The following is a 56,253-nucleotide window of genomic DNA, read 5'->3' on the forward strand; positions in this document are numbered from 1 at the left end:
AGTCCCCGTGGCTGCCGAGGCGGGTGAGCGCGCCCTGGATGTCGCCGATGCGGCGTACTACGGCTCTTCGGCGGACGGTGACGAGCTGCTCGCCCGCGTAGTTCTCGTCGACCGTGCGGCGCATGATCGCCTCGACAGCCAGCTCGGTGACCATCGCGCGGACCGCGTCGTCCGGTGCCGCCTCGCGGACCCGGACGAGGTAGTCCTGGGCGTCCTGGAGGCCGTACTCGGCGCCGCCCGCCTCGATGATCGCCTCGCGTACGGCCGCGTAGGGCGGGGCGGTGAACTCGTCGACGCCGTACGCGTCGAAGGCCGGGGAGACCAAGTCGGGGCGCTGGAGCGCAAGTTTGAGGAGTTCGCGTTCGGTGGCGAAGACGGGGTTGCGGAGGGTGAGGGCGGGGCCGCCGGTGGGGGTGCGGGGGATGGTGTCGTACGGCTGCTGTGCCGCGCCGCGTGTCGGTGCGGGGCCCTTGCCGCCGCGGTCGCGGGCCCAACGGGCCAGCTGGGCAACGCGCTTGACCACGAACTGGGTGTCCAGGATGCCGAGCATGCCGGCGAGCTGGACGGCGACCTCGTGCTGGGCGCCGCTGTTCTTGATGCGGGCGACGATCGGGGCGGCCTCGTCCAGGGCGGAGGCGCGGCCTGCGGGGGTGTCGAGGTCGTAGCGGACGACGATCTGGCGGAGCGCGAACTCGAAAAGCGGGGTGCGGGGTTCGACCAGGTCGGCGACCGCCTCGTCGCCCTTGGCGAGGCGCAGCTCGCACGGGTCCATGTTGTCCGGGGCGATCGCGATGTACGTCTCGGCTGCGAACTTCTGGTCGTCCTCGAAGGCGCGCAGGGCCGCCTTCTGGCCGGCCGCGTCGCCGTCGAAGGTGAAGATCACGCGCGCGCTGCCGTTGTCCATGAGCAGCCTGCGGAGGATCTTGATGTGGTCGCCGCCGAAGGCCGTGCCGCAGGTGGCGATGGCGGTGGTGACTCCGGCGAGGTGGCAGGCCATGACGTCCGTGTAGCCCTCGACGACGACCGCGCGGGACGACTTGGCGATGTCCTTCTTGGCGAGGTCGATGCCGTAGAGGACCTGCGACTTCTTGTAGATCGCGGTGTCGGGCGTGTTGAGGTACTTCGGGCCGTTGTCCGACTCGTAGAGCTTCCTCGCGCCGAAGCCGACGACCTCGCCGCCGATGTCGCGGATCGGCCACATCAGGCGGCCGCGGAAGCGGTCGATGGGGCCGCGGCGGCCCTCCTGGGCGAGGCCGGAGAGGAGGATCTCCTTGTCGGTGAAGCCCTTGCCGCGGAGGAAGCGGGTGAGGTGGTCCCAGCCCTGCGGGCTGTAGCCGACGGAGAAGTGCTCGGCGGCGGACTGGTCGAAGCCGCGCTCGGCGAGGAACTTGCGGCCGGTGTCCGCCTCGGGGCTGACGGCGAGCTGCTCCACGTAGTAGTCGGCGGCGACCTTGTGGGCCTCGACCAGGCGGATGCGCTCGCCGCGCTGGTTGGCGGGGTTGTACCCGCCCTCCTCGTACCGCAGCGTGATGCCGGCCTGGGCGGCCAGACGCTCGACCGACTCGGAGAACGTGAGGTGGTCGACCTTCATCACGAACGTGATGGTGTCGCCGCCCTCCTGGCAGCCGAAGCAGTGGAAGAGACCCTTGCTGGGGCTGACCTGGAAGGACGGCGACTTCTCGTCGTGGAAGGGGCAGAGGCCCTTGAGGTTGCCGCCGCCCGCGTTCCGCAGCTGGAGGTACTCGGACACCACGGCGTCGATCGGGACCGCGTCCCGAACCGCCTTCACGTCCTCGTCGTTGATCCGTCCTGCCACGCGTGAATTCTACGGGGCCGGACTGACACCAGTGACGACGAGACGGTTCAGACGCCCAGGCTGTCCAGTGGAACGTGTGGGTCCGCAAGTGCCTCGGTGTCCACCTGCGCCCGGGAGCGGATGAGCTGCTGGATGGGCTCTGTGACGTCCCACACATTCACGTTCATCCCGGCCAGCACGCGGCCCTCCTTCAGCCAGAAGGCGATGAACTCGCGCTTGCCCGCGTCTCCCCGGATCACCACTTCGTCGTAGGAGCCCGGGGGCGCCCAGCCGGAGTACTCCATACCCAAGTCGTACTGGTCGGAGAAGAAATAGGGCACGCGGTCGTAGGTGACGTCCTTGCCGAGCATCGCGCGGGCCGCCGCCGGGCCGCCGTTGAGGGCGTTCGCCCAGTGCTCCACCCGCAGCCGGGTGTTGAACAGGGCGTGGTGGAAGGCGGCCACGTCGCCGGCCGCGTAGATGTCGGGGTCGGAGGTGCGCAGCCGTTCGTCGACCGCGATGCCGCCGCCGTGCGCGCGGTCGGCCAGCTCCAGGCCCGCCGCCTCGGCGAGCGCGGTGCGCGGGGCCGCGCCGATCGCCGCGAGGACGTCGTGCGCGGGGTGCTCCTCGCCGTCGTCGGTGCGCGCGGCGAGCACCATGCCGTCCTGGCCGACGATCTCGGTGAGCCTGGCGCCGAAGTGGAAGCGCACGCCGTGCTCGGCGTGCAGGTCGGCGAAGAGCTGGCCCAGTTCGGGGCCGAGGACGCCGTGCAGCGGCGTCTGGGACGGTTCCACGACGGTGACCTCGGCGCCGTACTCCCGGGCCGCCGCCGCGACCTCCAGGCCGATCCAGCCGCCGCCGGCGATCACCAGATGGCCGTTGTCCCGGCCCAGGGACGACAGGACGTTCTTGAGGCGCTCGGCGTGCGAGAGGCGGCGCAGGTGGTGGACGCCCGCGAGGTCCGTGCCCGGGATGTCGAGGCGGCGGGGCTCGGAGCCGGTGGCGATGAGCAACTTGTCGTAGCGGACCAGGGTGCCGTCGTCCCCGAAGCGCACCGTCTTCGCCGTACGGTCGATGGCGTCGACGGTCTGGCCGAGGTGCAGCTCGATGTCGTTCTGCGCGTACCAGGCGGGTTCGTGGACGAAGACGCTGTCGCGCTCCTCCTTACCGAGGAGGTAGCCCTTGGACAGTGGCGGGCGCTCGTACGGGTGGTCGCGTTCGTCGCAGATCAGTATCACGCGGCCGGTGAAGCCCTCCGCTCGGAGCGTCTCGGCCGCCTTGGCGCCGGCCAGGCCTCCTCCGATGATGACGAACGTCTGATCCGCGTCGACCACTTGATGCCTCCTCGTAAGGGTGCCGCCATATGCGAGCGTCCCGCACGCACTGTGATGGGGGAAGGGGGTGTGGCCCGATCAGGCCACGGAGGGTCACATTCGGGCTTGTTTCGCGTCACTGTGCCCCAGCGATGTGAGATGCGCGTGAAGAGACCGCGCCGACGCGTCTGTGAGTGACGCGATCTGATCGACGATCACACGTTTGCGGGCACGGTCGTCGGGCGCCTCGTCGAACTGGGCGCGGAACTGCGGCTCCAGACCGTCCGGGGCGCGGCTCGTGAGCACCTCGGCGAGTTCGGCGACCACGACGCGCTCGTCGGCGCGGATGCGCTCCTGCTCCGCGCGCTGCATCACGTACCGGTCGGCGACCGCCTTGAGGACCGCGCACTCCAGCCGTGCCTCGTGCGGTACGACGAGTTCGGCGTCGTAGCGGGTGAGGCGGCCGGTGCCGTACGCCGCGCGCGTGGCGGACTCGGCGGCCAGGCAGAAGCGGCCGATGAGCTGGCTGGTGGCGTCCTTGAGGCGGGCCTGCGCGACGGCCGAACCGTCGTAGCCGTGCGGCCACCACGGCTGGTTCTGGAGCCTGTCCAGTGCCTCGGCGAGTTCGTCGGGGGCCGTGTCCGCGGGGACGTAGCGGCCGATGGCCACCTTGAAGATCTCCTGGCGTTCCGGTTCGGCGTGCAGGCAGTTGGGGTCGATGTGGCCCGCGTGCAGGCCGTCCTCGACGTCGTGCACGGAGTACGCCACGTCGTCCGACCAGTCCATCACCTGGGCCTCGAAGCACGTGCGCGTGCCGGGGGCGCCCTTGCGGACCCAGTCGAAGACGGGCCTGTCGTCCTCGTAGACGCCGAACTTGGGGGACTTGGGGTCGGTGGGGTGCCCTCCGCGCGGCCAGGGGTACTTGGTGGCGGCGTCGAGGGCGGCACGGGTGAGGTTGAGGCCGACGCTCACCATCTCGCCTGTCGTGTCACTTCTTACGAAGCGCTTCGGTTCGATGCGGGTGAGGAGTCTCAGGGACTGGGCGTTGCCCTCGAAGCCGCCGCAGTCGTCGGCGAATTCGTTCAGTGCCTGTTCGCCGTTGTGGCCGAAGGGTGGGTGGCCGAGGTCGTGGGAGAGGCAGGCCGCTTCGACCAGGTCCGGGTCGCAGCCGAGGGCTGCGCCGAGTTCGCGGCCTACCTGGGCGCACTCCAGGGAGTGGGTCAGGCGGGTGCGGGGGCTGGCGTCCCAGGCCTGGCTGCGGGTTCCTGGGGTGACCACCTGGGTCTTGCCTGCGAGGCGGCGCAGGGCGGCGGAGTGCAGTACGCGGGCGCGGTCGCGTTGGAAGGCGGTGCGGCCGGGGCGTTTGTCGGGCTCGGTTGCCCAGCGGGCGACTGACGTCGGGTCGTAGGGGTGGGGTGCTGCTGTGCGCGTACCTGCGGTGCCTGCGGTGCCTTCCATGCTTCGACAGTAAGCGGCGGTAGTGACAATTCGGGAGTTGCGGGGCGCGTAAGCGGTTGCCGGGTGCGGATCGGCTGCGGGTGCGGGTGCGTGGGGGCCGCCCCTGCCCGCGTATCAGGCCGAGGCCAACTCCGGTTCCATGGGCGCCCTTGTTTCCAGCGTCTGGTCGTAGCGGTGGAGGACCAGTCTCGCCATCGCGGGGTGGGCCCCCAGGGGGGCCGACGCGATCCACGGAGCCGCCTCCGCGCACTGGGTTGCGAAGCGGCCCGGAGCCGTGAAGCAGGATGCCACTGCCACCCTGTGGTGGCCTCGGGCGGCGAGGGCGCGGACTGCCTCGGAGACCGTGGGGGCTGCCGCGGAGGCGTAGGCCGGGACTACGGGGACGCCCAGGCGGGCGGCCAGGAGGTGGGCCGTGCGGGTGGTGTCGAGCTTGGAGTCCGGGTCTCGGGAGCCCGCCGCTGCCAGTACTACGGCGCTCGCCCGGCGAGTCCGATCGTCCATCCTCGTTCGCCAACCCGCCTCCACCAGGCGGTCGTAGAGGGTCTCTACGAGGAGGGGGTGTCGGCCCAAAGGGGGTGCCACGCGCGTGCGTGCCTGTGCGTTTGCCGCCAGCTCGGGGATGTCCTGCTTGACGTGGTAGCCGCGGGACAGGAGGAGGGGGACCAGGACGGCCTCCGCGGGGCCCAGTCGGGTGAGGGTGTCCGGGAGGCGGGGCTCGTTGAGTTCGATGTGGCCCAGGTGGACGGGGAGGCCGGGGCGAAGTTCGCGGACTCGGTCCATCAGGGCTCGTACGGTGTTCAGGGCGCGTGGGTCACGGCTGCCGTGGGCGACCAGGACGAGGGCGGGCGTACTGCCGAGGGTGGACTCCTCGTGAGGTGGGATCGACGCCGTCATGGAGTGATGGTGACAGGGGGAGGTTGCCACCCCGTTGCACGGGAATCACGGGGCTTTTCCGGGGGTTCACGGTGGGGTGCCGGGGTGTGTGAGGTGACGTGACCTGCGGCTTACGGGTTCACAGTGAAGCCGGTCACACTGCGGGCGGCGAACCGTCACGGGTCACGGCGCGTCTGTGAGTGTCGGAACCGAACGCGGAGGGGCCCCCGTTGACACGTCTGATGCGCCGCCTGAGACCTCGCCGGCCGCGGCTGCCACGCACGCGTGCGGGGTGGCGGCAGCTCGTGCAGGTGGTGGCCGCCGGGTGGGTCCTCGCGCTGCTTCCTGCGACCTGGTTGTGGGTGTCCACGGCCGACCGGCTGCGGACCCTCCAGGACGCGCCGCGCACCGATGTCGCCATGGTGTTCGGTGCCGGGCTGTGGGACGGCGAGCCGTCGCCGTATCTCGCGCACCGGCTGGACGCGGCGGCGACGCTGTACCGGGAGGGCCGGGTGAAGGCCGTCCTGGTGACCGGTGACAACAGCCGCAAGGACTACGACGAGCCGGACGCGATGCGCGTCTACCTGGCGAAGCACGGGGTGCCACGCGCGCGCGTGGTGACCGATTACGCCGGTTTCGACACCTGGGACTCCTGCGTCCGCGCCAAGAAGATCTTCGGCGTCGACAAGGCCGTACTCATCAGCCAGAACTTCCACATCCGGCGGGCGGTCGCGCTGTGCGACGCGGCGGGTGTCGACTCGTACGGCGTCGGTGTCGACGAATCGCACAACGTGACCTGGTACTACGGCGGCACCCGCGAGGTGTTCGCGGCGGGCAAGGCGGCGCTGGACGTGATGTTCCACCCCGATCCGCACTTCCTCGGGCCGAAGGAGACGGGCATCACGCGGGCGCTGGCCTCCGGCAACTGAAGCCCCTTCAGCGGCGATTCAGCGGCGGTTGATCCAGTCGCCGCCCTCGATCAGCTTGCCGTGGCCGCGGAGGCGGGCGGTGACGGCGGGGGCGGCGAGGTACACCCAGGCGCGCACGGGCGTGCCGTCGGTGTCGCGGGTCACCTGGAGCTCGACGCGTTCGTAGAGGTTGCGCGGGTCGCCGGGGGCGTAGTCCTCAAGTCGGTCGAGGGCGATGAGGAGTTGGGGGTAGGCCTCGGGGCGTGCGGTGACGAGTTCGCCGACGATCACCGAGTCGGGGGCCTCGACGGCGTACGGGTAGCCGGGGCCGTCGTAGAGGGCGGCGCCGTGGAGTCGCGCCCGTTCCTCGGAGTCCGTGCGGCCGCGCAGGAAGAGGTCGTGGTTGGGCTCGCCGGGGCGGAGCGTGCCGTAGACGAAGAAGGGGAGGGGTGTCGAGGGGGTCGCCATCGCTCTCCTTGAGTGCGGGTGTCCGGGGGTCGGAAGCCGGGAAGTCTTTGCACGCGCTATGGACATGACATGTCATGGCCCCTTTAAATCTCATTCAACATCAACGCAGCCCCCACGCCCCCCACTTGCGTTCTTGAGGAGAGCCATGAGTCGGACACGGCACATTCGAGGTTCCCGTCTCGCCACGGCCGGTGTCGCGGCCGGCGCCGCGACCCTGTTGGCCGCCACCCTCGCCCCCACCGCCCACGCGGCCGACCGGCCGTCCCGGACCACCGCGATCGCGAACGCCGCCTCGGCGCTGATCGCCCATGCCGCGGGCTTGGGGCTGACGGCCGCAGAGGGCACGTCCGTTCGCGACGTGATCGTCGACGCGGACGGCACCCAGCACGTCCGCTACGACCGGACGTACCGTCAACTTCCCGTCCTCGGCGGCGACTTCGTGGTCCATCTCGCCCCGAACGGCAGTTACCGGAGCGCCGACCGCGCGACCCGGAGCTCCATATCCCTGTCGTCCGTGACGCCGAAGGTGGCCGCTCCGAAGGCGGCGGACCTGGCGGTGAACGCGCTGCGGGCGGCGAATCTCGGCGAGGTGCTGAAGGGGGTGACCGCCAAGCCCCAGTTGATAGTTGACGCCCTGCACGGCACCCCGAAACTCGCCTGGCGGACGAACGTGGTCGCCAAGGACTCGCTCGGCAACCCGGTCGCCCGTACGGTGCTGACCGACGCCCGCACCGGCGCCCAGCTCGACGCCTGGGACAGTGTGGAGACGGCGACGGGTGACGGGAAGTCGCTGTACAGCGGAACGGTGCCGCTGGAGACGACGCTGTCGGGATCGACGTATCAGCTCAAGGACGCGACGCGCGGCGGGACGTACACCGGTGACGCGGCGAACAAGACCGACCTGTGCATCCTCGGCATCTGCATCAGCCGCGCCCCGTCCACGGTGTTCACGGACGCCGACAACCACTGGGGAACGGGGGCGAGTTCGGACCGTTCGTCGGCGGCGGTGGACGCGCAGTACGGCACGGACGAGACCTGGGACTACTACAAGAACGTGCACGGCCGGAACGGCATCGCGGGCGACGGCAAGGGCTCGTACAACCGCGTCCACTACGGCAACAGCTACAACAACGCGTTCTGGGACGACAGTTGCTTCTGCATGACGTACGGCGACGGTGACGGGACGCAGCTCGGTCCGCTGGTGGCGCTGGATGTCGCCGGGCACGAGATGACGCACGGCGTGACGTCCAAGACGGCGGCGCTGACGTACTCGGGCGAGTCCGGCGGGCTCAACGAGGCGACCTCGGACATCATGGGCACGCTGGTGGAGTGGTACGCCAACAACTCCTCCGATCTCGGGGACTACTTGATCGGCGAGAAGATCGTCCGGTCTGGATTCGGCAAGGCGGCGCTGCGGTTCATGGACCAGCCGTCCAAGGACGGGAATTCGGCGGACTGCTGGAGTTCGTCGGTCGGGAATCTCGACGTCCACTACTCGTCGGGTGTCGCCAACCACTTCGCGTATCTCCTCGCGGAAGGCAGCGGCGCGAAGACCATCAACGGCGTCAGCTACAACTCGCCCACGTGCAACAGCTCTTCGGTGACCGGCATCGGCCGGGACAAGCTCGGGGCCATCTGGTACCGGGCGTTGACCGTCTATATGACGTCCTCGACGAACTACGCGGGGGCGCGGACGGCGACGCTCAGTGCGGCGAAGGACCTTTACGGGGTGGGGAGTTCGGAGTACGCCGCAGTGGGTGCGGCGTGGAGTGCGGTCGGCGTGGGGTGAGGTTCCTTGTCCTCCAGCGCCAAGATGCACGCCGACGAACTCGACATCGACGGGCGGTTGGTTCGCCGGCTGGTCGCCGAACAGTTCCCGGAGTGGGCCGAGTTGACCGTCACACGGGTCGCCTCGGCCGGGACCGACAACGCGATGTTCCGGCTGGGCGAGGACATGGTCGTACGGCTGCCCCGACTGCCGGGCGGGGCACGGCAGATCGAGACGGAACAGCGGTGGCTGCCGCGGCTGGCACCACAGTTGCCGCTCGCTGTTCCGGTGCCGCTGGCGATGGGTGAGCCGGGGCGGGGGTACGGGCTGCGGTGGGGTGTGTACAGCTGGCTGGACGGGGAGAACGCGTACGACTCGCCGCCGACCGAACTCGCCGACACGGCAGTCGAGTTGGGGCGTTTCGTCGCGGCGCTGCGGCAGGTGGACGCGGTGGGCGGGTCGGTGTCCTTCCGGGGCGGGCCGCTCGGTGCGCAGGACGCGGACGTCCGTAAGGCGATCGAGGAACTGGGCGCGGACGGCACCCATGACGCGGCCCTCGCGACGGCGGCCTGGGAGCGCGCCCTCTCCCTCCCCCAGTGGGAGGCCGCCCCCGTCTGGCTCCACGGCGACCTCCTCCCCGGCAATCTGCTGACCGGGTCCGGCCGCCTCACCGCGGTCATCGACTTCGGCTGCCTCGGGGTGGGCGATCCAGCGGCGGACGCGCTGCCCGCGTGGGCCTTGTTCTCCGCCGGGACACGTGAAGTCTTCCGCGAGGCGGGCGAGTTCGAGGATGCGGTGTGGGGCCGGGGGCGGGGGTGGGCGTTGTGCTTCGGGTTGGTGGCGGAGCACTACTACCGGGGTGGGCGGAATCCGGTGTTGGCGGGGGTGGGGCATCGGGCTGTGCGGGAAGTGTTGGGAGAGCAGGATCAAGGGTGTCGTGCTCCCCGGGCCCGGCGTTAGGGTCCCGTCATGGAGATCATCAAGGGCGCGGGCGTGTGGAAGCAGCCCGGCGAAGCGGGCAATGACTGGATCGAACAGTTACGGACGGCGGATCTGTCGGTGGGGACGTACTGCATCCCGGTAGGCGGGCTGGATACCCAGAGCCCGCACACCGAGGACGAGATCTATGTCGTCACGGCCGGACGCGCCAGGATCGAGACACCGGGCCTGACGGACGAGGTGGGTCCCGGGGCGGTGATCTTCGTGCCGGCCGGTGAAGAGCACCGGTTCACAGAAGTGACCGAGGACCTGGTGCTGCTCGTGGTGTTCGGACCCGCGTACGGCTCGCGCTCGCCCAAGACCTGAGGATCCGGGGGTGCCCAGCGGGCGTCTGGTGATCTGCGTGTTGCCCGTGCGAGGTCTCGGGCTGCCGTATCCACGCGGCCAGTAGCTGAAGGGCCTCCTCGGAGCTGGATGCCCCTTCCGCCATGCGTAGGCAGCGCATGGGAACGCGACGGACAGTGCGGTGATGGGGACTTCCCCCCATCCGCTTCCTCCGTAGCTGTCTCCCGGGGACCGATCCCCTTCAGGAACGGCCACCAGGCCGTCGTCAAGGAGTCCCGCGTTGGATCAGCGGTGGGTGCGGGAGCAATCCCGTGTCACATGGGAGGCCATGAGCAGGCGCGAACACGCAGCCGTAGTCCGAGCCGTCCGCAAGGGCGACCCGGCACGGGACCCCGCGGAACGATGTCCGCGCGTACATCCACCGCGACGCCCGGAGGGTTGAGGCTGCGTACTTGCCGTTCCTGGAATCCCTGGATACTTGAGGTCATGGCTGATCAGCGCGAGGTTTCCATCGTCCGCCGACCAGGCCGGACTCTCTCCACGGATGACGGGCTGGGCGAGTTGCTGGCGGCCTACCACCTGCGGACGGAGGCCGAGAAGGGGGAGCCCGTTGCCGATGTGGGCGGGCTGCCGGAACGATACCGGGCGGAGATCTCGGACCCTCGGACCGCGTTCGTCGACGATGTCGTGTTGGTGGCTGTGAGCGGGGGCACCCCGGTGGGCTGTCTGGTGGTGACCGCCCCCGTCGACGGGCGGTCGGAGATCAAGAGGCTCTGGACGGACCCGGCGTTCCGGGGCCGGGGCGTCGCGTCCAGCCTGCTCCGTGCCGCGCTCGCACAGGCCGCGGAAAGCGGCGCGGGTGCCGTGCGGTTGTCGGTGTGGAAGTGGCGGACCGGGGCTATCGCCCTCTACGAACGGTTCGGCTTCGCCGTCACCGAGTCATGGGACGAGCGGGATCAACTGGTCTGCATGGAGCGGGCCTTGTGAGTGGTGTGGTGTCGTACGACGTCCAAGCGGAGGCTCGGCCGTAACTCGCCCTTCGCGTCGGACACGGAGATGCGTACGGCGCGTTCCGTGAGGGTGAGTTCGCCCCGGAAGAGTCGGTCACGCAGACCTGTGCCGCCGGGAAAGGTGCGGAGGGTCAGACACCGCCCTGTTGGTCTCGGAGCTGGGCGGCGACGCCGTACTGCACGGGTGCGTTCGAGACGATCACTGAACGCTCCCTCAGCGGAAGGGAATCCATTTCGCTCCTCCCTGCCCGCAGGGGACCTGCCCCACTGACCTCGACCACTCATATCGAAAAAGTGTGACACTTCCCGCAAAAGTGTCACACTTTCTCAGAAAGACGTGAGGCCGATCAGCCCTTGGGCGCGTGAGCCAGCGCGATCGTCTTCATCTTGAGGGTGCGCACCGCTTCGGGGTCCGTCACCGGCCGGGAAGCCTGCCCCTTGGCCGCATCGGCGACCGCATCGGCCTTCTGCTTCTGGGTGCGTGCGGAGTCGTCCGTCGTGGAGTGCGAGGTCGCCGTGGCCGCGTGGACCTGCGACCCCGCCGCCACCGTCAGACCGCCGAGCGCCAAAGCGCTGACCGCGGCGGTCCTGAACGTCGTTCCCATCCTGCTCGGCTTACGGGGGGCGGCATGGCGCATGAGAGTTCCTCTGCTGTCGGTGCGACTTGGACAGGTGGACTACGCAGCGCGGGGGCCCGGACGCGACACCCGGATGCCGTGATGCAGATCACGGAGAGCCTCTGTAGCGGAGGATCGGCGCCCGTTCGTACTTCCCCCATAGAGGACCCCTGGCCGTTCTGTGGACGGATATGAATGGCGGAAGAGTGGCGAGAGGCGCGGCGGAAGAGGAGTTCGATGAGTTCTACGCACTGGCCTACCCCAGGCTCGTTCGGCAGCTCTACGCGATGACCGGCGATCTGCCTGAGGCCCAGGATGTCGTGCAGGAGGCATTCATAAGGGCCTGGGGTCGACGGGGGAAGTTCACGAGCGACGGTTCACAGGAGGCGTGGATCCGTACGACGGCCTGGCGGCTTGCCGTATCCCGCTTCCGGCGTGTGCGGCGCGGTGTGCAGCTCATGCAGCGTCATCACGAACAGCGTCCCGTCGAAGGCCCGTCCCCCGAACGTGTCGCTCTCGTCGAGGCACTTCGCACTCTTCCGCAGAAGCACAGAAGTGTCGTCGTCCTCCACCACTTGTGCGACCTCAGTGTCGAGCAGATAAGCGCCGAGACGGGCTGGCCGACCGGGAGCATCAGGGTCTGGCTGGTCCGTGGGCGCCTGTCGCTCGCCCGCCATTTTTCCTCCCTGCCGGACCAGGAGGTGGACCATGTCGGATGAGTTGGGTGAGTCGAATGAATCGGATGAGTACGAGCGTCCTGCCTGGCTCGCCGAGAGCATCGTGCAGTTGGAGAGTGTCCGGGTCGACCAGCCGGTGTCCGCACAGGAGTTGCGTCGCCGAAGCATCCGACGCCGTCAACGCCGGACCCGTTCCGCCGTCATCGCGGCGATTGCCGTGACGGCAGTCGGTGCGAGCGCATTCTGGAATTCCGCGGGCGCGAACCGATCTGCGGCAGATCCCTCCCGTCACGGCGAGGATTCCAGGATATCGGCGGCCCAGGAGAACCTTCGGGCTTACTACTCGGTTCTGCCGGATGCCTTTGCCGCACGGGATTCGAAGTCGAAGCTGTGGAAGCTGATGACGGCGCATTTCACGGAGACGGCACTGAAGCGAGAAGTTGTTCTCGAAGGCAATGGATCCGGCGACTTGGCGGCCACGTGTGGGCAGGTGGAAGCCACCACCGCCTTCACCGTCGGCGACCCCCGTAGCGCCGGGGCCGACACCGTCCGCGCACGTGTCACGAGCGACAGCGCACCGGAAACGATCGAGGTCGATTTCGATCTCCGCACCATGAGGATCTCCAAATGGTCCTGTCCCGACAGGTCTTGACCTCTACCGAGAGGACAGCACTACGGCGACACGACAAGGCCGTCGCCCGCAGTGGGCAACGGCCTTGTCCGCCAGGTGAGTTGAGGTTGGTCTGGGTCAGGCAGCCAACTCCCGCTCTGCTGCCCCCTCTTGGGCATCGGCCACCGGCTCCCCCGGCTTCCCGTCCCGCATCACCACCGCCGCCAGCACCCCCGCCGCCACAACCCCAACCGCACTGACCATGAAGGTCGTTGACATGGCGTGCGTGAACGCCTCCCGAGCCGCCCGGACCGGCCCCGCGTCCCCGTGCGCCGCCGTCAGCGCCCCGCCGATCGAGTGGCGAGCCTCCTCGGACGTACCGGAGGGCATCTCGTCGGCGAAGCCGCTCGACAGGAGGGAGCCTAGGATCGCGATGCCGAGGGCCGTACCCGCTTGCTGGATCGTGTCGTTGAGGGCCGAGCCGACGCCCGCCTTGTCCGCCGGGATCGTGCCCATCAGTGCGCCCACCGCCGCCGGCATCGCGAGGCCCGCGCCCAGGCCGAGGAGCCCGAGGGCGACCGCCGGGACGGTGAAGCCGGTGTCGGCCGTGACCGTCGTCAGCAGAACGAAGGACGACGCCATCACCAGCATGCCCGCCAGGATCAGGTACCGATGGCCGTACCGCGCCGTGAACTTGGCGCCCGCCGCGTTGCCGACCAGCGCGGTGACCGCCAGCGGGACGAAGGCCAGGCCCGCCTTCACCGGCGAGTAGCCGAGCACGAACTGCAGGTACTGGGTGAGGACCAGCAACAGACCGCCGTTGCCTATCTGGACCAGCGTCAGGGAGAGCGAACCCCCGCTGAAATTGCGGTGCTTGAAGAGGACCAGGGGGACCATCGGGGTCGGCGTGACGTTCTCCCAGATCACGAAACCGGCCAGCCCCACCACCGCCACCGCGACGGTGACCAGGCCCCGGCCCTCGAACGCGCCGTGCTGCGGGATCTCGATGATCCACCAGATCAGGGCCGTCATACCGACCGCCGACAGCACCGCACCCAGCGGATCCGGCTTCTGCCAGGGGCCCTTGGACTCCGGCATCAGTGTCACACCGGCCACCAACGCGAGTGCTACGACCGGGACATTGAGGAAGAAGATGGAGTGCCACGAAAAGTGGTCGATCAGTACGCCGCCGAGCACCGGGCTGCCGACCAGCGCCAGCATCGACACCGAACCCCAGGCCGCCATCGCCTTGCCGCGTTCCTCCGCGTCGAAGACCGTGATGAGGATCGAGAGCGTCGACGGCATGACCAGCGCGCCGCCCACCCCCATCGCCACCCGTACGGCGATCACCTCGCCGGGGTTCGTGCAGAACGTCGCCGCCAGTGACGCCGCCCCGAACAGCACCAGCCCGATCAGCATCACCTTCCGGCGGCCGAAGCGGTCACCGAGGCTGCCGGAGGTCAGCAGCAGGCCGGCGAAGACCAGGATGTAGGAGTCGAGGATCCACTGGGTGTCCTGGGCGCTCGCCCCGATGCTCTCGGTCATCGACGGGACCGCCACGGTCAGCGCCATGCTGTCGACCACCAGCACCAGCGAGCTGAGGCACAGCACGACGAGGATCCACCAGCGCCGGGGGTTTCGGGTTTCCATGGGGCTTCCCTTCAAGTCATCCGCGTCATCGGCCCGCTTTGTGCGTACAGCGTTCCTTCGATGCGAACACTGTACGCACAGCGGAACAGTGTGCGCAATCCCTGAACTCTGTACGCTGAATGCGAACGACGTACGCACGGCCCGCGCGAAGGAGTCCCCATGGCCGCCAGGACCAAGCCGACGACGGCGAAGCCGAACCCCATCCCCTCCGTGTGGGCCCGTGAGCAGCGCGCGGCCGACCAGCCCGCGCTCAGCCGGGACGCGATCGTCCGCGAGGCGGTCGCGATGCTGGACGCCGACGGCATCGAGGCGCTGAGCATGCGCAAACTCGGCGCGCGCCTCAACGCCGGCGCGACCTCTCTCTACCGGCATGTCGCGACCAAGGACGAGCTGATGGAACTGGCCGTCGACGAGGTCGCCGCCGAGATCCACGTCCCGGCCGCGGACGCCGCCGACTGGCGCGCCGCCGTCACCGAGGCCGCCGCGTCCTTCCGTACGACCGCGCTACGGCACCGCTGGCTGTCCTCGGTGCTCGGGCAGGCCGGGCTCGCCTACCTCGGCCCGAACCTCATGTCCTTCTCCGAACGGCTCGCCGCGCTGTTCACGGCCGTCGGATTCCCCGAGCCGAGCGGCGCGATCGACGCCGTGCTGTCGTACACGATCGGGATGAGCACGACCGAGGCCGCCTGGCTGACCACGGTCGCGCGGTCCGGCGAGAGCGAGGCCGAGTTCATCGCCCGGCTGATGCCGGCCGCTCAGCAGGCTGCCGCCGATCACGCCCATCTCGCCGGTTCCTACGCCGAGTCGGCCGCCACGAGCACCGATCCGGTGGCCCTGCGCGACGGCAAGTTCGCCTACGGCCTCGATGTCGTCCTCGACGGATTGTCGCTGCGGCTGACGCGCTAGGCCTCGCCTGCCAGGTCCGCCGTCTCCAGGTACACCTCGGCCAGTACCTGCAACTCCGTGCCCTCTGCGGTGACTTGCTCGCCCGGGTGCAAGCGGCTCGTCAGGTCGTCCGGGAGGCCTGGGATCGTCAGCGTGCGCGCCGACTGCTCCCCCGCCAACGTCAGCCATTCTCCGGCCAGTTGAGCCGTCAGCACCTGGTCGAAGTCCGGGGGGCGGGTGAGCACATGGGCCAGGTAGAGCTGTTCGCGGCCGAAGAGGACGTAGCGGAGGGGCGGCGGTTCGATAGTGGGCTCGGTCGGGTGGCCTACGTACAGCCGCTCCTCGATCTCCACCCGCACCTCCCCCAACAACTCGCCCTCCCTCCCGAAGCGGCCGAAGTAGAGGTCGGCGGGGAAGGACGCGCCCGGCCCAAGGTCCTTGAGGAGGAGGGTGCGTGGGCTGACCGTGAACAGGGCCGACGTGCCGTAGCGCTTACGGGCCGTGCGGTAGGTGTCCGTGTCCAGGGTGACCCGCAGGACGGCCTGGAAGTCGTGGGGCGCGGTGAACGTGGGCATGTGGACGGCGTACACGGAGTCCGTGCCGGTGTCCGTGCCCAGCAACACCAGGCCGTGGACGGCCAGTTCGGGGTCCGTTTCGGGGGTCACCATGACAGTGCCGGGTCCGGGTCGGGGCTCTTCGGGAGCTGCCGGCACACGAACCCCGCGAGGAACACGTCGTCCGGGCCGGTGACAGTACTCTGCGTCGCCGAAGTCGCCTGCTGGTAGGCCACCCAGCGGAGTTGGAGGTCGTAGCCGTACTGGACCACCTGCACCTTGGCGAAGCGGCCCTCCGTCGTCCGTACGGCGAACACGTCCCCGGTGACCAGTTGGTTGCTCGCGTTCGGGTTGCCGGTGAGGGGGGTGCTGCCGTAGGTGAGGGTCGAGAGGCGGTGGCCGTCGAAGGCGTCGTAGTCGACCTGGCCGAGGTTGACGATTCCGGCGTGGGAGCTGGGCACCAACTGGGCGGTGGTCTCCGTCATCCACTCCCACCACAGGTCGGCGGTGTTCATGTCGCCGCCCGCGATGCCGTTGTCGAGGTCCAGGGTCCAGGTGCCGTGAAGGGTGGTCTCGCCCGGGGTCTCCGTGTAGCCGACGGCCTGGCGGATGAGTTCGATGTTGCGGGCCAGGGCGACCGATTCGACGTACGACGGGCAGCGGCCGTGGGGTGGGGTGGCGCCGTCGCTCAGCGGGGCGACGCCTGACGAGAGGCGCCAGGCTCGGGAGCCGAAGAGTTCCATCGGCGGGTCCAGCCAGGGGCGGACCACGGACACCACCCGGTATTCGAAGGCGAGGGAGAAGACCGTGTCGTCGGTGGCGCGGTCGCCGAACGCCGACTTGAGTTCCGCGGGGGCCTGGGCGGCCAGGGTGCGGAGCATGTCCTCCGGGAGCACGACTCTCGACCAGGGGTCGTCCAGCGCACCGTCCGGTGAGTAGTAAGTGGGCGCGAAACGCGTGCCGTTGGGGGCGGTCGTGTACTGGTCGGGGAGGTTCGGGTTGAAGGTGTCGCGGTGTCGTTTCCAGATGCTGGAGGGGGCCTTGGAGGCGAGTTCGGAGGTCTCGCGCAGGGCGTCCTCGACCTCGGCCTTGTGGCCTGCGGTCTGCCAGGCGTCCATGGCGTCGTCCCTGGCCTGGCGGAGCCGGGGCTCGTCCACGTGCGTCCAGTGGTCGCGGGCGGCGGGGTCGGTCGACATGGCCGCCGCCTGTTCCGCCTGGTGGTAGTCCGTGTCGGCCTGGAGCCACGCCTGGCGGGCCGTGCGGTAGTCGCGCAGGGCCGGCGAGGGGACGAAGACTCCGTCGGCGCCGGTGTCGTAGAGGTAGGCGACTGCCGTGTCGTAGCGCTGGTGCTCCTCGGCGGTGAGGGTGGAGCGGGCCAGGTCGGCGGCGAGCACCTCGCCGTAGATGCCCCACAGGTGGGTGGTGGCCGGGGGTGCCCAAGTGGGCTGGGTGGGGATCCTGTTGACCAGTTCGCAGAACTCGGCCCAGACCGTGGACCGGGCCGAGTCCAGGGCGCCGCCGAAGCGGAACATGCTGTCCTGGTAGACCACCGGCGTCACCGGTACGGCGACCAGGTGGTCGGGGTCGGTGAGCAGGCCGCGGAAGTACGCGCCCAGGCCGAACATGGCCGCCGCGTCCACCGGGGACGCGGCCCACACCTCAGCGGTCTCGTTCATGACTGACCGCCGCCCTAGACCAGTTGGTCGGGGTCGAGGCCGTCGAGCAGGTTCGGTGTCTTGTCCAGCAGGTGGTTCACGAAGCCGATGATCTGCATGCCGGGGACGGTGATCGTCGCGCCGTCGTTCTCCGAGTGGAAGTGCTGGTCCGACTCGGAGTGGCTGTAACTGCCCTTCACGGTGAACGGGCCCCAGCCGACACTCGCGTTGACCGACACGGAGCTCTGGTGGGTCTGCAACGCCTGGGCCAGCGAGGCGGAGTGGATGGTGAGGTTCCTGATGAACAGGGCCTGGAGCGGATAGCCGATGAAGCGGCCCTGGGGCGGGTTGCCGCCGTCGGACGGCATCTGGTCGTAGTTCCAGCCCTGCCCCTTGCGCAGGTCCCAGCCGCGGTTCTCCAGGAACTCCGGGTAGAACCACGGCCGTACGACCTGCACCTGGGCCATCTCGAAGGACATCGAGAAGTCGTCGACCTGGTAGTTCTCGCTGTAGTCCTGGGAGTTGGAGGTGACGCCCGAACTCGCGCTCCACAGGCCGAAGTTCAGGCCGCCGCCCGCCGACCAGGACGTGGTCTCGTAGTGGCTGTGGGAGTCCACCATCTGGTGGTACATCGAGTACGCGGTCCAGCCGTTCGAGTTCGCGAAGTCACCGGGGACGACCGTCGTGTAGTAGAAGGACTGGCCGGGGCCCAGCGCGTTGGTGTTCGCCTCCTCGTAGAAGCGCTCCAGGTTGCGCTTCCACAGCAGCATCGACTTCTCGGTGGTCTGGTCGATGTAGGCGTTGATCTCCTCGACCTCGTTGCGGTACCCGCTCGACGTCCAGTCGTCCATCGCGGCGGCGACCTGCATCGAGTACAGCTGCGCGTTGGCCGCCCAGTCCGCGACCGCCTGCTTGCCGGACTCCCCCACGGCGGCCTGCGCGGCGATGCGCTTGTTGTTGTACGACAGCGCGGCGGTGACGTACGCCTGCATGCACGCCTTGTAGGCCTTGAGCATGGGGCTGTCCTCGGTGACCTGCTTCTCCTGCTCGGTGACGATGTCCTTCACCGTGCGCGTCACCCTCAACAGGCCCCGGAACCGGTCCAGTTTGGCCTTCTGGTCGTCGGTGAGCTGGTCGTCGACGACCTTGGAGAACTTGAGGATCTGGCCGTAGATCTCACTCAGCCGCGCGCCGCTCGCGTTGCGCCACACCCCGTCCTGGCGGCCCGACGAGTACGCCGAGGTCACGTCCGGGATGAAGTCGATGAGCGAGGAGAAGTTGTAGGCCTGCTGGAGCAGGAGCTTGTCCTCCGCCGCGGTCGCGCCGGTGCCGATGCCCTGCGCGGCGAACGCGAAGTCCGCCTCCTGGTACGGCAGTCCGGGCATGCACCAGGTGATGAAGCTGGACTTGGCCGGCGGGACGCTGCCGTCGCCGCCGGTGAGCACGTTGTACATCTGGTCGCGGAACGTCCGCCCCAGATCCCCCAGTTGGTATCCCATACCCCCCGTCCTGCCCGGGTCATATGCCGCCCATACGGTGACTTGCGGTCATTCACCCGGATAAGTGAATGACCGGCCGATTCAGGTGGCGGCCTCGATGTTCCGCATGACGGACGCGAGGGAGTCGTAGTAGTTCGTCGCGGTCGCGTACCCCGCGTCCGCGACCGCCCGCGCGAAGGCGTACGGGTCGTCGGTGTGCTCGAACGCGGGCGCGTAACGGGCGTTGTTCCGCAGGTAGTTGCCGTGGGCCGTGAAGGACTCCTCGGGGGTCGCGTAGACGCGGAACCAGTCGCGGACGACGTACAGGTACTTGCCGTCGGGGCGCTGTGTCACGGAGATGACCTCGGGGAACTGCACGTCGGGGCGGTCCAACACCTCCTGGGTCCTGAGGAGTTGACGGGTCTCGGGCGGGTCGGTCGCCTTCGCCTTGATGCCGAAGAAGTTGTTGCCGGGCGCGGCCGTGCCCCAGCCGGATTCCAGTGCCGCCTGGCCGAGCGTGACCAGCGCGGGCACGCCGGTCGCCGTCTCGCTGGCGGTGGCGAACTCGCCGTAGGAGAGCCGGAATTGGGCCGCCTTGGACGAGCCGCCGCCCCCGGTCGGTGGGGCGGTGGCCGCGTTCGACCAGATCGCGTCGTAGGGGCCGGTCAGGCCGGGCCACTGGTCGGCGGTGGTGAGCGGGTAGCCGTCCTCCTGTTTCTTGGTGTGCCAGTCGATGGCCACGTACTCGGTGCCCTTGAAGAGGTACGCCCGGCCGTTGCCGGGGTTCAGCGCGCCGTCGATGCCGTCGCCGATCCAGTCGGCGGTGACGCCCGTCCAGCCGTCGGCGATCGGCTTGGGGTAACCGGGGTCCTGGCGGTCGGCGGCGATGTCGTAGCGGACGTACTGCGGGCCGCTGAAGAAGTAGAGCTTTCCGTCGGACCAGTTCATGACCGCGTCGACGGTGTCGAAGGAGAGGCCGGTCCAGTTGTCGCGGGTGGTGAGGGGGTAGCCGTCGTCGACGGTCTGGGTGGCGAACGGGATGCGGACGTACTCCGGGCCCCGGAAGACGTACAGGTGGGCCTGGCCCAGGTCGACCGCCGCGTCGATGCCCTCCTCCCAGCCGGACGGCAACCCGCCCCAGGCCGCGCCGAGTTGCCAGTCCTGCGCCGGGTCGGCCGCGTCCGCGTCGATGTCGTACGTGGACACGGTGGCCCCGACGGTGAAGTACGCCTTGTCCACACTCATGCCGGGATGCATGCTCCGGAGCTGCGGTTCTTATGGCGTGGGACGCGTTCCCGTTTGAGTGAATCAGGGAGTGATCCACGTGGCGTCACCGAGGTGGCAGGCCGCTTTCAGTGATCGTTTGTGGCGTTGAACCGACCGGCGTGCCTGTTTTCCGGCGCGTCTTCCAAAGATCATTGGGAGTAGTCATGCGTATGCGTTCCGCCCTGACCACGTCCGTCCTCGCCGTCGGCATCCTGCTCGGCGGCGCCGGTGCCGCCCTCGCCCACGGCGACGACAACGGGGTCGTCCAGGGCACCGGCTCGCAGGGCTCGGGGCACACCGACAGCACGATGTTCGCCGGTGTCATCAACCACGTCGGCCCCGTCTACGCCTCGACCAGCAAGACGGACCACGACTGGGACCGCGGCACGTTCCAGGGCATCTTCGGTTACTGACACGTCCGCCCGGCCCACCGGCCCGGGTAGCGCACCAAGCCGTCAGTGACGGTGTGAAGGGGGCGGCCGACCTGTGTCGGCCGCCCCCTCTTTTTTTCGTCAGATCAGCGGCCGCACCTGGCGCGCCTCCTTCAACGCCCTTCCCCACCACACCAGTTGGTCCAGCATCGCCTTCGCCGCCGCGTCCGGGGCCGACGGGTCCTTGAGGCGGCCGGCGTCGTCGAAGGACGCGCCCGCGTTGTGGAAGGAGACGGTGTCGCGGACCGTCACGGCGTGGAGTTCGGCGAAGACCTGGCGCAGGTGCTCCACCGCGCGCAGGCCGCCCGCGAGGCCGCCGTAGGAGACGAGGGCGACGGGCTTGGCGCGCCACTCGGTGAAGTGCCAGTCGATCAGGTTCTTGAGGCCGGCCGGGTAGGAGTGGTTGTACTCGGGGGTGAGGACGACGAAGGCGTCCGCGCCGGCCAGCTTCGGGGTGATGCCGGCGAGGGCGGCGGTGGCCTCCGGGGTCGGGGCGAGGGTCGTGGGCAGGTCGTCGGTCTCGGCCACGTCGACGACCTGGAGGGTGAGGTCGGGGTGGTCGCGGACGTGGGTGAGGAGCCAGTCGGCGACGACAGGGCCGAAGCGGCCGTGGCGGTTGCTGCCGATGACGACGGTGACGGTCAGAGGAGTGGTCTCGGTGTCCATGCCGGTCAGCCTGTTACCTCAACCATTCTTGAGGTCAAGTCTGACCGGTCGTCACCCGTTCACCCGCGCGGCGTGCGCTCTTCGGGTACTCCTTCGGGGCGGGGCCGCCGTACCCCTATGACCTGCTGAAACAGCGAGGGGACGGGCCGTCTCGGCCTCTTTCTGACACCCATTCACCGCATTTCTGACGCTCGCTCAGGAAGCGGGCCGGGCCCGGTGCCACTTTCCTCGGAAGGGCAGCCAACCACAGCTCGGAGGAGCACCGATGCGACGTACCGCCCGTCTGCTGACCGGCACCGCGCTCGCCGTCGCCGCCGCGGGTCTCGCGACCGCGCCGGCGTACGGCGGCGAGACCGGCAGTCTGGAGGTGTTCCCGTCGAACGCCGTGCCGGGCGGCGACGTCACGGTGAACACGGCGGCGTGCGGCGACGACGGTACGGCCGCCGGTGATGCCAGCGCGGTGGGCGCCGGCACGTTCACGCTGGCGCCGAGCGCGCACGAGGGCGATGCGATCGGGCAGTTCAAGGTGCCGCCGAGTGCGCAGCCTGGGACGTACGAGATCGTCGCGAAGTGCACGGACGGCCGGCAGGTCAGCGGCGATCTGATGGTGACGCTGGCTTCGATGCGGCAGCAGGTGCAGCCGCGCGGAAGTGTGAAGACGGGGGTCGGCGGCGCCTTGGGCCCCGACCCCGTGCAGACCGCGGCCGGCGTGGCGGCTCTCGCCGTCGCCGCCGCGGGCGGTACCTGGCTCCTGCATCGCCGGGCGAGAGGCGACAGGTTCTGACGGACACCCTCCGCTGTCCGTCCGCCGGTACCGCACGTCCCGTCCCCCTCCGGGTCCGACGCCCCTCGTGGCCCGGAGGGGGCGCGGGGCCAGTTACTGGAGAGGGGTTTTCCGCATGCTTCGTGGATACGGCAACACCGCGATAGGGGCTGTCACCGTGGTCTCCCTGTGCGCGGGCGCGTGGCTGTTGAGCAGCGGTTCCGATACGAACGCCCCGCCGCAGCCGTCCGCCGCCGAGGCCCGGCCCGACCCGGCCGTCGGGCGTACCGCGGCCCGCGCGCTGCCGCCGTCGCCGCCGGACCGCATCCGTATCCCGGCCATCCACGTGAACGCCCCGCTGATGGGCCTCAAGCTGACCAGCACCGGCAGCCTGGACGTGCCCCCGGCCGCGAAGAAGAACCTCGCCGGCTGGTACGAGGCCGGAACCACCCCCGGTGAGACCGGCACGGCGGTCGTCGCGGGCCATGTCGACAACGCCGACGGTCCCGCCGTCTTCTACGACCTCGGCGCCCTGAAGAAGGGCAACACCATCGAGCTGGACCGGTTGGACGGGAGCGTCGCGCTGTTCACGGTGGACGCGGTCGAGGTGTATCAGGCGAGCCGCTTTCCCGATCAGAAGGTCTACGGGGCCGCGCGGCGGCCCGAGTTGAGGGTGATCACGTGTGGGGGCGGGTACTCGCGGGCGACGGGGTACCAGGGGAACGTGGTGGTGTTCGCGCACCTGAGTGGTAGTCGGTAGGCATGAGCTTCTGCGGGCTTCGGTGAGCTTCAGCGGCCGTTCTCCAGGTAGCGAAGTACCGCCAGCACCCGGCGGTTTCCCGTCTCCGAGGGCGGCAGGTCGAGCTTCGCGAAGATGTTGGCCACGTGCTTCTCAACGGCTCGTTCGGAGACCGTGAACGCGGTGGCGATCGCGTGGTTCGTGCGGCCCTCCGCCATCAGGGCGAGGACCTCGCGTTCGCGCGGGGTGAGGGTGTCGAGGGCGGTGGATCGGCGGGCGGCGCCGAAGAGTTGGGCGACCACCTCGGGGTCGAGGGCGGTGCCACCGGCCGCGACGCGCTCCAGCGCGCCGACGAACTCCCCGATGTCCACGACCCGTTCCTTGAGGAGGTACCCGAACCCGGCGGGATTGCCGAGGAGTTGGGCCGCGTGGGTCGTCTCGACGTACTGCGAGAAGAGCAGGACGCCGGTCGCGGGGTGCCGGTCGCGTAGTTGTACGGCTGCTCGTACGCCCTCGTCCGTCTGGGTGGGCGGGAGGCGGATGTCCACGACGGCGACGTCCGGGGCGTGTGTCGCCACCGCGGTGAGGAGCGCTTCGGCGTCGCCCACCGCCGCGGCGACTTCCACGTCCCGTAGCTGGAGCAACTGGACCAGGCCGTCGCGCAGGAGGGCCGAGTCCTCGGCGATGACGACGCGCATGCCGCTCCGATCGGGTCCGCTCAGGTGTGGGGTCATGTACGGGGTCACGTGTGGGGCAGTTCGACCGTGACCACCGTAGGGCCTCCGTGCGGGCTGTCGCAGGTCAGTGTGCCGTCGACCGTGCGGACCCGGGCCAGGAGGCCGGTCAGGCCGGAGCCCGCGCCGATCGTCGCGCCGCCCTGTCCGTCGTCGGTGACGCGCAGGCGCAGGAGGCCGTCGTGGGCGGTGACGTCGACGGCGGCGGACGTGGCGTGGGCGTGTTTCGTGGCGTTGGCGAGGAGTTCGGCGGCGCAGAAGTAGGCGATGGTCTCGACGGCCGGGGTGGGGCGGGTGCCGATGTCGGTGGTGAGGGTGACGGGGAGGGCGCTGTCGGCGGCGAGGGTGGTGAGGGCGGCGTGCAGACCCTCGTCGAGTACGGGCGGATGGATGCCCTTGACCAGGTGGCGCAGGTCGGTGATGGCCTGGGTGGCGTTGCCCTGTGCGGTGTCCACGACGGTGAGGACGCGGTCGGGTTCGGCGCCGGCGGTGACCAGTTCACGGATCAGGGTGAGGTGCATGGCGAGGGCGACGAGGCGGGCCTGGGTTCCGTCGTGCAGGTCTCGTTCGATACGGCGGAGGGTGGCGGCGGCGTCGTCGACGGCTCGGGCGCGGGTCTCCTCCAGGGTCCGGATACGGCGGGTCGCGGCGTCGGGGCCGAGCAGCACGGTCAACAGGGCGCGTTGCGGGCCGAGGGCGTAACGGAGGAGAAGGGGTGCGACGGCCAGCAACAGCAAACCGGCTGTGAACGGAATCAACCAGCGTGGCCAGGAGTCGAGCTGGTAACCGAAGAACTCCAGTGACACGTGGCGGTCCGTGGACACGGGGTGCGTGGAGTGCGTGGAGCCTTCGGTGGTGTGAACCGTGTTGTAGTTCCAGCGCTTGAGCAGCGGGTGCAGTGTGAACAGGGCGCCGTAGATGTAGCCGATGACGACGGCGGCGTACGCGAAAACGGCTGTGAACGGTGTCAACAGGGCGCAGCCGACGGCCCGCCAGCCGGTTCGGTCGAGCAGGATGCCGCGGCGCCAGCCGAGCACCCCCTTGCCCCCGTCCCCCGCGCTGGGCTGCTCGATCTCCAGGCCGAGCAGCCGTCGGGCGAGGCCCCGTTGCACCACGCCCAGCGCCAGCGCGCCGCGCACGGTCGCCGCCAGCAGCCACAGGCCGAGCGTGGTCACCGACAGCGCCCCACCGAACGCCAGCCCGACGAGGGTGAGGAAGAAGCCGACGAGGGCGAGCGGGAGGGCGATCACGCCGTAGAGGACGGCGGCCAGGGCGCGGCGGCCGAACGTGGCGATGGCGCGGGTGCGGAGACGGGACCAGAGGCGGGAGCGGTGGCTCGGCATGGGGATCAACTTAGGAGAGGAGCGACCTGGCGACACGGACCTGTACGGCGGTCAGGCCGCGCACCACCCACGGCATCAGCAGGAGGAAGCCGATGCCGCCGAGCACCGCGTGGAAGGCCCAGGCTCCGGCGAAGGTGGGGCCGCCCCAGGCGCTGGAGTAGTCGTCGCCGGCGCGGAGCGGCCAGCCGAGGTTCATGGGGACGATCGCCCAGCCGTAGAGCGTGATGAACGCGCTGATCAGGTTGAGGGGTGTGGCGAGGAGGGCGTGGGGCAGGCCGCCGGCGCGGGGCCTGCCGGACGAGTCGATGCTGTCGGCGCCCAGGAAGCGGCGGACCAGCCCTCGCTGCCAGCGGGCCGTGGGGGCGCCGACGAGGGCGAGCGGGATGCAGGCCAGGCCGAGCGGGAGGGCGAGGAGTGCGTAGGCCGTGCGGCGCCAGGTGGTGGCGGTGAACGGTGCGCGGACGAGGTTCCAGGCGTGGACGGAGGTCGGGTCCGGGGCCGGCGGCCGGGTGGGCAGATCGCGGGTGGTGGTCATGGTGCGTCCCCCTGCACATGAGTCGCGTACATGAGTCGGCGCAGCCCGTGTGAACTGCTGTGAACCGATGTCTCCAGCTTTCCGCCGCAGCCCGCTGTACACGATGGTGCCTGCACGGAACCCGGGGGTTCGGTTAACCGAACCTCACACCCCACCCCCGGCGCGCACGCCGAACCCTCACACCCCCCGCGCGCTCCCGCTGAGGGCAGCGTTCCTCGCGGGAAACAGGTGGGATGCGGTCGGGAAACACCGGCGTCGCAGGCTCCTGGGCATGACCTCGAATCCGCGTGTGGCGCCCACCATCGTGCTCGTCGGCCACGGCATGGTCGGCCAGCGCTTCCTCGAAGCGCTCGCCGAGCGCGGCCTGACCGCCACGCACCGTGTGGTCGTGCTGTGCGAGGAACCGCGTCCGGCCTACGACCGCGTCCAGCTCACCTCGTACTTCTCGGGCCGCACGCCCGAGGAACTCTCGCTCACGGACGCGGAGTTCATCGCGGACCACGGGATCGAGCTGTACGTCGGCGACCCGGCGGAGACGATCGACCGCGCGTCGAGGACGGTAACCGCCCGCTCCGGCCTGGCAGTCGAGTACGACACGCTCGTCCTCGCCACCGGCTCGTACCCGTTCGTGCCGCCGGTCCCCGGCAAGGACGCCGAGGGCTGTTTCGTCTACCGCACGATCGAGGACCTGCTCGCGATCGAGGCGTACGCGAAGTCGAAGGCGAAGGCGACGACCGGTGCGCCGACGGGTGCCGTGGTGGGCGGCGGGCTGCTCGGTCTTGAGGCCGCGGGCGCGCTGAAGGGGCTCGGACTCACCAGCCACATCGTGGAGTTCGCGCCGCGCCTGATGCCGGTGCAGATCGACGAGGGCGGCGGGGCCGCGCTCCTGCGCACCATCGAGGACATGGGCCTGAGCGTCCACACGGGAGTGGGCACCCAGGAGATCGTGACCGGCACGGACGGCGCGGTCACCGGCATGAAGCTGTCGGACGGTTCCCAACTCGCCACGGACATGGTGGTGTTCAGCGCCGGTGTCCGCCCCCGCGACCAACTCGCCCGCGCCTGCGGCCTGTCGGTCGGTGAGCGCGGCGGCATCGCGGTCGACGAGCAGTGCCGTACGGTCACCGACCCGCAGGTGTTCGCGATCGGCGAGTGCGCGCTGGCCGCGGACGGCCGGGTGTACGGCCTGGTGGCGCCCGGTTATGAGCAGGCGGAGACGGCCGCCGCGACCATCGCGCGGGACGAATCCGCCTTCACCGGCGCGGACTTGTCGACCAAGCTGAAGCTGCTCGGCGTGGACGTGGCGTCGTTCGGCGACGCGCACGGCGCCACCGCGGACTGCCTCGACGTCGTCTACTCCGACGCGCGGGCGGGCACGTACAAGAAGCTGGTGATCGGCCGGGGCGGTGAGCTGCTGGGCGGCATCCTGGTCGGTGACGCGGACGCGTACGGCACGCTGCGCGCGTTCACCGGGTCCGTACCGCCGGTCTCCCCCGAGCAGTTGGTGCTGCCGGCCGGTTCCGGGGGCGCCGTCCAGCTCGGTCCGTCCGCGCTGCCCGACGCGGCCGTCATCTGCTCCTGCCACAACGTCAGCAAGGGCGCGATCCGCGGCGCGGTGACGGACCACTCCTGCACGAGCGTGCCGGAGGTGAAGAAGTGCACCAAGGCCGGTACGGGCTGCGGTAGTTGCGTCAAGGTGCTCGGCCAGCTGGTCACCGCCGAGCTGGAGGCGAACGGCGTCGAGGTCGACAAGGGCCTGTGCGGCTGCTTCGCGCAGACCCGCGAGGAGTTGTACGAGATCGCCCTCGCGCTGCGGATCAACTCCTACCAGGATCTGCTGGATCGCTACGGCCGTGAGGGCGCCCGGGGCGGCGACGGCTGCGAGATCTGCAAGCCGACGGTCGCCTCGGTCATCGCCTCCCTCGCCCCGACGATCGGCGCGAGCGGTTATGTCCTGGACGGCGAACAGGCGGCCCTGCAGGACAGCAACGACCACTTCCTCGCCAACTTGCAGAAGAACGGCTCGTATTCGGTCGTACCGCGCATCCCCGGCGGCGAGATCACCCCCGAGAAACTCATCGTGATCGGCGAGGTGGCCCGCGACTTCGGCCTCTACACGAAGATCACCGGCGGCCAGCGCATCGACCTCTTCGGCGCGCGGGTGGAACAACTCCCGCTGATCTGGGCCCGGTTGGTGGACGCCGGCTTCGAGTCCGGCCACGCGTACGGAAAAGCACTGCGCACCGTCAAGTCCTGTGTGGGACAGACCTGGTGCCGCTACGGCGTCCAGGACTCGGTCCGGATGGCGATCGACCTGGAGCTGCGCTACCGGGGCCTGCGCTCCCCGCACAAGCTCAAGTCGGCGGTCTCCGGCTGCGCCCGCGAGTGCGCCGAGGCCCAGTCGAAGGACTTCGGCATCATCGCCACCGCCAACGGCTGGAACCTCTACGTCGGCGGCAACGGCGGCGCGACCCCGCGCCACGCGGACCTGCTGGCGAAGGACCTGTCCGATGCCGAACTGGTGCGCCTGATCGACCGGTTCCTCATGTTCTACATCCGTACGGCCGACCGGCTGGAGCGCACGAGCGTGTGGCTGGAGCGGATTCCGGGCGGCCTCGACCACGTACGGGACGTGGTCGTGGCGGACTCGCTCGGCATCTGCGAGGAGCTGGAGTCGCTGATGGCCGCGCACGTCGCCGGGTACCGCGACGAGTGGGCCACCACCATCAACGACCCGGAGAAACTGGACCGGTTCGTGTCCTTCGTGAACGCGCCCGACACCCCGGACCCGGTCGTCGGCTTCGTCCCCGAGCGCGAACAGATCAAGCCCGACCTGCCGTTGCTGACCATCGGCATGCGGCCCCAGCAGCCCGCAGACGTCCTGGAAGGAAGCGCCCAGCGATGACCCTGGCTCCCGAGACGACCGACCTGAAGGTCCAACTCCACCTCACCGAGGGCTGGTTCACGGTCTGCGACCTCAACCGGCTCACCCCCGGCCGCGGGGTGGCGGCCCTGCTGCCCGACGGCCACCAGGTCGCCCTCTTCCGCGACCGCTCCGGCACCCTCTACGGCATCGACAACCGCGACCCGTTCAGCGGCGCGGCGGTCCTCTCCCGCGGCCTGACCGGCACCCACCAGGGCCGCCCGTTCGTCGCGTCGCCGCTGCTCAAACAGCGGTTCGACCTGATCTCCGGGGAGTGTCTCGACGACGCTTCGGTGCGGGTGGCGACGTACGAGGTGCGGGCGGGGTGACGACGTAGGAGAGGGAGGCGAGCCCGGTGACGCGCGAGCCGTGATGCCCCTGGGTCGCGAAGCGCACCACGGCACCCCTCCTCACCGGATCCGGTGCGTGCGCAGCGCGGCCGTCAGGGCGGCGGTGCTCAACACGGCCGTGGCCAGCAGGTAGTAACCCGGTGCCACCGGCGAACCGGTCGCCTCGATCAGGGCCGCGGCGATCGTCGGGGTGAAGCCGCCGAAGAGCGCGACCGTCGTGTTGTAACTGAACGACAGGCCCGTCGCGCGGGCCCGCGCCGGGAAGACGTCGGCCATCACCGACGGCAGCGTGCCGAAGTACACCGCCTTCAGCAGGGCGAGGACGGTCGTGCACAGCGCGAGGGTGAGGAAGGACGGCGCGGCGTTGAGCCACAGGAAGAGCGGGACGACGCTCACGCCGATCAGCACCGCGGCCGGGATCATGATGCGCAGCCGGCCGTGGCGGTCGCCCAGCAGCCCCACGAGCGGGGTGACGAAGGTCAGGACGGCCCCGGCGATGAGCAGTGCCGTGAACGACAGCGAGGCGTCGACGCCCAGTTGACCGATGCCGTACGTCGGCGGGTACTGCAGCATAAAGTTCAGCGCCGTCGAGAGGATCAGCGCGCCGCCGGCGACCAGCAGCCCACCCCAGTGGTCGCGGAAGACCGACACGATCGGGGGGGGCTTCGGGGCGGCCGACTCCAACTCCGTTGCCAGCGCCGGGGATTCATCCATGTAGCGCCGTACGAAATAGCCCACCGGGCCGACCAGCAGGCCGAACACGAACGGCACGCGCCAGCCCCACGACGTCATCTGCGCGTCGGAGAGCACAGCCGTGAGAATCGCCGCGAAGCCTGCCGCGAGGAGGGTCGACAGGCCCTGGCCGGCGAACTGGAAGCTGCCGAGGAAGCTCTTGCGCAGGACTCCCTGATCGTCGGCAGCGCCGACACCTGCCGCAAGAAACTGCGGGCGTACGCGGACGCGGGCATCGACCGCCTGATGTGCTTCCAGCAGGTGGGGGCGATCCCGCACGAGCGGGTGATGGACAGCATCCGCCGGGTGGGCGAGCTGATCCCCGAGTTCGCGTGAGCGGCGGGCCCTCCTATTGGGCTTGCCCGGCTTGCTCGGGTATTGGGCTTGCTCGGCTCGCTCGGCTCGCTCGGGCAGACTTTCTTGACTGACCGTTCTCGATAAACCTAGGCTGTCGAACATGGCCAGGACCAAGGAGTTCGATCCCGAGGCCGCGCTGCGGGCAGCCCTGGAGCTGTTCTGGCGGCGCGGCTACGAGGCGACGTCGATGTCCGACCTCGTCGAGCACCTCGGCATCGGGCGGGCCAGCATCTACGCGACCTTCGGCAACAAGCACGAGCTGTACCTGAAGGCGCTGGAGCGCTACGACCGGTCCGGACTCACCCCGATGGTGCGGGAGTTGTCCCAGCCGGGCCCCGCGCTGCCGCCCGTGCGGGCGATCGTACGGCGGTACGCGGCCGAGGCGGCGGACGAACAACTACGGTCGCTGGGCTGCATGGTGACCAACACGGCGGCCGAACTCGCCCCGCACGACGCGGCCGCGACCCGGCTGGTCGAGCGCAACTGGGACCAGCTGGAGGCGGTGTTGCGCTCGACGCTGGTGCGGGCGCAGGCACAGGGCGAGTTGCCCGCCGACCGCGATCCGCTCGCCCTCGCGCGCATGCTGCTGGTGCTGATGCAGGGGCTGCGGGTGGTCGGCCGGGCGTCCGGGGACCCGGCGCGGGTGCGGGACGCGGCGGAGCAGGCGTTGACGTTGCTGGGCTGAAGCCCCGCTCAATCGGGGCGCTTTCTCGCACTCTCCGGGGTGCCTTCTCGCATCCTCATACTGAACCGATCGGTCAAGAAAAGGGGAGATCATGACCAGCCGCCACACATCCGCCCGCTTCATCGGCAGGACCGCACTCGTCACCGGCGCGGGCTCGGGTATCGGAAGGGCAATCGCCCTCGCGTTCGCGGCCGAGGGCGCGAACGTCGTCATAGCAGGACGACGTCGGGAACCACTCGACGAGACCGTCGCGTTGATCGAGGCCGGGGGCGGTAAGGCCCTCGCGGTAACTGCCGACGTGTCGAAGGCAGTTGACGCCAACGCCCTGGTGCAGGCAGCCGTAGACCGATACGGCTCACTCGACGTGGCCGTCAACAACGCGGGGATCTTCCGGGGCGGGCAGCCCCTCGCCGACCTCATCGAGGAGGACTGGCGCGCCCAACTCGACATCAACGTCACCGGTGTCTTCCTCGCGCTCCAGGCCGAGATCCGGCAGATGCGCGCCCAGCCGTCCGGCGGCGCGATCGTGAACGTGGCGTCGACCTTCGGCGTGCACACGAGCAGCCCCGGGGCCGCCGCCTACGCCGCGTCCAAGGCGGCCGTAGCCGTGCTGAGCAAGGGTGCCGCCGTGGACCACATCCGCGAGGGAGTCCGCATCAACGTGGTCAGCCCCGGCGCCACGGACACCCCGATGTCCCTGCGCGCCGGCGAGACGGAGGCCGACCGCGCCGAACGCGTACGGGCCACGCTCCCCCTCGGCCGTATCTCCGCCACGTCCGAAGTGGCCGCCGCCGTCCTCTACTTGGCCTCGGACGACGCGGCGTCGGTGGTGGGCACGGACCTGGTGGTGGACAGCGGCGCGACGGCGTGAAGGCGAGAAGCCGAATACCGGTAACTCGGGTGCTCACGCCTTGAGTTGGTCGTACACAACCCCCGTCAGCTCCTCCGAAGCGGCCCAAAGGCGTTGCCCCATCGCGTCGTTGAGGGTCCAGGGGGCACGCCAGGACGGTGCCGGTGCCCCGCGCCACATGGCGATACGGGGGCCGAAGAACGCATCAGGGCGTACGTCGGGGGCGGTGGCCGCGTAGAGGGAGGGCAGCGCGCCGGCCTCCGCCGACTGGGCGAAGACCCGGTTGCCGATCTCCATGAGCCGCTCGGCGCCCCTGCGCCCCTCCGCCTGCGGCCCGGCGGTCTGGAGGTTGGTGGCGGCGTACCCGGGGTGGGCGGCGGTCGCGACCACCCCCGAACCGGCCGCCGCGAGCCGCCGCGCCAGTTCGTGCGTGAAGAGCAGGTTGGCGGTCTTGGAACGGGAGTACGCGGTCCAACGGCTGTACCGGTGCTCGCTGTTGAGGTCGTCGATGTCGATGTTGGCGAGCACGTGCATGAAGCTGGAGAGCGTGACGATCCGGGCGTCGGGTGCGTCGAGCAGCGCCGGCATCAGCAGCCCGGTGAGCGCGAAGTGCCCCAGGTGGTTGACCCCGAACTGCGTCTCGAACCCGTCCACCGTGGTGCCGTACGGCATCGCCATGACCCCGGCGTTGTTGACGAGCAGATCGAGCCGTTCGTACGGAAAAGTGGACGCGAACTCCCGCACCGACGCCAGGTCCCCGAGATCCAGCCGCCCGAACTGCGCCTCGGCGCCCGGCACTTCGGCCACGATCCGGTCGGCGGCCTCACTCCCCCGCACCTCGCTCCGGCAGGCGAGCACGACCCGGGCACCCTTGCGGGCCAGCTCGCGCGCGGTGACGTAGCCGAGCCCGCTGTTGGCCCCGGTGACGACGGCGACCCGGCCGCGCTGGTCGGGGACGGCCTTCTCGTTCCAGCCGGACATGATCGGGCTCCCTCGGTGGGCGTGGACAAGCGTCGGCGAGCGGTTGGGATCTCAGCGTACGAGAGCCGACGCGCCACCGCTTCGCTCACACCGAGCGACATGTCCATCACGAGATGGTCACTCCTCCTTCACCGCCCTCACCGGGGCAATACGGTCCATGTCTCATCAGACACAGGGGGACGACATGACCCACCCGTACGCCACACCACCCATGCCCCAGCCCCAGCCGCCGTTCCAGCCGGTCCGTCCCGCACCCCGCTGGGCCCGCAAGCGGTACGTACTCCCCGCCCTCGCGCTGGCCTTCTTCATCGGCATCGGCGCGGGCGGCTCCGGCCAGGACAAGAAGACCGACACGACGGCCGACGCGAAGCCCGCGGCGGCCAGCCCGCAGCCGACGACGACCGTCACGGCGACGACGACGGAGACGGCCACCCCGGCGCCCGCCCCCACGGTCACCACGACGAAGACGGTCAAGGTCACGAAGACGGTCACCGCGGAGGCAGCCGCAGGCACCGGCTCGGGATCAGGTTCCGGCTCGGGATCAGGTTCCGGCTCGGGCTCCGACGACTCCAACTCCGGTGACAGCAGCACCTATTACACGAACTGCACCGCGGCCCGAGCGGCCGGCGTCACGCCCCTGCACAGGGGCGACCCCGGCTACGACTCCCACCTCGACCGGGATGGGGACGGGGTCGCCTGCGAGTGACGGCGGACGGCAGCGGAGAGGGGCGGCACCCCCGCACAGGGTCCCGCCCCTCCCCTCGAAATCCGGAACCACCGCCGCGTCGGTGAGGGTCAGGATGACCGACAGCGGCCCCGGGGTTCTTGGATGCCGTACGACCTACCAAAGGTCGGCCATGCGCCTACCGGTGGTCGCTCCCCTGCGCCACCGAAGCCGCCCGCCCCGCCTCAAGCCGGGCCACCGGGATCCGGAACGGGGAGCACGACACGTAGTCCAGTCCGACCTCGTGGAAGAAGTGGACCGACTCGGGATCGCCGCCGTGTTCGCCGCAGACGCCGAGCTTCAGGTCCGGGCGGGTTTCGCGGCCCGCCTTCGCCGCCAGCTTCACCAGGGAGCCGACGCCGTCCCTGTCGATCGTCTCGAAGGGGCTGACTCCGAAGATGCCCTTCTCCAGGTAGGCCGTGAAGAAGGAGGCCTCTACGTCGTCCCGGCTGAAGCCCCACACCGTCTGCGTGAGGTCGTTCGTGCCGAAGCTGAAGAACTCCGCCGCCTCCGCGATCTGGCCCGCGGTCAGGGCGGCGCGCGGGAGTTCGATCATCGTGCCGATCGACAGCTTCAGGGACGTACCCGTTGCCGCCTCTACCTCCGCGACGACCTGGTCGGCCTCCTCGCGGACGATCTCCAGCTCCTGGACCGTGCCGACGAGCGGGATCATGATCTCCGCGCGCGGGTCGCCCTTCGCCGCCTTGCGTTCGGCGGCGGCCTCGGCGATCGCCCGTACCTGCATCGTGAACAAGCCCGGAATCACCAGACCCAACCGCACACCCCGCAGCCCCAGCATCGGGTTCTGCTCGTGCAGGCGGTGGACCGCCTGGAGGAGTCGTAGGTCGTTCTCGTGGGACTCCTGGCGGGACTCAGCCAGAGCCACGCGGACCGACAACTCCGTGATGTCCGGCAGGAATTCGTGCAGCGGCGGGTCCAACAGGCGGACGGTGACCGGGAGTCCGTCCATCGCCTTGAACAGCTCGACGAAGTCGGCCTTCTGGAGCGGGAGAAGAGCCTTGAGGGACTCCTCGCGTTCGGTGTCCGTGTCGGCCAGGATCAGGCGTTCCACCAACTCGCGGCGGTCGCCGAGGAACATGTGCTCCGTACGGCAGAGGCCGATGCCCTGGGCGCCGAAGCGGCGGGCGCGCAGCGCGTCCTCGGCGTTGTCGGCGTTGGCGCGGACCCTCAACCGGCGTACTCGGTCGGCGTATCCGATGATCCGGTGGACCGCCTCGACCAGCTCGTCGGCGTCGTCGGCACCCGCGTGCATCCGGCCCTCGAAGTACTCGACGACGGGAGACGGGACGACCGGGACCTCACCCAGGTACACCTTGCCGCTGGAACCGTCGATGGAGATCACGTCGCCCTCCTCGACCACGTGACCACCCGGCACCGTCATCCGGCGCCGCTTGGTGTCGACCTCAAGCTCCTCCGCGCCACACACGCACGTCTTGCCCATGCCCCGCGCCACGACGGCCGCGTGGGACGTCTTGCCGCCGCGCGACGTGAGGATGCCCTCCGCCGCGATCATGCCGTCGAGGTCGTCGGGGTTGGTCTCGCGGCGGACCAGGATCACCTTCTCGCCCGAACGCGACCACTTCACCGCCGTGTACGAGTCGAAGACCGCCTTGCCGACCGCCGCACCCGGCGAGGCCGCGATGCCCCGTCCGACCTGCTGGACCTTCGCCTCGTCGTCGAAGCGCGGGAACATCAGCTGCGCCAACTGCGCGCCGGTGACCCGCTGGAGGGCCTCGGCCTCGTCGATCAGCCCCTGGTCGACGAGTTGGGTCGCGATACGGAACGCCGCACCCGCCGTCCGCTTCCCCACCCGCGTCTGCAGCATCCACAACTGCCCGCGCTCGATGGTGAATTCGATGTCGCAGAGATCCTTGTAGTGGTTCTCCAGGGTCTTCATGATCTGCATGAGCTGGTCGTACGACGCCTTGTCGATCTGCTCAAGTTCCGCGAGGGGCACGGTGTTCCGGATGCCCGCGACGACGTCCTCGCCCTGCGCGTTCTGCAAGTAGTCGCCGTAGACGCCCTGGTGGCCGCTGGCCGGGTCGCGGGTGAAGGCGACGCCGGTGCCCGAGTCGGGGCCGAGGTTGCCGAAGACCATCGAGCAGACGTTGACCGCCGTGCCGAGGTCGTGCGGGATGCGTTCCTGGCGGCGGTAGAGCTTGGCGCGGTCGGTGTTCCAGGAGTCGAAGACCGCGTGGATGGCGAGGTCCATCTGCTCGCGCGGGTCCTGCGGGAAGTCGCGGCCGGCCTCGGTCTTGACGATCCGCTTGAACCGGGTGACCAGCTTCTTCAGGTCGGCCGCGTCCAACTCGGTGTCTACGACGACCTTCTTGGCGTCCTTGGCCTTGTCGAGCGCCTCCTCGAAGAGGTCGCCGTCGACGCCGAGGACGGTCTTGCCGAACATCTGGATCAGACGGCGGTACGAGTCCCACGCGAAGCGCTCGTCGCCGGCCTGCTTCGCCAGGCCCTGCACGGACTTGTCGGAGAGCCCGATGTTCAGGACCGTGTCCATCATGCCGGGCATCGAGAACTTCGCCCCGGAACGGACCGATACGAGGAGGGGGTCGTCGGCCTGCCCGAGCTTCTTACCCATCGTCGCTTCGAGGGCGTCGAGGTGTGCACTCACCTCGTCACGCAGTGCCGCCGGCTCCTCGCCACTGTCGAGGTACGTCTTGCACGCCTCGGTGGTGATGGTGAAGCCGGGAGGGACGGGAAGGCCCAGGTTCGTCATCTCGGCGAGGTTGGCACCCTTGCCGCCAAGGAGGTCCTTGAGGTCCTTGTTTCCCTCGGTGAAGTCGTAGACGAACTTCACTACGTGGGGTTCTTTGTTTTCCGACACGGGTCTCGACTCCTCGGGACGCGGGTGGCTGCCCTGACGGCCAGGAACATACCCAGATCGAAGGCGTCTGGGTACGTCCACTTGCATGTCATGCGTCTGTAACCGGCAGTCCGCCAGCGGATCGAAAGTCAAAGCTCGGCAAGCGAACACCGCCGGATGTTTTCACTTCTTGAACGCGGCAAGGTTCATCGCCCCGCATTTGCGCTCACATGAGCGGTTCGCGGCTCGCCTGTTTTCGATCGATGAACGATCAAGGGGTGGCACGCAGTGCCACCCCTTGGAGAAGTGCAGCCGCGCAAGATCCGCTCACCTGAGCGCCACCCCTATCAAAGGTGGCGAGAATCACGCTTCCACACCCGACCGGATTTCACCATCCGGACGAGTCTCGGGACGGAAACCCGGACGTCACATGCCCACGGACCTCACGCGCCCGCCGCCCTCACATGCCCAGCGCGAGCAACCGCTCCTCCACCCGCTCCGGCGCGTACAGATGCTCCACGACCAACGCCCCCGCGCCCACCAGCCCGGCCCGCTCGCCGAGCCGTGAGGTCAGTACGTGCAGATGAGCGGTGGAGCGCGGCAACGCCCGCTGGTACAGCAGCTCGCGTACGCCCGTGAGGAAGGACGTTCCGGCCAGGTCTCCCGCGATCATCAGCACCCCGGGGTTGAGCAGCGTCACCACGGTCGCCAGGACGTCCCCGACCTGCCGTCCCGCCTCGCGGGCGAACGCGGCGGCGCCCGGATGCCCGGACGCGAGCAGGTCCCGCACATCCGAGCCGGACGCCGCCGGCACCCCGGTCTCGGCCAGCCGTCGCGCCACGGCGCCACCGCTCGCGACGGCGGCGAGACAGCCGTAGGACCCACAGCGGCACAGCGCCTGCGCGCCCGCCGGGACGCGGATGTGGCCGATGTCGCCGGCGCCGCCGTCGATCCCCCGGAAGATGGAACCGCCGACGACGACTCCCGCGCCGATACCCGTCGAGACCTTGACCAGGACGAAGGCCGAGCAGTCGGGGTGGCCGGTGCGCTGTTCGCCGTAGGCCATGAGGTTGGCGTCGTTGTCGACCAGGACCGGGACCCGGGGGGCGCCGGTGTGTTCGGTGAAGGCGCGGGCGAGGCGGCCTCTTATGTCGTAGCCGTCCCAGCCGGGCATGATCGGCGGCTGGACGACGCGGCCGGTCTCGCTGTCGACGGGCCCGGGGACCGCGAGGCCGATGCCGCAGACCTCGGACGGCCGGTGTCCGGCCTTCTCCAGGAGTTCGGCGAACCAGCGGCCGAGTTCGCCGAGTACGGCGTCCGGGCCGTCCTCGATGACGAGCGTGCCGCCGTGCTCGGCGAGGATCTCGCCGGTGAGCGAGAGGACGCACGCGCGCGCGTGGCGGGTGTCCAGGTCCGCCGCGAGGACTACGGCGTGAGCGTCGTCGAACTCCAGGGTGATCGAGGGCCTGCCGCCCAGCGGGGAGTCCACGGGACCGCCCGCGCCCTCGCGCAGCCAGCCCGCGCGGAAGAGCCGGTCCAGGCGCTGGCCGACGGTCGCGCGTGAGAGTCCGGTCACCTGTTGGAGGGCGCCGCGGGTCGTGGCGCGCCCGGTGCGTACCAGTTCGAGCAGATCGCCGGCGCTCGCTTGACCTCGTCCAGTCATGCGCACCCCCTTGTGTTTCTCAACCCTGCATTACATATTGAGTTTTGCGTGTTAAATAGACGTAACCCTACGGTAGCCATGACCGAACCGGTCGGCACGATGTGTTTCGTGGAGTCCCGAGTGGATCGCACTGCCCAGCTCACAGCCCTCCCAGTGGAGCACCACCTCGTATACGATCCGCCGTCCTTGTCAGGTCCGCTGCACCTCAGGGCGGCTGCCGTACTGGAAGGGAACTGGACGGGTGCCTCAACCGTCCCCTCCCGCGGTCTGTATCCGCACCAGTGGTCCTGGGACTCCGCGTTCATCGCGATCGGTCTGCGGCACCTCTCGCCGCTGCGGGCGCAGACGGAGCTGGAGACGCTGCTCGCCGCCCAGTGGGGCGACGGCCGTATCCCGCACATCGTCTTCAACCCCTCCGTACCGCTCGACGCGTACTTCCCGAGCCCCGACTTCTGGCGCTCCTCGACCGCGGGGCGCACCGCGGGCGCCCCGCGCACCGTACAGACCTCGGGCATCGTGCAGCCACCGGTCCACGCGCTGGCCGCGTGGCTGGTGCACTGCGCCGATCCGGGCCTCTCCCGCGCGCGTGGCTTCCTCGCCGGTGTCTACCCGCGGCTGGCCGCCTGGCACCGCTATCTGCTGCACCGGCGGGACCTGGGCGGGGGCGGGCTCGCGTCCGTCGTGCATCCCTGGGAACAGGGTATGGACAACAGCCCTTGCTGGGACGCCCCGTTGGGCCGGATCCCGCCCGCCCCGGCCCGTTCCTTCCGCCGCGCCGACCTCGACCACGGGGCCGCCGAGGACCGGCCCACGGATCTGGACTACGGCCGTTACGTGCGCCTGGCGACGGACTACCGGGACGGCGAATACGCCGACGGGGCAAGCGAGTTCGCGGTGGAGGACCCGTCCTTCAACGCGCTGCTGATCGCCTCCGAGCACGCACTGGCCCGTATCGCCCGGGAGTTGGGCGCGACGGGCACGGCCCGGCACGCGCGCGCGGAGCGCCTCACCGGGGTGCTGATCGAGCGGCTGTGGGACCCGGCGGAGGGCATGTTCTTCTGCCGCGACGTACGCGGCGAGGGACTGATCCCCGAGCGCAGCGTCTCCGGCCTGATCCCGCTCCTCCTCCCCGACCTGCCCCGGGACATCACCACCGCCCTCGTCCGTACGGCGTCCGGCCCGCACTTCGGGCTCGGTGACACCACCCGACTCCCGCCCAGCTACGACCTGTTGGGCGAGGCGTTCGATCCGCACCGGTACTGGCGCGGCCCGGCCTGGTTCAACACGAGCTGGCTGCTGGAGCGCGGCCTGCGGCTGCACGGCGAGCGGACACGGGCGGACGCGCTCCGCACGGCGGTCCTGGAGACCGCCGCCGCCACCGACTTCGCCGAGTACGTCGACCCGTACGACGGCGAGGCGTGCGGCGCGACCGGCTTCAGCTGGACCGCCGCGCTGACCCTCGATCTGCTTCACGAGCCCCCTGGACACGGCGTGTCCGCCGCGGGCCTCGGCACGTTCGACATGAGTGACACACGTGACTGACACCGACGTCAGTGACACAGAAGTCAAGGTCGCCAAGAGAATCAAGGGAGGGGACCGGGGATGACGGACCGGCATCATCTGCTCGTGCACGGCGGGACGTTCGCAGCCGTGGGCGACGGCGGGGACATCAGCGGCGTACGGGGCGGCAGTTCCCCGGACGGGTTATTCGTACGGGACGCCCGGCACCTGAGCCGCTGGCAGTTGACGGTCGACGGCGCGGTGCCGGAGGCGTTGACACCGGTGGCCGACGGAGACATGGCGCGCTGTGTCCTCGTCCCGCGCGGCGGCCGCCAGGAACCGCCCGCACACACGCTCTTCCGTGAACAGGCCGTCGGCGACGGCGCGTTCGTCGAATCGCTGAAGGTGACCAGCAACCGTCCGGTCCCGACGACGGTCCGGCTCGCGGTCACCGCCGACGCCGACTTCACCGACCAGTTCGAACTCCGCTCCGACTACCGCACCTACGCGAAGACCGGCGCCACCCGCTCCCGCCAAGTCCTGGAGGACGGCGTGGAGTTCGCCTACCAGCGCGGCGAATGGCGTTCTTGTACGACGGTCACGGCCGAGCCCGCTCCGGACGGCGTCGAGGAGACCGGCACCGGCGCCCGCCGCATGGTGTGGACCCTGGACCTCGAACCGCACGGCACCGCCGAGTTGGCGCTCCGCGTGATGGCCCGCCCGCACGGCGACAAGCGCGCCCTGCGGGTACCGCGCTCACCGTCCGCCCTGAACGACCAACTCCTCGCTCTGGAGGGCGAGTACGTCCAGGGCGTCTCCTTCCCCACCGGCTGGCCGGAGTTGGCGGCCGCCTGCGCCCGGGGCCTGTCGGACCTGGCCTCGCTCCAGGTCCCGGCGACGGGTCCCGACGGCGAGGAACTGCGCGTACCGGCGGCGGGAGCCCCGTGGTTCCTGACCCTGCTGGGCCGGGACGCACTCCTCACATCGCTCTTCGCCCTCCCGTACCGCCCCCAACTGGCCGCAGCCACCCTCCCCGCCCTCGCCGCGACGCAGGCGACGGCGGTGGGCCCGGAGTCGGTGTCGCAGCCCGGCAAGATCGTGCACGAGGTGCGGCACGGCGAGTTGGCGCACTTCGGGCAGGTGCCGTACGGGCGTTACTACGGCTCGGTCGACGCGACCCCGCTGTTCCTGGTGCTGCTCGGGGCGTACGTGGAGCAGACCGGCGACACGGCCCTGGCCCGGCGCCTGGAGCCCAACGCCCGTGCCGCGATCGGCTGGATGCTCGACCACGGCGGCCTGACCTCACGCGGCTACCTGGTCTACCGCGCGGACCAGGGCGGCCTCGCCAATCAGAACTGGAAGGACTCCCCCGGCGCGATCTGCGGCGCCGACGGCACGCGCGCGAGCGGTCCGGTGATGGCGGCGGGGGCGCAGGGCTACGCGTACGACGCGCTGCGCCGTACGGCCCAACTCGCCCGCACGGTATGGGAGGACGAGACCTACGCGGCCCTCCTGGAACAGGCGGCAGCCGACCTCCGGGACCGTTTCCAGCGGGACTTCTGGATGCGGGAGCACTCCTTCCCGGCGCTGGCGCTGGACGGCGAGGGCCGGCAGGTCGACGCGCTGGCGTCGGACGCGGGCCACCTGCTCTGGTCCGGCCTGCTGGACAAGGAGTACGGCGAGCTGGTCGGCCGCAGACTGCTGGCCCCGGACTTCTTCTCGGGCTGGGGAGTCCGCACGCTGGCGTCAGGCCAAGCGGCCTACCACCCTCTCTCGTACCACCGGGGTTCGGTCTGGCCGCACGACAACGCGCTGATCACGCTGGGCCTGGCCCGCTACGGCCTGCACGACGAGGCCCGCACGGTCGCGCACGCGCTGGTCGACGCGGCGACGGCGACCGGCCACCGCCTCCCGGAGGTCCTCGCGGGCTACGGCCGCGACACCCACCCGGAGCCGGTTCCGTACCCGCACGCGTGCGTACGGGAGTCCCGCTCGGCGGCGGCTCCATTGGCGCTGCTCACGGCGGTCGGGGGCGCGTGACACAACGGTGATAAGCCGTTTGCCGGGTGTTTGCCCAGTTCCGTGAACAGGGGCACGAGGCAACTCGTACGGAAGAGCGGCGGTCCTGCCTCCCCAGTCGGACCGCCACTCCACTCCGATCACGGGCCTCGCACGGAAGGACCTTCGGGTTGCCTCAGCACACGAGCACACGCCAGACACCGAATACGGCCGGGGCAGCCGATGGCGAGGTACTGCCGCCGGACACGAACAACGAACCGACAGCGAAGCCGGGCGCCGCGATAACAACGCGGGAGGCCACACCGGTGGCCTCCGACACCGAGTCCAAGTCCGAGGCGGGCGCGGGGAGTTCAGCGGTCGGCGAGGGCGAGGCCGACGCGGGCAGTTCCCCGGCTGGCAAGGGTGAGGCCGACACTTCCGAAGTCACCGCGAGCGAGGCCAAGGCCGGCACTTCCGCAGGCGCGGCGACGAAAGCCGGGCTTCGCGGGGGTGCGGAAACGCAGGCCAACCCTTCGGCGAGCACCGGCAGCAAGGCCGACGCCGTTACTTCCGCAGGCGCGGAGACAGAGACCGGGCTTCACGGGGGCGCTGAAACACAGGCCAACCGTTCAGCGAGCACCGGCAGCAAGGCCAAGGCCGGAGCCTCCGCAGCTGCCGACACTGAGGCCGGCCTTTCGGCGGACGCCGACGGCAAGGCCAAGGCCAGAACCTCCTCAGTCGCCGAGACGAAGGCCGAGCGCCTCGCGAGCGTCAAGAGCAAGGCCAAGCCTTCTGCCGGCGCCGCGACCAAGGCCGGCACCCTCACAGGAGCCAAGGCCAAGGCTGGTTCGCCCACGAGCGCCAAGACCGAAGCGGGCACTTCCGCAGCCTCCAAAGCCGAGGCCGGTTCCCCCGCAGCCGCCAAGACCGAGGCCGGTTCACCTACGAGCGCCAGGACCGAAGCCGGTACTTCTACAACCTCCAAAGCCGAGGCCGGTTCCCCCGCAGCCGCCAAGACCGAGGCCGGAACCCCTGCCGCCGCCAAGACAGAGGCCGGTTCCGCGTCCAGCGCCAGGACCGAAGCCGGCGCTTCTCCCGCCGTCGGAACCGCGCACGCCGAGACCCCCGCGCCCGAACGGGCCGTAGAAGCACCGACCGAGGCCACGGCGGAAGCCGTGCCCGAAACCGGTTCCGCCGCGACGCCCGACACCGCGTCCAGCACCGTGAAGTCCCCGGCAACCGAAGCCGCAGGCACCGAAACACCCGCCTCCGAGGTCGCCGAGGACACCACCGCGACCGCCTCGGACACCGGAGTCGAAACCGAAGCCGAACCCGACGTCTCAGCCACCGACGCGGACGCGGACACCTCAACCGAATCCGTCACAGCCCCCGGCACCGACACCGAAGCCGCCGCAGACTCCACCCCCGAGCCCTCCGCAGCCGTCCCCCGCCCCAAGCGCCCCAACCCCCGCACCTGGAGCAGCCGCCTAGGCCTCCGCCGTCGCATGCAGGCTTGGCGCGAGAAGCACCCCGTAGCCGCACTCACCCTCTCCTGGGTCGTCACCTTCCTCGCCGCCGTGCTGGTCTACATCTGCCTCGAAATGCCCAACACGCTGGGGCAGTTGAGGCTGATGGAGTTCGCGCGGATACCGGCCGAGGCGATCATGGCGGCGGTGATTCTGCTGAGCCTGCCGCGGCGGGCCCGGATCATCGTGGCCGCGGGATTCGGCGCGCTCGTCGGGGCCATCGCCGTGTTGAACATGTTCGACATGGGGTTCAACGAATACCTGGGCCGGCACTTCAACATCATCCTGGACTGGAGCCTGTTCGGGGATGCCCGCGGGTATCTGAAGGACACCTTCGGCGGGACGGCCACCCAAGTCATCACGGTCGGTCTCATCGCCCTCATCGTCGTGCTGATCGCGCTCGTCGCCCTGGCGATGGTCCGGCTCAGCAACGTCCTGGTGACCTACAAGGCCATCTCGACCAAGGGCACCCTGATCGCCGGCACGGTGTGGATCACCCTCACCGCGTTCGCGCTGGAGTTCCACGGCATCCCGCTCGCCGCCGACCACACCGCCGGCGTCATCAAGTACCAGGTACGCGCGGTGCAGGAAACCCTGCGCGACGAGGCCGAGTTCAAGAAGGTCGCCAAGGTCGACGCCTTCGGCAACACCCCCGGCAGCCAGCTCGTCCCGGACCTCCGCGGCAAGGACATGATCTTCACCTTCATCGAGAGCTACGGCCGTAGCGCGATCGAGGACCCGATCATGGCGCCCGGCGTCGACTCGACGCTCGCCGCCGACACCAAGGCCCTCTCGAAGGCGGGCTTCGCCGCGAAGAGCGGCTGGCTGACCTCGGCGACGTACGGCGGCAGCAGCTGGCTCGGCCACTCCACCACCATGTCGGGCCTGTGGGTCAGCAACCAGCAGCGCTACCGCACGGTGATGGCCAGCGACCACCTCAGCCTGACCGACGCCTTCAAGAAGACCGGCGACTACGACACCGTCGGCGTGATGCCGGGCATCCAGAAGGGCTGGCCGGAGCAGAGCTTCTACGGCCTCGACAAGGTCTACAACGCCTTCCAACTCGGCTACCAGGGACCGAAGTTCAGCTGGTCGACGATGCCCGACCAGTACGCGCTGGAGCAGTTCCAGAAGCAGGTGCACAGCAAGCCCCGCACCGACGGCAAGTCGCTGATGTCCCTGCTGATCCTGACCTCCAGCCACCAGCCCTGGGCACCGATCCCGAAGCTCGTCCCCTGGGACCAGCTGGGCAACGGTTCGATCTTCGACTCGATCGAGAAGGCCGGCAACAAGGCGTCCAGCGTCATCGCCGACACCAGCAAGTCCCGCCAGGAGTATGGCAAGTCGATCCAGTACTCGGTGAACTCCCTCACCCAGTGGCTGGAGCGCTACGGCAACGACAACACCGTGCTCGTCTTCCTCGGCGACCACCAGCCGATCGCCCGTGTCAGCGGCAACCACGCCAGCCGTGACGTCCCGATCTCGATCGTCGCCAAGGACCCCAAGGTCCTTGAGAAGATCGACAGTTGGAACTGGACCGACGGCCTGCGCCCCGCGCACAAGGCCCCGGTGTGGAAGATGAGCGACTTCCGCGACAAGTTCCTCACGGCGTACGGCTCGACGCCCCACCCGAAGAAGAACTGACCGGCCACCGAGGGGAGTTCAGCCTCCGGACGTGTCCAGCTCCGCGTCCTCGCTGATCCCCGCGCAGTCGTACGGGTCCTTCAGCCAACCGTCCGGCAACACCACCCTGTTGTTGCCGGACGTACGGCCGCGGGGCCCGTCCGCGCTCGCCGGCCAGGGCTGGTCGAGGTCCAACTCGTCGAGCCCGGACCGGAGTTCCTCCAGCGAGGACGTGATCGCGAGCCGCTTGCGCATCTCGCTCCCGACCGCGAAGCCCTTCAGGTACCAGGCGACGTGCTTGCGGAAGTCGATGACCCCGCGCGCCTCGTCCCCGATCCACTCGCCGAGCAGCGTCGCGTGCCGCACCATGACGTCGGCAACCTCGCGCAACGACGGCTCCAAGACGTCCTGTTGACGCCCCTCGAAGGCGGCCACGAGATCGGCGAACAGCCACGGACGCCCGAGGCACCCGCGCCCGACCACGACCCCGTCGCACCCGGTCTCCCGCACCATCCGCAGCGCGTCCTGCGCCGACCAGATGTCGCCGTTGCCGAGCACGGGGATCTCCGGCACATGCTCCTTCAGGCGCGCGATCGCGTCCCAGTCCGCCGTACCGCCGTAGTGCTGGGCGGCCGTGCGGCCGTGCAGCGCGATGGACGTGACGCCCTCCTCGACGGCGATGCGGCCGGCGTCGAGGAAGGTGATGTGGTCGTCGTCGATGCCCTTGCGCATCTTCATCGTGACGGGGAGGTCGCCGGCCCCGCTGACGGCCTCCTTCAGGATCGCCCGCAGCAGGTTCCGCTTGTACGGCAGCGCGGAGCCGCCGCCCTTGCGGGTCACCTTCGGCACCGGGCAGCCGAAGTTGAGGTCGATGTGGTCGGCGAGCCCCTCCTCCGCGATCATGCGGACGGCCTTGCCGACGGTCGCCGGGTCCACGCCGTAGAGCTGGATCGAACGCGGCGTCTCGGTCGCGTCGAAACGGATCAGCTGCATGGTCTTGTCGTTGCGCTCGACCAGCGCCCGGGTCGTGATCATCTCGCTGACGAACAGGCCCTTGCCGCCGCTGAACTCCCTGCACAGGGTGCGGAAGGGCGCGTTGGTGATCCCGGCCATGGGGGCCAGGACGACGGGCGGCGAGACGGTGTGCGGGCCGACCCGCAAGGGCGACACAGCCGGGGAGACAGACGGGGACACGGGCGTGGACATTGCTCCATTGTCCCGCACCGCGTCAGGTGCTCGGCCGCAGGATCATGTATCGGTAATTAGTTAGCCGCACTATCGAGTTTGGCGTACGATGGTGCGCATGCCCGAGCTCAGCCACCGCCGCCGACAGCTGGTGCTCGCGATCTGCTGCATGAGTCTGCTGATCGTGAGCCTGGACGTGACCATCCTGAACGTCGCACTGCCCGCGATGCAGACCGACCTGCACGCCTCGACCTCCGGTCTGCAGTGGACGATCGACGCGTACACCCTGGTCCTCGCCTCCCTGCTGATGCTGGCGGGCTCCACGGCCGACCGGATCGGCCGCAAGCGGGTCTTCATCGCCGGCCTGGTGGTCTTCAGCCTCGGCTCCCTCCTCTGCTCCCTCGCGCCCGATCTGGACGCGCTGATCTGGTTCCGCATGATCCAGGCGGTCGGCGGCTCGATGCTCAACCCGGTCGCCATGTCGATCATCACCAACACCTTCACCGAGCCGCGCGAGCGCGCCCGGGCGATCGGTGTGTGGGGTGCGGTCGTCGGCATATCGATGGCCGCCGGTCCGCTGATCGGCGGGCTGCTCGTGGACTCGGTCGGCTGGCGCTCGATCTTCTGGATCAACCTGCCGGTGGGCCTGGCCGCGCTGCTGCTCACGCTGAAGTTCATCCCGGAGTCCCGCGCGCCCAAGGCCCGCCGTGCCGACCCGGTCGGTCAGCTCATGGTGATCGCCCTGTTCGGCTCCCTGACGTACGCGATCATCGAGGCGCCGAGCTCCGGGTTCACCTCGATCCTGCCCTTCGCCGTCCTCGCGCTGGCCGCCCTCGCAGGGCTCCTCTGGTACGAGCCGCGGCGCGACGAACCCCTCATCGATCTGCGCTTCTTCCGTTCGGCGCCGTTCAGCGGGGCGACGGTGATCGCCATCAGCGCGTTCTCGGCGCTGGGCGGCTTCCTGTTCCTGTCCACGCTGTATCTGCAGAACGTGGTCGGTCTCGACGCGCTGCACGCCGGTCTGTGGATGCTGCCGATGGCTGTGCCCACGTTCCTGTGCGCACCGATCTCCGGGCGGCTGGTCGGCAGTCGGGGGCCGCGAATATCCCTGCTGATCGCGGGGACCGCGATGACGGCGAGTGCGGTGATGTTCGCGGGGTTCGAGGCGGAGACGTCCGGCGTCTCGCGGTTCATCGGGTACGCGCTGTTCGGGATCGGCTTCGGGTTCGTGAACGCGCCGATCACCAACACGGCGGTGTCCGGGATGCCTCGGGCTCAGGCCGGGGTTGCGGCGGCCGTGGCGTCCACGAGCCGGCAGCTGGGGCAGACGCTCGGGGTTGCCGTGGTGGGGGCGGTGTTGGCTTCCGGGGTGGCGGCGTCGTCGTACAAGGAGACGTTTGTTTCTGCGGCCCGGCCCGGGTGGTGGATCCTCGTTGCCTGCGGGTTGGCCGTGCTGGTGTTGGGGGCGGTGACGAGTGGGGCTTGGGCCCGGCGGACCGCTGAACGTACGGCTGACAAGTTGTCGTCCGTTGAGGTGCGCGAGGCTGCGGGGATCAGCGCTTAGTCATGCGAGTGCGGGTGTGCCGCGGCTGGTCGCGCCCACGCGGCGGTGGCCGCACATCAGACACAGCCCAGCGCCCCTAAAAGCAGAACCCTCACCTGGCCTGCGCTATGGCGTGCAGCCTCTCCAGGCGTCCCCTCGACTCGGCGTCCGCGGGAGCGTACGTCACCATCCTCGGGCCCCTCGCCGGGCCCAGCCACAGGTCTGTGTGGTCGACGGTGATGCGGCCCACGTGGGCGTTGCGGAACTCCTTGCGGCGGGGGCTGGCGCCCATGACCTCGTGGCGGTCCCAGACCTCGCAGAACTCGGGGGACGTGCGCAGGCGCTTCAGGAGGGTCTTCCAGGTGGGGTCGGCGAGGTGGTCGGCCATCGAGCCCCGGAAGCGGGCGGCCATGAGGCGTTGGGTCTTCTCCAGGTGCACGATCGACGACCGCCACTCCTCGTGCGTGTAGGAGAGGATCATGCAGTTGCGGTCCTCGGGCGGTACCGCGTCCAGGTCGCAGAGCAGCATCCCGTAGGTGCGGTTGTAGGCGAGGATGTCGTAGCGGCTGTTCTGCAGACAGGCCGGGATCGGGTCCAGCTGGTCCAGCATCGCCTGCAGGGCGGGCGTGACGACCGCGCAGCTCGTGGCCGGCCGCGGGTCGATCGCACCGGCCAGCTGGAAGAGGTGGGAGCGCTCGCTGCTGTCCAGGAACAGGGTGCGGGCGAGGGCGTCGAGAACCTGTACCGAGACCTGGATGTCCCTCGCCTGTTCGAGCCACGTGTACCAGGTGACTCCGACCGCGGCGAGCTGCGCGACCTCCTCGCGGCGCAGACCGGGTGTACGGCGCCGGGTGCCGCGCGGGAGGCCGACCTGCTCGGGGGTGATGTGCTCACGGCGGTGGCGCAGGAAGGCGGCGAGCTCATGCCGCCGGACCGTCGACGCGGTCTGCGGACCGACCCCCGGAGCACCGGCCGCCTCAGTCACCGCACCAACCGCCGCCCCCGTCACCGTCTCCTGTGCCATCGTCGTCATCACCCCAGTCTGCCGCTGTACGGAGCCTGTTTCCAGGTAGTCCTGCTACCAGGATAAGGACACTCTGGTACCAGTCTCGCAAGAGGCGCACGCTCGTCAGCGTGACCGAAACCATCGCTTCCCGCACCGTGAAATCCCCGGCGGCGGCACCCGTGCTCAGCGGCCTCGGACTGTTCACGGTGCTGCTGGCCGCGGCGCTGCCCCTCATCGACTTCTTCATCGTGAACGTGGCCCTGCCGACCATCGGCAAGGACCTCTCGGCGAGCGAGGCCGTCCTCGAACTCGTCGTCGCCGGCTACGGAGTCTCGTACGCCGTGCTGCTCGTCCTCGGCGGCCGGCTCGGCGACCTGTTCGGGCGCCGTCGGCTGTTCCTGGGCGGGATGGCCGCGTTCGGCGTCACCTCGCTGGCGTGCGGGCTCGCGCCCACCGCGTGGACGCTGGTCGCCGCGCGGATCGCGCAGGGCGCGGCGTCCGCGGCGATGCTCCCGCAGGTCCTCGCCACCATCCAGTCCGCCACCCAGGGCCCGCGCCGCGCCAAGGCGATGGGCCTGTACGGCGCGACCGCCGGCCTGGCCATGGTGGCCGGCCAGATCCTCGGCGGGGTCCTGGTCGCCGCGGACATCGCCGGTACCGGCTGGCGCGCGGTGTTCCTGGTGAACGTGCCGGTCGTCGTCATCGGACTGTTCCTGGCCGCCAAGGTCGTACCGGAGACGCGTTCCCAGCACCCTGAGCCGGTGGACGTGCCCGGCACCTTCCTGCTCGGCGCGTCCCTGCTGGCGCTGCTGGTGCCGCTGACCGAGGGCCGGGCGGCGGGCTGGCCGCTGTGGACGTGGCTGTCGCTGGCCGCGTTCCCGGGGCTCGCGTCGGCGTTCTACGCGGTGGAGCGCAGGGCGGACCGGCAGGGCCGTACGCCGCTGGTGCCGCCGAGTCTGCTGGCGCTGACCTCGCTGCGGCGCGGGCTGGTGATGATCCTGCCGTTCGCGATCGGCTTCAGCGGGTTCATGTTCGTGATCGCGGTGGCGTTGCAGAGCGGCGCGGGTCTCGGCCCGGTCGCGGCGGGCCTCGCGCTCGTCCCGCTGGCGGTGACCTTCTTCCTCGCCTCGCTCGCCGGGCCGCGCCTGGTGGCCCGGTACGGCACGCGGGTCGTGACCGCCGGTTCGGTCATCCAGGCGGTGGGTCTGGGGCTGATCGTGCTGGCCGTGTGGCGCTCCTGGCCGCACCTCGGGTTCGTCGAACTGCTCCCGGGCGCGGCCGTCGCCGGAGCCGGTCAGGCGCTCCAACTCCCCATCATCTTCCGCATCATCCTGTCCGAGGTCCCGGCCGCCCGTGCCGGTGTGGGCGCCGGCGTCATGGTCACCACCCAGCAGTCCGCGCTGGCGCTGGGCGTGGCCACGCTCGGCACCCTCTTCCTCTCCCTGGTCCCGGGGATGGGCATGCGGGACGCCCTGGCCATAACCCTGTTGGTGCAGCTGGCCGGGGTCGTCCTGACCGGCCTGCTCAGCCTGCGGCTGCCGCGCACGATCGGGTGACATACCGGACGACGTGCGGGCCACCTGCCGGACGGCACCTGGGATGTCATGTTCACAGCTTGGACAACTCGGCGTGAATTGAGCCCTGTTGATGTTGGTCTTGCTGCACACTCTGTGCCGGAGGCGAGACATCATGCTGGAGATCAACACGAGCAAGGTGAGCCGCTGGGACCAGCACGGACGCGAGCACATCGTCCGGGTGCTGCGCACCGGCGCGAAGCGCACGATCAGCTGCGACACGTGCGGCTGGAAGAAGAGCGCCCAGTTCCTGCCGTGGCTGAAGGCGGAGGAGCATCTGGCCGAGGAGCACCAGGCGACGGTGGATCCGTCGGCCGGCTGACCGGGGAGCGATGAGTTCGCGGGGCGAGGAGAGTCGTATCCGATACGACTCCCCGGACCGGAAGGCCGACCGATGAGCTCTCTCCACGACACCCTGCGGCGACGCGTCGACGACGGCACCGTGCCGGGGGCGGTGGGCCTGGTGGCCCGCGGCGACGACGTCGAAGTGGTCGCCGTCGGCTCCGTCGACGCCGAAGGCACCGCCCCGATGGCCCGCGACTCGATCTTCCGGATCGCCTCGGTCAGCAAGCCGGTCACGGCGGCGGCGGTGCTGGCCCTGGTGGAGGACGGACGCCTGGCGCTGGACGCCCCGGTGGCGGAGTGGCTGCCGGAGCTGGCGAAGCCGACGGTGGTCCGCACACCCTCCTCGCCGATCGAGGACGTCGTGCCCGCGGACCGCCCCATCACCGTCGAGGACCTGCTGAGTTTCCGGGCCGGCTGGGGCTTCCCGGACGACTTCTTCCTGGCGGCCGTCCAGGAGCTGCTCGCGTTCCAGCAGGACGGCCGCGCGCCCTACCTCCAGCCCGGCCCCGACGAATGGCTCGCCGCCCTGTCCAGGATCCCGATGGTGCGCCAGCCGGGCGCCGCGTGGCTCTACAACACCTGCTCGGACCTCCAGGGCGTCCTGGTCGCCCGCGCCTCGGGCTCGCCGTTCCCCGACTTCCTGGCGGAGCGGTTCTTCGGGCCGCTGGGCATGCCGGACACGGCGTTCGCGGTGCCGGAGTCGAAGCGGGACCGCTTCACCACCGCCTACACCCCGGGCGAGCTGGGCACCCTGGAGCGGGCCGACACCCCCGACGGCGGCTTCAGCCGGCCCCCGGCCTTCCCCTCGGGCGCCGGCGGCCTGGTCTCGACGGCCGACGACCTGCTGGCCTTCGGCCGGATGCTCGCGAACGCCGGAGCGGCACCGGACGGCACCCCGGTCCTCTCCCCCACCTCCGTGAGCCGCATGACCACCAACCACCTCACCGCCGCCCAGCGCGAGGCCGCCACCCTCTTCCTGGAGGGCCAGGGCTGGGGCTACGGCGGCCAGGTCGACGTCGCCCCGATCGATCCGTGGAACGTCCCCGGCCGCTACGGCTGGGTCGGCGGCACCGGCACCACGGCCCACGTGGTCCCGCCCACGGGCACGGTGACGGTCCTGCTGACCCAGGTGGCGATGACGAGCCCGGTACCGACACCGCTGATGCGGGAGTTCTGGGGGTACGCGGCGGGGAGCTGACCCTCTCGCCCCGCCGTCGCGGCCGGCACGACCTGCTCCCCGACCGTCACCGTCACCGTCACCGTCAAGGTGAACTGACCGGCGCTTACAGCCAGTTCACCGCAGCCCGCGCACCAACAACTCCACCATCGCCCCGAACTCCCCCTCCACGCCCGGCTTCAGCCACTCCCGTGCGTAGGACGGGTCATGGAAACGGCCCGTCGCCTGGAACACCGTGCGGGCCGCGACGGCCGGGTCGGTGACCGTGAAGGCGCCGCTCTCGACGCCCGCCCGCACGATCTCCGTCAGCTGGCCGGTGAGTTCGGCGATGTGCTCGCTGACCGCCTCGCCCGCCTCCTCGGCGAGGACCGAGTACGTGGCGAAGAGTTCGGGATCGCCGCCCGCCTTCTTCCGCTTGGCCTCGAACAACCCTGCGAGCCAGTGCCGCAGCCGGGTCTCCGGGTCGCGGTCCTCCGTCACGAAACGGGACAGCATCTGCGAAGTCCGGTCCAGCCAGCGCTTGGTGACCGCCTCCCGCAGCGCGGCCTTCGTGCGGAAGTGCCGGTAGACGGTGCCATGGCTGACGCCGAGCGCGCGGGCCACGTCCACCACGGTGGCCTTCGCCGGGCCGTGGCGGCGCAGCACCTCCTCGGTCGCTGCGAGGATGCGCTCGGCGGTCAGGGTCTCGCTCGGTGACATGACGAAGACCGTACCCGCAGGCCGGATCAGTGCTCGCTGTCGAGGTGCGCCATCATCGCCGACGGGTAGCGGTCACCCACCGCCGAGTCCGCCGGTACGGCCGCCTCGATCGCGGCCAGGTCCCCGGCGTCCAGTACGACGTCCAGCGCGCCCAGCGACTCCGTCAGCCGCTCCCGGGTGCGCGCGCCGACCAGCGGCACGATGTCCTCGCCCCGCGACAGCACCCAGGCGATGGCGAGCTGGGCGACGGAGACGCCCTTCTGCTCGGCGAGCTTCCGCAACTGCTCGACCAGGGTCAGGTTGTGCTGGAGGTTCTCGCCCTGGAAGCGCGGCGAGTGCGCCCGGAAGTCGCTGGCCCCGAGCTGCCGGTCGGAGGTGAAGTGCCCGGAGATCAGCCCGCGGGACAGCACGCCGTACGCGGTGACGGAGATGCCCAGCTCGCGGGTGACCGGCAGGATCCGGTCCTCGATGCCGCGCGTGATCAGCGCGTACTCCAGCTGCACATCCGCGATCGGCGCGGTCGCGGCGGCCCGGCGGATCGTGTCGGCGCCGACCTCGCTGAGCCCGATGTGCCGGACGTAGCCCTGCTCGACCAGCTCGGCGATCGCGCCGACCGTCTCCTCGACCGGTACGCCGGGGTCGATCCGGGCGATCCGGTACACGTCGATGTGGTCGACGCCGAGGCGCTGGAGGGAGTACGCGGCGAAGTTCTTCACGGCGGCGGGCCGTCCGTCGTAGCCGCTCCAGCCGCCGTCCGGGCCGCGCAGCGCCCCGAACTTCACGCTGGTGAGCGCCTGTTCGCGACGGGCGGCCGGGGCGGCACGCAGGGCCTCGCCGATCAGCATCTCGTTGTGGCCCATGGCGTAGAAGTCGCCGGTGTCGAGGAGCGTCACGCCCGCTTCGAGGGCGGCGTGGATGGTGGCGATGGACTCGGCCCGGTCCGCGTCGCCGTACAACGCGGACATGCCCATGCAGCCGAGGCCGAGGGCGGAGACCTGGGGGCCGGTGGTTCCGAGAGTGCGCGTGGGGATCGTCATGCGTCCCACCTTGGCATGACAGCTGACAGATTTCAATATCTGTCATTCCATACTTGTCAGCGCGCCCCGCACCCGTCAGCACGATCGACTGGTACAGACCTCTTGACGAAAGGTCTGGACCACGAGCACTGTCATGCCTACGACACACGACACCTCACCGCACCCCCACCGGGAGGCCCGTATGCTCCGTCGGCTCCTCACCGCCGCCCTCACGGCGGCCACGCTCCTCGTCCCCCTCTCGATAGCCGCCGCCCCCACGGCGTCCGCGGCCGACACCTGCGCCGTGAAGTCCCGCCCGGCCGGCAAGGTCCTCCAGGGCTACTGGGAGAACTGGGACGGTTCCTCCAACGGCGTTCATCCGCCCTTCGGTTGGACCCCGATCACCAACTCCGCGATCGCCGCCCACGGTTACAACGTGATCAACGCAGCCTTCCCGGTGATCCGTTCAGACGGCACCGCCCTCTGGGAGGACGGCATGGACGCGGGCGTGAAGGTGGCCACGCCGGCCGAGATGTGCGCGGCGAAGGCCTCCGGCCAGACGATCCTGATGTCGATCGGCGGCGCGGCCGCGGGCATCGACCTCAGCTCGTCCACGGTGGCCGACAAGTTCGTCTCGACGATCGTCCCGATCCTGAAGAAGTACAACTTCGACGGCATCGACATCGACATCGAGACGGGCCTGGTCGGCAGCGGAAACATCGGCCAACTCTCCACGTCCCAGGCCAACTTGATCCGCATCATCGACGGCATCCTCGCCCAGATGCCGTCCAACTTCGGCCTGACGATGGCCCCGGAGACCGCGTACGTCACCGGCGGCAGCATCACGTACGGCTCGATCTGGGGCGCGTATCTCCCGATCGTGAAGAAGTACGCGGACAACGGCCGCCTGTGGTGGCTCAACATGCAGTACTACAACGGCAGCATGTACGGCTGCTCCGGCGACTCGTACTCCGCCGGCACGGTCGCGGGCTTCACCGCCCAGACCGACTGCCTCAACAAGGGCCTGGTCGTGCAGGGTACGACGATCAAGGTGCCGTACGACAAGCAAGTACCGGGACTGCCCGCCCAGTCGGGCGCGGGCGGCGGCTACATGTCACCGTCCCTGGTCTCCCAGGCGTGGAAGCACTACGGCACGAGTCTCAAGGGCCTGATGACCTGGTCCATCAACTGGGACGGCTCGAAGAACTGGACGTTCGGCGACAACGTAAAGTCCCTGCAAGGGCGTTGAGAGCAGCGCACAAAAAAACTGCGGGCGGGCTGATCAACTCGGCCCGCCCGCAGTCCGGTTCAGAAGTCAGACCCTAGGCACCGATCAGGCGGCCCGCGAGGTAGCCCTCGATCTGGTCCAGGGAGATGCGCTCCTGCTTCATGGAGTCGCGCTCGCGCACCGTCACCGCGTTGTCCTCAAGCGTGTCGAAGTCGACCGTCACGCAGTACGGCGTACCGATCTCGTCCTGACGACGGTAACGACGGCCGATGGCACCCGCGTCGTCGAACTCGATGTTCCAGTTCTGACGCAGCGCGGCGGCAAGGCCCTTGGCCTTCGGGGACAGCTCAGGGTTGCGCGACAGGGGAAGCACCGCGACCTTCACCGGGGCGAGCCGGTGGTCGAGACGCAGCACCGTGCGCTTCTCCAACTTGCCCTTGGCGTTGGGCGCTTCGTCCTCGACGTAGGCGTCGAGGAGGAAGGCCAGCATCGCGCGGCCGACACCGGCGGCGGGCTCGATGACGTACGGCGTCCAGCGCTCCTGGGCCTCCTGGTCGAAGAAGGAGAGGTCCTGGCCGGAGGCCTTGGAGTGGGCGTTCAGGTCGAAGTCCGTGCGGTTGGCGACGCCTTCCAGCTCGCCCCACTCGTTGCCGCCGAACTGGAAGCGGTACTCGATGTCAGCGGTGCGCTTGGAGTAGTGGGAGAGCTTCTCCTTGGGGTGGTCGTACCACCGCATGTTCTCCTCGCGCAGGCCCAGGCCGGTGTACCAGTTCCAGCGCTGCTCCATCCAGTACTCCTGCCACTTCTCGTCCTCGCCCGGCTTGACGAAGAACTCCATCTCCATCTGCTCGAACTCGCGGGTCCGGAAGATGAAGTTGCCGGGCGTGATCTCGTTGCGGAAGGACTTGCCCATCTGCGCGATGCCGAACGGCGGCTTGCGGCGCGAAGTGGTCTGCACCTGGGCGAAGTTGGTGAAGATGCCCTGGGCGGTCTCCGGGCGCAGATAGGCGACCGAGCCGGTGTCCTGCGTCGGGCCCAGGTGGGTGGAGAGCAGGCCGGAGAACTCCTTGGGCTCGGTGAACTGGCCCTTGTTGCCGCAGTTGGGGCAGTTGATGTCGGCGAGGCCCTTCTCGGGGGCGCGGCCGTGCTTGGCCTCGTACGCCTCCTCCAGGTGGTCCGCGCGGAACCGCTTGTGGCACGCGGTGCACTCGGTCAGCGGGTCCGAGAAAGTGGCGACATGGCCGGAGGCGACCCACACCTCGGGGGCCAGGATCACGGACGAGTCGATACCGACCACGTCCTCGCGCGACGTCACCATGTAGCGCCACCACTGGCGCTTCAGGTTCTCCTTGAGCTCGACACCCAAGGGCCCGTAGTCCCAGGCGGCGCGCTGGCCGCCGTAGATCTCACTACTGGGGAATACGAAGCCACGGCGCTTGCTCAGGCTGACGATGGTGTCGATCTTGTCGGCGGCCACGATGCTCTCTTCATGACGAATGGACGGTAAGGAGGGGCGGCGCGAAGCGCCTCGATGGGGGGTGGTGGTCGGGAGACGGGCGGGCGAATGACTTAGGTTACCGGCGCCTCCCACCCCCGTATCAAATCGGTTCCACACCCGGAGCTTGTTGACAACGGTTTCCATGTCAGTTGAAAATGACTGTCATGAACGTACGACGTCGCCACATATCCGGGATCGCCATCGCCGCGGCCACCGCCCTCGGTCTCGGGACCCTCTCCGCCTGCTCCGACAGCGCGGCCGCCGCCAACACGGACAAGTTCGACGTCGTCGCGGCGTTCTACCCACTCCAGTACCTGGCCGAGCAGATCGGCGGGGACCACGTCCACGTCACCAGCCTGACGAAGCCCGGCCAGGAGCCGCACGACCTGGAGATCAGCGCGCAGCAGACGGCCGCGCTCGGGGAGTCCGACGCGGTGCTCTACCTCAAGAACCTCCAGCCCTCCGTCGACGACGTGGTGAGCCAGTCCGGGGTCAAGACGAAGATCGACGCCGCTTCCCTGACCACCGAGGAGAAGCACGGCAACGAGGTCGGCGGTCACGCGGCCACGCACGACACCTCGAAGAACGAGGAGCTGGCCGGCCTCGACCCGCACATCTGGCTCGACCCGGTGCGCTACGCCCAGGTCGCCGAGGGCGTCGGCAAGGCCTTCGAGAAGGCCGACCCGAAGAACGCGGCGGACTACAAGACGAACACCGCGGCCCTGGTCAAGAAGCTGGACGCGCTCAACAC

At 69.8% G+C, this 56,253-nt stretch carries 49 protein-coding genes (2 of these 49 running past the window's edge); 25 read left to right on the plus strand and 24 right to left on the minus strand.

Annotation, left to right across the window (positions count from 1 at the left end):
* The 4 genes from dnaG to OG496_RS20620 all read right to left on the minus strand — a co-directional run.
* On the minus strand, nt 1-1,816 hold the 5' portion of the coding sequence (gene dnaG / locus OG496_RS20605; protein WP_405971916.1) for a DNA primase. 89 nt of this gene lie to the left of the window's left edge; the window shows 1,816 of its 1,905 coding nt (coding positions 1-1,816); it begins with the start codon at nt 1,814-1,816; its stop codon lies beyond the left edge, outside the window.
* 47 nt (nt 1,817-1,863) lie between these two features.
* Nucleotides 1,864-3,129 (minus strand): NAD(P)/FAD-dependent oxidoreductase, encoded by a 1,266-nt coding sequence (locus tag OG496_RS20610; protein ID WP_405971917.1) that lies wholly within the window; start codon nt 3,127-3,129, stop codon nt 1,864-1,866.
* Between the two features lie 93 nt (nt 3,130-3,222).
* On the minus strand, nt 3,223-4,566 hold the full coding sequence (locus tag OG496_RS20615; RefSeq protein ID WP_405971918.1) for a deoxyguanosinetriphosphate triphosphohydrolase: 1,344 nt from the start codon (nt 4,564-4,566) through the stop codon (nt 3,223-3,225).
* Nucleotides 4,567-4,680: 114 nt separating this feature from the next.
* Nucleotides 4,681-5,460, minus strand: a complete 780-nt coding sequence (locus OG496_RS20620) for a sirohydrochlorin chelatase (RefSeq protein ID WP_405971919.1) — start codon at nt 5,458-5,460, stop codon at nt 4,681-4,683.
* Nucleotides 5,461-5,681: 221 nt separating this feature from the next.
* Between OG496_RS20620 and OG496_RS20625 the strand changes: the two genes are divergently transcribed.
* Nucleotides 5,682-6,368, plus strand: a complete 687-nt coding sequence (locus OG496_RS20625; protein ID WP_405976663.1) for a vancomycin high temperature exclusion protein — start codon at nt 5,682-5,684, stop codon at nt 6,366-6,368.
* A gap of 18 nt (nt 6,369-6,386) precedes the next feature.
* On the opposite strand, the gene OG496_RS20630 is transcribed toward OG496_RS20625, so the two are convergent.
* Entirely contained in the window at nt 6,387-6,815 is a 429-nt protein-coding gene (locus tag OG496_RS20630) for a gamma-glutamylcyclotransferase family protein (protein WP_405971920.1), read from the minus strand.
* 145 nt (nt 6,816-6,960) lie between these two features.
* Here OG496_RS20630 and OG496_RS20635 point away from each other — a divergent pair, with 145 nt between their 5' ends.
* The 4 genes from OG496_RS20635 (at nt 6,961) to OG496_RS20650 (ending at nt 10,854) form a co-directional block, all read left to right on the plus strand.
* The gene (locus tag OG496_RS20635) at nt 6,961-8,604 is read left to right on the plus strand and encodes a M4 family metallopeptidase (RefSeq protein ID WP_405971921.1); all 1,644 of its coding nucleotides are present in this window, start codon (nt 6,961-6,963) and stop codon (nt 8,602-8,604) included.
* A 6-nt stretch (nt 8,605-8,610) separates the two neighbouring features.
* Entirely contained in the window at nt 8,611-9,543 is a 933-nt protein-coding gene (locus OG496_RS20640; protein ID WP_405971922.1) for an aminoglycoside phosphotransferase family protein, read from the plus strand.
* Nucleotides 9,544-9,552: 9 nt separating this feature from the next.
* Nucleotides 9,553-9,888 (plus strand): cupin domain-containing protein, encoded by a 336-nt coding sequence (locus tag OG496_RS20645; protein ID WP_405971923.1) that lies wholly within the window; start codon nt 9,553-9,555, stop codon nt 9,886-9,888.
* 465 nt (nt 9,889-10,353) lie between these two features.
* Complete coding sequence (locus OG496_RS20650; protein ID WP_405971924.1) at nt 10,354-10,854, plus strand: GNAT family N-acetyltransferase; 501 nt, start codon at nt 10,354-10,356, stop codon at nt 10,852-10,854.
* Nucleotides 10,855-11,224: 370 nt separating this feature from the next.
* Here the strand turns inward: OG496_RS20650 and OG496_RS20655 are convergent, their stop codons facing one another.
* Nucleotides 11,225-11,482, minus strand: coding sequence for a hypothetical protein (locus OG496_RS20655; protein WP_405971925.1), 258 nt, complete (start codon nt 11,480-11,482; stop codon nt 11,225-11,227).
* 203 nt (nt 11,483-11,685) lie between these two features.
* Between OG496_RS20655 and OG496_RS20660 the strand changes: the two genes are divergently transcribed.
* Both OG496_RS20660 and OG496_RS20665 read left to right on the plus strand, forming a co-directional pair.
* The gene (locus OG496_RS20660; protein WP_366490999.1) at nt 11,686-12,213 is read left to right on the plus strand and encodes a SigE family RNA polymerase sigma factor; all 528 of its coding nucleotides are present in this window, start codon (nt 11,686-11,688) and stop codon (nt 12,211-12,213) included.
* Entirely contained in the window at nt 12,203-12,823 is a 621-nt protein-coding gene (locus OG496_RS20665) for a hypothetical protein (RefSeq protein ID WP_405971926.1), read from the plus strand. The genes OG496_RS20660 and OG496_RS20665 overlap by 11 nt, the downstream gene beginning before the upstream one ends.
* A gap of 96 nt (nt 12,824-12,919) precedes the next feature.
* On the opposite strand, the gene OG496_RS20670 is transcribed toward OG496_RS20665, so the two are convergent.
* Nucleotides 12,920-14,431 (minus strand): MFS transporter, encoded by a 1,512-nt coding sequence (locus OG496_RS20670; protein ID WP_405971927.1) that lies wholly within the window; start codon nt 14,429-14,431, stop codon nt 12,920-12,922.
* Between the two features lie 159 nt (nt 14,432-14,590).
* Between OG496_RS20670 and OG496_RS20675 the strand changes: the two genes are divergently transcribed.
* Nucleotides 14,591-15,337, plus strand: coding sequence for a TetR/AcrR family transcriptional regulator (locus tag OG496_RS20675; RefSeq protein ID WP_405971928.1), 747 nt, complete (start codon nt 14,591-14,593; stop codon nt 15,335-15,337).
* Here the strand turns inward: OG496_RS20675 and OG496_RS20680 are convergent.
* From OG496_RS20680 to OG496_RS20695, 4 genes are all read right to left on the minus strand, one after another.
* Nucleotides 15,334-15,984 (minus strand): hypothetical protein, encoded by a 651-nt coding sequence (locus OG496_RS20680; protein ID WP_405971929.1) that lies wholly within the window; start codon nt 15,982-15,984, stop codon nt 15,334-15,336. The genes OG496_RS20675 and OG496_RS20680 overlap by 4 nt on opposite strands.
* Nucleotides 15,978-17,546 (minus strand): hypothetical protein, encoded by a 1,569-nt coding sequence (locus OG496_RS20685; RefSeq protein ID WP_405971930.1) that lies wholly within the window; start codon nt 17,544-17,546, stop codon nt 15,978-15,980. The genes OG496_RS20680 and OG496_RS20685 overlap by 7 nt, the downstream gene beginning before the upstream one ends.
* Before the next feature lie 14 nt (nt 17,547-17,560).
* A complete protein-coding gene (locus tag OG496_RS20690; protein WP_366490993.1) occupies nt 17,561-19,024 on the minus strand; it encodes a hypothetical protein in 1,464 nt (487 codons plus the stop codon).
* Nucleotides 19,025-19,105: 81 nt separating this feature from the next.
* Nucleotides 19,106-20,248, minus strand: coding sequence for a hemopexin repeat-containing protein (locus tag OG496_RS20695; protein ID WP_405971931.1), 1,143 nt, complete (start codon nt 20,246-20,248; stop codon nt 19,106-19,108).
* Nucleotides 20,249-20,433: 185 nt separating this feature from the next.
* On the opposite strand from OG496_RS20695, the gene OG496_RS20700 reads away from it, so the two are divergent.
* Nucleotides 20,434-20,682: a hypothetical protein gene (locus OG496_RS20700; RefSeq protein ID WP_366490991.1), complete on the plus strand. Its 249-nt coding sequence runs from the start codon at nt 20,434-20,436 to the stop codon at nt 20,680-20,682.
* Nucleotides 20,683-20,781: 99 nt separating this feature from the next.
* Here the strand turns inward: OG496_RS20700 and OG496_RS20705 are convergent, their stop codons facing one another.
* Nucleotides 20,782-21,366: an NADPH-dependent FMN reductase gene (locus OG496_RS20705; RefSeq protein WP_405971932.1), complete on the minus strand. Its 585-nt coding sequence runs from the start codon at nt 21,364-21,366 to the stop codon at nt 20,782-20,784.
* A gap of 265 nt (nt 21,367-21,631) precedes the next feature.
* Here OG496_RS20705 and OG496_RS20710 point away from each other — a divergent pair, with 265 nt between their 5' ends.
* Together OG496_RS20710 and OG496_RS20715 are read left to right on the plus strand one after the other, a co-directional pair.
* On the plus strand, nt 21,632-22,150 hold the full coding sequence (locus OG496_RS20710) for a hypothetical protein (RefSeq protein ID WP_033284687.1): 519 nt from the start codon (nt 21,632-21,634) through the stop codon (nt 22,148-22,150).
* 115 nt (nt 22,151-22,265) lie between these two features.
* A complete protein-coding gene (locus OG496_RS20715) occupies nt 22,266-22,889 on the plus strand; it encodes a class F sortase (RefSeq protein ID WP_405971933.1) in 624 nt (207 codons plus the stop codon).
* 29 nt (nt 22,890-22,918) lie between these two features.
* Here OG496_RS20715 and OG496_RS20720 read toward each other — a convergent pair whose 3' ends face one another.
* From OG496_RS20720 to OG496_RS20730, 3 genes are read right to left on the minus strand one after another with little or no spacing between them, the layout of a single operon-like run.
* The gene (locus OG496_RS20720; protein ID WP_405971934.1) at nt 22,919-23,566 is read right to left on the minus strand and encodes a LuxR C-terminal-related transcriptional regulator; all 648 of its coding nucleotides are present in this window, start codon (nt 23,564-23,566) and stop codon (nt 22,919-22,921) included.
* A 44-nt stretch (nt 23,567-23,610) separates the two neighbouring features.
* Nucleotides 23,611-24,945 (minus strand): sensor histidine kinase, encoded by a 1,335-nt coding sequence (locus OG496_RS20725; RefSeq protein ID WP_405971935.1) that lies wholly within the window; start codon nt 24,943-24,945, stop codon nt 23,611-23,613.
* 10 nt (nt 24,946-24,955) lie between these two features.
* Entirely contained in the window at nt 24,956-25,480 is a 525-nt protein-coding gene (locus OG496_RS20730) for a hypothetical protein (RefSeq protein ID WP_405971936.1), read from the minus strand.
* A gap of 271 nt (nt 25,481-25,751) precedes the next feature.
* Between OG496_RS20730 and nirB the strand changes: the two genes are divergently transcribed.
* Nucleotides 25,752-28,385, plus strand: a complete 2,634-nt coding sequence (gene nirB / locus OG496_RS20735) for a nitrite reductase large subunit NirB (protein ID WP_405971937.1) — start codon at nt 25,752-25,754, stop codon at nt 28,383-28,385.
* Nucleotides 28,382-28,732, plus strand: a complete 351-nt coding sequence (gene nirD / locus OG496_RS20740) for a nitrite reductase small subunit NirD (RefSeq protein ID WP_405971938.1) — start codon at nt 28,382-28,384, stop codon at nt 28,730-28,732. The genes nirB and nirD overlap by 4 nt, the downstream gene beginning before the upstream one ends.
* A gap of 81 nt (nt 28,733-28,813) precedes the next feature.
* Here the strand turns inward: nirD and OG496_RS20745 are convergent, their stop codons facing one another.
* Nucleotides 28,814-29,764 carry an MFS transporter gene (locus OG496_RS20745; RefSeq protein ID WP_405971939.1) on the minus strand — a complete coding sequence of 317 codons (951 nt, stop codon included), beginning with the start codon at nt 29,762-29,764 and terminating at the stop codon, nt 28,814-28,816.
* 178 nt (nt 29,765-29,942) lie between these two features.
* Between OG496_RS20745 and OG496_RS20750 the strand changes: the two genes are divergently transcribed.
* The gene (locus tag OG496_RS20750) at nt 29,943-30,527 is read left to right on the plus strand and encodes a TetR/AcrR family transcriptional regulator (protein WP_405971940.1); all 585 of its coding nucleotides are present in this window, start codon (nt 29,943-29,945) and stop codon (nt 30,525-30,527) included.
* Between the two features lie 91 nt (nt 30,528-30,618).
* The gene (locus tag OG496_RS20755; RefSeq protein ID WP_405971941.1) at nt 30,619-31,398 is read left to right on the plus strand and encodes an SDR family NAD(P)-dependent oxidoreductase; all 780 of its coding nucleotides are present in this window, start codon (nt 30,619-30,621) and stop codon (nt 31,396-31,398) included.
* A 33-nt stretch (nt 31,399-31,431) separates the two neighbouring features.
* On the opposite strand, the gene OG496_RS20760 is transcribed toward OG496_RS20755, so the two are convergent.
* Nucleotides 31,432-32,358, minus strand: a complete 927-nt coding sequence (locus OG496_RS20760) for an oxidoreductase (protein ID WP_405971942.1) — start codon at nt 32,356-32,358, stop codon at nt 31,432-31,434.
* 184 nt (nt 32,359-32,542) lie between these two features.
* On the opposite strand from OG496_RS20760, the gene OG496_RS20765 reads away from it, so the two are divergent.
* A complete protein-coding gene (locus OG496_RS20765) occupies nt 32,543-33,064 on the plus strand; it encodes an excalibur calcium-binding domain-containing protein (protein ID WP_405976664.1) in 522 nt (173 codons plus the stop codon).
* Between the two features lie 157 nt (nt 33,065-33,221).
* Here OG496_RS20765 and ppdK read toward each other — a convergent pair whose 3' ends face one another.
* The gene (gene ppdK, locus OG496_RS20770) at nt 33,222-35,942 is read right to left on the minus strand and encodes a pyruvate, phosphate dikinase (protein WP_399394877.1); all 2,721 of its coding nucleotides are present in this window, start codon (nt 35,940-35,942) and stop codon (nt 33,222-33,224) included.
* Nucleotides 35,943-36,381: 439 nt separating this feature from the next.
* Complete coding sequence (locus OG496_RS20775) at nt 36,382-37,584, minus strand: ROK family protein (protein ID WP_366490979.1); 1,203 nt, start codon at nt 37,582-37,584, stop codon at nt 36,382-36,384.
* Nucleotides 37,585-37,704: 120 nt separating this feature from the next.
* On the opposite strand from OG496_RS20775, the gene OG496_RS20780 reads away from it, so the two are divergent.
* The 3 genes from OG496_RS20780 to OG496_RS20790 all read left to right on the plus strand — a co-directional run bounded on the left by OG496_RS20780 (nt 37,705) and on the right by OG496_RS20790 (nt 44,252).
* A complete protein-coding gene (locus tag OG496_RS20780; RefSeq protein ID WP_405971943.1) occupies nt 37,705-39,126 on the plus strand; it encodes an MGH1-like glycoside hydrolase domain-containing protein in 1,422 nt (473 codons plus the stop codon).
* A gap of 60 nt (nt 39,127-39,186) precedes the next feature.
* Entirely contained in the window at nt 39,187-41,124 is a 1,938-nt protein-coding gene (locus OG496_RS20785; RefSeq protein ID WP_405971944.1) for a glycogen debranching N-terminal domain-containing protein, read from the plus strand.
* Between the two features lie 284 nt (nt 41,125-41,408).
* Complete coding sequence (locus tag OG496_RS20790) at nt 41,409-44,252, plus strand: sulfatase-like hydrolase/transferase (RefSeq protein WP_405971945.1); 2,844 nt, start codon at nt 41,409-41,411, stop codon at nt 44,250-44,252.
* Nucleotides 44,253-44,270: 18 nt separating this feature from the next.
* On the opposite strand, the gene dusB is transcribed toward OG496_RS20790, so the two are convergent.
* Nucleotides 44,271-45,437, minus strand: coding sequence for a tRNA dihydrouridine synthase DusB (dusB, locus tag OG496_RS20795; RefSeq protein WP_405971946.1), 1,167 nt, complete (start codon nt 45,435-45,437; stop codon nt 44,271-44,273).
* 97 nt (nt 45,438-45,534) lie between these two features.
* Here dusB and OG496_RS20800 point away from each other — a divergent pair, with 97 nt between their 5' ends.
* Nucleotides 45,535-46,980 (plus strand): MFS transporter, encoded by a 1,446-nt coding sequence (locus OG496_RS20800; protein WP_366490975.1) that lies wholly within the window; start codon nt 45,535-45,537, stop codon nt 46,978-46,980.
* Between the two features lie 91 nt (nt 46,981-47,071).
* On the opposite strand, the gene OG496_RS20805 is transcribed toward OG496_RS20800, so the two are convergent.
* Nucleotides 47,072-47,992, minus strand: a complete 921-nt coding sequence (locus tag OG496_RS20805) for a helix-turn-helix transcriptional regulator (protein ID WP_405971947.1) — start codon at nt 47,990-47,992, stop codon at nt 47,072-47,074.
* Between the two features lie 101 nt (nt 47,993-48,093).
* Between OG496_RS20805 and OG496_RS20810 the strand changes: the two genes are divergently transcribed.
* The 3 genes from OG496_RS20810 (at nt 48,094) to OG496_RS20820 (ending at nt 51,082) form a co-directional block, all read left to right on the plus strand.
* Nucleotides 48,094-49,521: an MFS transporter gene (locus OG496_RS20810; RefSeq protein ID WP_405971948.1), complete on the plus strand. Its 1,428-nt coding sequence runs from the start codon at nt 48,094-48,096 to the stop codon at nt 49,519-49,521.
* A gap of 133 nt (nt 49,522-49,654) precedes the next feature.
* Nucleotides 49,655-49,861, plus strand: a complete 207-nt coding sequence (locus OG496_RS20815; RefSeq protein ID WP_365300232.1) for a hypothetical protein — start codon at nt 49,655-49,657, stop codon at nt 49,859-49,861.
* A gap of 72 nt (nt 49,862-49,933) precedes the next feature.
* Nucleotides 49,934-51,082 (plus strand): serine hydrolase domain-containing protein, encoded by a 1,149-nt coding sequence (locus OG496_RS20820; RefSeq protein ID WP_405971949.1) that lies wholly within the window; start codon nt 49,934-49,936, stop codon nt 51,080-51,082.
* Nucleotides 51,083-51,178: 96 nt separating this feature from the next.
* Here OG496_RS20820 and OG496_RS20825 read toward each other — a convergent pair whose 3' ends face one another.
* The gene (locus OG496_RS20825) at nt 51,179-51,760 is read right to left on the minus strand and encodes a TetR family transcriptional regulator (protein ID WP_405971950.1); all 582 of its coding nucleotides are present in this window, start codon (nt 51,758-51,760) and stop codon (nt 51,179-51,181) included.
* A 26-nt stretch (nt 51,761-51,786) separates the two neighbouring features.
* Nucleotides 51,787-52,797, minus strand: a complete 1,011-nt coding sequence (locus OG496_RS20830; protein WP_405971951.1) for an aldo/keto reductase — start codon at nt 52,795-52,797, stop codon at nt 51,787-51,789.
* 181 nt (nt 52,798-52,978) lie between these two features.
* Here OG496_RS20830 and OG496_RS20835 point away from each other — a divergent pair, with 181 nt between their 5' ends.
* A complete protein-coding gene (locus OG496_RS20835) occupies nt 52,979-54,025 on the plus strand; it encodes a chitinase (RefSeq protein WP_405971952.1) in 1,047 nt (348 codons plus the stop codon).
* A 73-nt stretch (nt 54,026-54,098) separates the two neighbouring features.
* Here OG496_RS20835 and OG496_RS20840 read toward each other — a convergent pair whose 3' ends face one another.
* Entirely contained in the window at nt 54,099-55,481 is a 1,383-nt protein-coding gene (locus OG496_RS20840; protein WP_366490967.1) for a glycine--tRNA ligase, read from the minus strand.
* A 185-nt stretch (nt 55,482-55,666) separates the two neighbouring features.
* On the opposite strand from OG496_RS20840, the gene OG496_RS20845 reads away from it, so the two are divergent.
* On the plus strand, nt 55,667-56,253 hold the 5' portion of the coding sequence (locus OG496_RS20845) for a metal ABC transporter substrate-binding protein (protein ID WP_366490966.1). Its footprint extends 370 nt past the window's final position; the window shows 587 of its 957 coding nt (coding positions 1-587); its start codon is at nt 55,667-55,669; its stop codon lies off the right edge, out of view.

The sequence above is a fragment of the Streptomyces sp. NBC_00988 genome, assembly GCF_045162645.1.
In the GTDB taxonomy this organism is placed as follows: domain Bacteria; phylum Actinomycetota; class Actinomycetes; order Streptomycetales; family Streptomycetaceae; genus Streptomyces.

What these genes read in the sequence shown, in the direction of transcription:
- OG496_RS20615 (WP_405971918.1), bottom strand. Translation starts at nt 4,566, where the DNA reads ATGGAAGGCACCGCAGGCACCGCAGGTACGCGCACAGCAGCACCCCAC.
- OG496_RS20620 (WP_405971919.1), bottom strand. Translation starts at nt 5,460, where the DNA reads ATGACGGCGTCGATCCCACCTCACGAGGAGTCCACCCTCGGCAGTACG.
- OG496_RS20625 (WP_405976663.1), top strand. Translation starts at nt 5,682, where the DNA reads ATGCGCCGCCTGAGACCTCGCCGGCCGCGGCTGCCACGCACGCGTGCG.
- OG496_RS20630 (WP_405971920.1), bottom strand. Translation starts at nt 6,815, where the DNA reads ATGGCGACCCCCTCGACACCCCTCCCCTTCTTCGTCTACGGCACGCTC.
- OG496_RS20635 (WP_405971921.1), top strand. Translation starts at nt 6,961, where the DNA reads ATGAGTCGGACACGGCACATTCGAGGTTCCCGTCTCGCCACGGCCGGT.
- OG496_RS20645 (WP_405971923.1), top strand. Translation starts at nt 9,553, where the DNA reads ATGGAGATCATCAAGGGCGCGGGCGTGTGGAAGCAGCCCGGCGAAGCG.
- OG496_RS20650 (WP_405971924.1), top strand. Translation starts at nt 10,354, where the DNA reads ATGGCTGATCAGCGCGAGGTTTCCATCGTCCGCCGACCAGGCCGGACT.
- OG496_RS20655 (WP_405971925.1), bottom strand. Translation starts at nt 11,482, where the DNA reads ATGGGAACGACGTTCAGGACCGCCGCGGTCAGCGCTTTGGCGCTCGGC.
- OG496_RS20660 (WP_366490999.1), top strand. Translation starts at nt 11,686, where the DNA reads ATGAATGGCGGAAGAGTGGCGAGAGGCGCGGCGGAAGAGGAGTTCGAT.
- OG496_RS20665 (WP_405971926.1), top strand. Translation starts at nt 12,203, where the DNA reads ATGTCGGATGAGTTGGGTGAGTCGAATGAATCGGATGAGTACGAGCGT.
- OG496_RS20670 (WP_405971927.1), bottom strand. Translation starts at nt 14,431, where the DNA reads ATGGAAACCCGAAACCCCCGGCGCTGGTGGATCCTCGTCGTGCTGTGC.
- OG496_RS20675 (WP_405971928.1), top strand. Translation starts at nt 14,591, where the DNA reads ATGGCCGCCAGGACCAAGCCGACGACGGCGAAGCCGAACCCCATCCCC.
- OG496_RS20680 (WP_405971929.1), bottom strand. Translation starts at nt 15,984, where the DNA reads ATGGTGACCCCCGAAACGGACCCCGAACTGGCCGTCCACGGCCTGGTG.
- OG496_RS20685 (WP_405971930.1), bottom strand. Translation starts at nt 17,546, where the DNA reads ATGAACGAGACCGCTGAGGTGTGGGCCGCGTCCCCGGTGGACGCGGCG.
- OG496_RS20690 (WP_366490993.1), bottom strand. Translation starts at nt 19,024, where the DNA reads ATGGGATACCAACTGGGGGATCTGGGGCGGACGTTCCGCGACCAGATG.
- OG496_RS20695 (WP_405971931.1), bottom strand. Translation starts at nt 20,248, where the DNA reads ATGAGTGTGGACAAGGCGTACTTCACCGTCGGGGCCACCGTGTCCACG.
- OG496_RS20700 (WP_366490991.1), top strand. Translation starts at nt 20,434, where the DNA reads ATGCGTATGCGTTCCGCCCTGACCACGTCCGTCCTCGCCGTCGGCATC.
- OG496_RS20705 (WP_405971932.1), bottom strand. Translation starts at nt 21,366, where the DNA reads ATGGACACCGAGACCACTCCTCTGACCGTCACCGTCGTCATCGGCAGC.
- OG496_RS20710 (WP_033284687.1), top strand. Translation starts at nt 21,632, where the DNA reads ATGCGACGTACCGCCCGTCTGCTGACCGGCACCGCGCTCGCCGTCGCC.
- OG496_RS20715 (WP_405971933.1), top strand. Translation starts at nt 22,266, where the DNA reads ATGCTTCGTGGATACGGCAACACCGCGATAGGGGCTGTCACCGTGGTC.
- OG496_RS20720 (WP_405971934.1), bottom strand. Translation starts at nt 23,566, where the DNA reads ATGCGCGTCGTCATCGCCGAGGACTCGGCCCTCCTGCGCGACGGCCTG.
- OG496_RS20725 (WP_405971935.1), bottom strand. Translation starts at nt 24,945, where the DNA reads ATGCCGAGCCACCGCTCCCGCCTCTGGTCCCGTCTCCGCACCCGCGCC.
- OG496_RS20730 (WP_405971936.1), bottom strand. Translation starts at nt 25,480, where the DNA reads ATGACCACCACCCGCGATCTGCCCACCCGGCCGCCGGCCCCGGACCCG.
- nirB (WP_405971937.1), top strand. Translation starts at nt 25,752, where the DNA reads ATGACCTCGAATCCGCGTGTGGCGCCCACCATCGTGCTCGTCGGCCAC.
- nirD (WP_405971938.1), top strand. Translation starts at nt 28,382, where the DNA reads ATGACCCTGGCTCCCGAGACGACCGACCTGAAGGTCCAACTCCACCTC.
- OG496_RS20750 (WP_405971940.1), top strand. Translation starts at nt 29,943, where the DNA reads ATGGCCAGGACCAAGGAGTTCGATCCCGAGGCCGCGCTGCGGGCAGCC.
- OG496_RS20755 (WP_405971941.1), top strand. Translation starts at nt 30,619, where the DNA reads ATGACCAGCCGCCACACATCCGCCCGCTTCATCGGCAGGACCGCACTC.
- OG496_RS20760 (WP_405971942.1), bottom strand. Translation starts at nt 32,358, where the DNA reads ATGTCCGGCTGGAACGAGAAGGCCGTCCCCGACCAGCGCGGCCGGGTC.
- OG496_RS20765 (WP_405976664.1), top strand. Translation starts at nt 32,543, where the DNA reads ATGACCCACCCGTACGCCACACCACCCATGCCCCAGCCCCAGCCGCCG.
- OG496_RS20775 (WP_366490979.1), bottom strand. Translation starts at nt 37,584, where the DNA reads ATGACTGGACGAGGTCAAGCGAGCGCCGGCGATCTGCTCGAACTGGTA.
- OG496_RS20785 (WP_405971944.1), top strand. Translation starts at nt 39,187, where the DNA reads ATGACGGACCGGCATCATCTGCTCGTGCACGGCGGGACGTTCGCAGCC.
- dusB (WP_405971946.1), bottom strand. Translation starts at nt 45,437, where the DNA reads ATGTCCACGCCCGTGTCCCCGTCTGTCTCCCCGGCTGTGTCGCCCTTG.
- OG496_RS20800 (WP_366490975.1), top strand. Translation starts at nt 45,535, where the DNA reads ATGCCCGAGCTCAGCCACCGCCGCCGACAGCTGGTGCTCGCGATCTGC.
- OG496_RS20805 (WP_405971947.1), bottom strand. Translation starts at nt 47,992, where the DNA reads ATGACGACGATGGCACAGGAGACGGTGACGGGGGCGGCGGTTGGTGCG.
- OG496_RS20815 (WP_365300232.1), top strand. Translation starts at nt 49,655, where the DNA reads ATGCTGGAGATCAACACGAGCAAGGTGAGCCGCTGGGACCAGCACGGA.
- OG496_RS20820 (WP_405971949.1), top strand. Translation starts at nt 49,934, where the DNA reads ATGAGCTCTCTCCACGACACCCTGCGGCGACGCGTCGACGACGGCACC.
- OG496_RS20825 (WP_405971950.1), bottom strand. Translation starts at nt 51,760, where the DNA reads ATGTCACCGAGCGAGACCCTGACCGCCGAGCGCATCCTCGCAGCGACC.
- OG496_RS20830 (WP_405971951.1), bottom strand. Translation starts at nt 52,797, where the DNA reads ATGACGATCCCCACGCGCACTCTCGGAACCACCGGCCCCCAGGTCTCC.
- OG496_RS20835 (WP_405971952.1), top strand. Translation starts at nt 52,979, where the DNA reads ATGCTCCGTCGGCTCCTCACCGCCGCCCTCACGGCGGCCACGCTCCTC.